49 protein-coding genes and 1 riboswitch (1 of these 50 cut by a window edge) are annotated in these 53,286 nt (G+C 69.0%); of the genes, 24 read left to right on the top strand and 25 right to left on the bottom strand.

Features of this window, described 5'->3' with window-relative positions:
- Positions 1–187, top strand: a 187-nt coding sequence (locus ACIA1L_RS18740; protein ID WP_396074048.1) for a hypothetical protein, incomplete at its 5' end; no start/stop codon positions are given.
- On the opposite strand, the gene ACIA1L_RS18735 is transcribed toward ACIA1L_RS18740, so the two are convergent.
- Entirely contained in the window at positions 166–1,296 is a 1,131-nt protein-coding gene (locus ACIA1L_RS18735; protein WP_396074046.1) for a M48 family metallopeptidase, read from the bottom strand. The two genes, ACIA1L_RS18740 and ACIA1L_RS18735, sit on opposite strands and share 22 nt — an antisense overlap.
- Positions 1,297–1,444: 148 nt before the next feature.
- Positions 1,445–2,518: a LacI family DNA-binding transcriptional regulator gene (locus ACIA1L_RS18730; RefSeq protein WP_396074044.1), complete on the bottom strand. Its 1,074-nt coding sequence runs from the start codon at positions 2,516–2,518 to the stop codon at positions 1,445–1,447.
- A 192-nt stretch (positions 2,519–2,710) separates the two neighbouring features.
- Between ACIA1L_RS18730 and ahcY the strand changes: the two genes are divergently transcribed.
- The 3 genes from ahcY (at position 2,711) to ACIA1L_RS18715 (ending at position 6,415) form a co-directional block, all read left to right on the top strand.
- Positions 2,711–4,171, top strand: coding sequence for an adenosylhomocysteinase (gene ahcY, locus ACIA1L_RS18725; RefSeq protein WP_396074042.1), 1,461 nt, complete (start codon positions 2,711–2,713; stop codon positions 4,169–4,171).
- 98 nt (positions 4,172–4,269) lie between these two features.
- A complete protein-coding gene (locus ACIA1L_RS18720) occupies positions 4,270–5,925 on the top strand; it encodes a Na+/H+ antiporter (protein ID WP_396074040.1) in 1,656 nt (551 codons plus the stop codon).
- On the top strand, positions 5,918–6,415 hold the full coding sequence (locus tag ACIA1L_RS18715) for a hypothetical protein (RefSeq protein ID WP_396074038.1): 498 nt from the start codon (positions 5,918–5,920) through the stop codon (positions 6,413–6,415). The genes ACIA1L_RS18720 and ACIA1L_RS18715 overlap by 8 nt, the downstream gene beginning before the upstream one ends.
- A 16-nt stretch (positions 6,416–6,431) precedes the next feature.
- Here the strand turns inward: ACIA1L_RS18715 and ACIA1L_RS18710 are convergent, their stop codons facing one another.
- The gene (locus tag ACIA1L_RS18710) at positions 6,432–6,767 is read right to left on the bottom strand and encodes an STAS domain-containing protein (protein WP_396074037.1); all 336 of its coding nucleotides are present in this window, start codon (positions 6,765–6,767) and stop codon (positions 6,432–6,434) included.
- A gap of 205 nt (positions 6,768–6,972) precedes the next feature.
- Here ACIA1L_RS18710 and ACIA1L_RS18705 point away from each other — a divergent pair, with 205 nt between their 5' ends.
- The 4 genes from ACIA1L_RS18705 (at position 6,973) to ACIA1L_RS18690 (ending at position 10,597) form a co-directional block, all read left to right on the top strand.
- Positions 6,973–7,560, top strand: coding sequence for a hypothetical protein (locus ACIA1L_RS18705; protein ID WP_396074036.1), 588 nt, complete (start codon positions 6,973–6,975; stop codon positions 7,558–7,560).
- Positions 7,561–7,691: 131 nt separating this feature from the next.
- Positions 7,692–8,741 carry a sugar ABC transporter substrate-binding protein gene (locus tag ACIA1L_RS18700; RefSeq protein ID WP_396074035.1) on the top strand — a complete coding sequence of 350 codons (1,050 nt, stop codon included), beginning with the start codon at positions 7,692–7,694 and terminating at the stop codon, positions 8,739–8,741.
- 4 nt (positions 8,742–8,745) lie between these two features.
- Positions 8,746–9,765 carry an ABC transporter permease gene (locus ACIA1L_RS18695; RefSeq protein ID WP_396074033.1) on the top strand — a complete coding sequence of 340 codons (1,020 nt, stop codon included), beginning with the start codon at positions 8,746–8,748 and terminating at the stop codon, positions 9,763–9,765.
- A gap of 58 nt (positions 9,766–9,823) precedes the next feature.
- Positions 9,824–10,597 carry an ATP-binding cassette domain-containing protein gene (locus tag ACIA1L_RS18690; protein WP_396074031.1) on the top strand — a complete coding sequence of 258 codons (774 nt, stop codon included), beginning with the start codon at positions 9,824–9,826 and terminating at the stop codon, positions 10,595–10,597.
- 49 nt (positions 10,598–10,646) lie between these two features.
- Here ACIA1L_RS18690 and ACIA1L_RS18685 read toward each other — a convergent pair whose 3' ends face one another.
- The 3 genes from ACIA1L_RS18685 to ACIA1L_RS18675 all read right to left on the bottom strand — a co-directional run bounded on the left by ACIA1L_RS18685 (position 10,647) and on the right by ACIA1L_RS18675 (position 17,401).
- Entirely contained in the window at positions 10,647–12,812 is a 2,166-nt protein-coding gene (locus ACIA1L_RS18685) for a discoidin domain-containing protein (RefSeq protein ID WP_396074030.1), read from the bottom strand.
- A gap of 110 nt (positions 12,813–12,922) precedes the next feature.
- A complete protein-coding gene (locus ACIA1L_RS18680; protein WP_396074028.1) occupies positions 12,923–14,344 on the bottom strand; it encodes a glycine hydroxymethyltransferase in 1,422 nt (473 codons plus the stop codon).
- Positions 14,345–14,365: 21 nt separating this feature from the next.
- Positions 14,366–14,459, bottom strand: a riboswitch (ZMP/ZTP riboswitch).
- 38 nt (positions 14,460–14,497) lie between these two features.
- A complete protein-coding gene (locus tag ACIA1L_RS18675; protein ID WP_396074027.1) occupies positions 14,498–17,401 on the bottom strand; it encodes a discoidin domain-containing protein in 2,904 nt (967 codons plus the stop codon).
- 166 nt (positions 17,402–17,567) lie between these two features.
- Between ACIA1L_RS18675 and ACIA1L_RS18670 the strand changes: the two genes are divergently transcribed.
- The 3 genes from ACIA1L_RS18670 (at position 17,568) to ACIA1L_RS18660 (ending at position 20,089) form a co-directional block, all read left to right on the top strand.
- Positions 17,568–18,752, top strand: a complete 1,185-nt coding sequence (locus tag ACIA1L_RS18670; protein ID WP_396074025.1) for a zinc-dependent alcohol dehydrogenase — start codon at positions 17,568–17,570, stop codon at positions 18,750–18,752.
- A gap of 240 nt (positions 18,753–18,992) precedes the next feature.
- Positions 18,993–19,802 (top strand): RNA polymerase sigma factor SigF, encoded by an 810-nt coding sequence (locus ACIA1L_RS18665; RefSeq protein ID WP_396074023.1) that lies wholly within the window; start codon positions 18,993–18,995, stop codon positions 19,800–19,802.
- A gap of 128 nt (positions 19,803–19,930) precedes the next feature.
- A complete protein-coding gene (locus ACIA1L_RS18660) occupies positions 19,931–20,089 on the top strand; it encodes a hypothetical protein (RefSeq protein WP_396074021.1) in 159 nt (52 codons plus the stop codon).
- A 154-nt stretch (positions 20,090–20,243) separates the two neighbouring features.
- On the opposite strand, the gene ACIA1L_RS18655 is transcribed toward ACIA1L_RS18660, so the two are convergent.
- From ACIA1L_RS18655 to ACIA1L_RS18635, 5 genes are all read right to left on the bottom strand, one after another.
- Complete coding sequence (locus ACIA1L_RS18655) at positions 20,244–20,816, bottom strand: hypothetical protein (protein ID WP_396074020.1); 573 nt, start codon at positions 20,814–20,816, stop codon at positions 20,244–20,246.
- Positions 20,813–21,121, bottom strand: a complete 309-nt coding sequence (locus ACIA1L_RS18650) for a hypothetical protein (RefSeq protein ID WP_396074019.1) — start codon at positions 21,119–21,121, stop codon at positions 20,813–20,815. The genes ACIA1L_RS18655 and ACIA1L_RS18650 overlap by 4 nt, the downstream gene beginning before the upstream one ends.
- Before the next feature lie 152 nt (positions 21,122–21,273).
- The gene (locus ACIA1L_RS18645; RefSeq protein WP_396074018.1) at positions 21,274–22,272 is read right to left on the bottom strand and encodes a hypothetical protein; all 999 of its coding nucleotides are present in this window, start codon (positions 22,270–22,272) and stop codon (positions 21,274–21,276) included.
- Between the two features lie 471 nt (positions 22,273–22,743).
- Entirely contained in the window at positions 22,744–23,256 is a 513-nt protein-coding gene (locus ACIA1L_RS18640; protein ID WP_396074017.1) for a hypothetical protein, read from the bottom strand.
- A 560-nt stretch (positions 23,257–23,816) separates the two neighbouring features.
- Entirely contained in the window at positions 23,817–24,002 is a 186-nt protein-coding gene (locus tag ACIA1L_RS18635; RefSeq protein WP_396074016.1) for a hypothetical protein, read from the bottom strand.
- 261 nt (positions 24,003–24,263) lie between these two features.
- Between ACIA1L_RS18635 and ACIA1L_RS18630 the strand changes: the two genes are divergently transcribed.
- The gene (locus ACIA1L_RS18630) at positions 24,264–25,082 is read left to right on the top strand and encodes a hypothetical protein (RefSeq protein ID WP_396074015.1); all 819 of its coding nucleotides are present in this window, start codon (positions 24,264–24,266) and stop codon (positions 25,080–25,082) included.
- A gap of 3 nt (positions 25,083–25,085) precedes the next feature.
- On the opposite strand, the gene ACIA1L_RS18625 is transcribed toward ACIA1L_RS18630, so the two are convergent.
- Positions 25,086–26,921: a sulfatase-like hydrolase/transferase gene (locus ACIA1L_RS18625; RefSeq protein WP_396074014.1), complete on the bottom strand. Its 1,836-nt coding sequence runs from the start codon at positions 26,919–26,921 to the stop codon at positions 25,086–25,088.
- A gap of 275 nt (positions 26,922–27,196) precedes the next feature.
- On the opposite strand from ACIA1L_RS18625, the gene ACIA1L_RS18620 reads away from it, so the two are divergent.
- The 4 genes from ACIA1L_RS18620 to ACIA1L_RS18605 all read left to right on the top strand — a co-directional run bounded on the left by ACIA1L_RS18620 (position 27,197) and on the right by ACIA1L_RS18605 (position 30,786).
- Positions 27,197–27,817, top strand: coding sequence for a DedA family protein (locus ACIA1L_RS18620; protein WP_396074013.1), 621 nt, complete (start codon positions 27,197–27,199; stop codon positions 27,815–27,817).
- A 291-nt stretch (positions 27,818–28,108) separates the two neighbouring features.
- Complete coding sequence (locus ACIA1L_RS18615) at positions 28,109–28,948, top strand: SDR family NAD(P)-dependent oxidoreductase (protein ID WP_396074012.1); 840 nt, start codon at positions 28,109–28,111, stop codon at positions 28,946–28,948.
- Positions 28,949–29,005: 57 nt separating this feature from the next.
- Positions 29,006–29,965: an ATP-binding cassette domain-containing protein gene (locus ACIA1L_RS18610; protein ID WP_396074011.1), complete on the top strand. Its 960-nt coding sequence runs from the start codon at positions 29,006–29,008 to the stop codon at positions 29,963–29,965.
- Positions 29,962–30,786, top strand: a complete 825-nt coding sequence (locus ACIA1L_RS18605; protein ID WP_396074010.1) for an ABC transporter permease — start codon at positions 29,962–29,964, stop codon at positions 30,784–30,786. Before ACIA1L_RS18610 ends, ACIA1L_RS18605 begins: the two co-directional genes overlap by 4 nt.
- Here ACIA1L_RS18605 and ACIA1L_RS18600 read toward each other — a convergent pair.
- Positions 30,746–33,928 carry a BTAD domain-containing putative transcriptional regulator gene (locus ACIA1L_RS18600; RefSeq protein WP_396074009.1) on the bottom strand — a complete coding sequence of 1,061 codons (3,183 nt, stop codon included), beginning with the start codon at positions 33,926–33,928 and terminating at the stop codon, positions 30,746–30,748. The two genes, ACIA1L_RS18605 and ACIA1L_RS18600, sit on opposite strands and share 41 nt — an antisense overlap.
- 208 nt (positions 33,929–34,136) lie before the next feature.
- Here ACIA1L_RS18600 and ACIA1L_RS18595 point away from each other — a divergent pair, with 208 nt between their 5' ends.
- The 3 genes from ACIA1L_RS18595 to ACIA1L_RS18585 all read left to right on the top strand — a co-directional run bounded on the left by ACIA1L_RS18595 (position 34,137) and on the right by ACIA1L_RS18585 (position 36,271).
- The gene (locus ACIA1L_RS18595) at positions 34,137–34,466 is read left to right on the top strand and encodes a PadR family transcriptional regulator (RefSeq protein WP_396074008.1); all 330 of its coding nucleotides are present in this window, start codon (positions 34,137–34,139) and stop codon (positions 34,464–34,466) included.
- A gap of 216 nt (positions 34,467–34,682) precedes the next feature.
- Positions 34,683–35,579, top strand: a complete 897-nt coding sequence (locus ACIA1L_RS18590; RefSeq protein ID WP_396074007.1) for a hypothetical protein — start codon at positions 34,683–34,685, stop codon at positions 35,577–35,579.
- Positions 35,580–35,692: 113 nt separating this feature from the next.
- Positions 35,693–36,271 (top strand): class I SAM-dependent methyltransferase, encoded by a 579-nt coding sequence (locus tag ACIA1L_RS18585; RefSeq protein ID WP_396074084.1) that lies wholly within the window; start codon positions 35,693–35,695, stop codon positions 36,269–36,271.
- A gap of 55 nt (positions 36,272–36,326) precedes the next feature.
- Here the strand turns inward: ACIA1L_RS18585 and ACIA1L_RS18580 are convergent, their stop codons facing one another.
- The gene (locus ACIA1L_RS18580) at positions 36,327–37,454 is read right to left on the bottom strand and encodes a hypothetical protein (RefSeq protein WP_396074005.1); all 1,128 of its coding nucleotides are present in this window, start codon (positions 37,452–37,454) and stop codon (positions 36,327–36,329) included.
- A 103-nt stretch (positions 37,455–37,557) separates the two neighbouring features.
- Positions 37,558–39,762, bottom strand: coding sequence for an alkaline phosphatase family protein (locus ACIA1L_RS18575; RefSeq protein WP_396074003.1), 2,205 nt, complete (start codon positions 39,760–39,762; stop codon positions 37,558–37,560).
- Between the two features lie 99 nt (positions 39,763–39,861).
- Between ACIA1L_RS18575 and ACIA1L_RS18570 the strand changes: the two genes are divergently transcribed.
- Positions 39,862–40,326, top strand: coding sequence for a DUF6174 domain-containing protein (locus ACIA1L_RS18570; RefSeq protein WP_396074002.1), 465 nt, complete (start codon positions 39,862–39,864; stop codon positions 40,324–40,326).
- Positions 40,327–40,360: 34 nt separating this feature from the next.
- On the top strand, positions 40,361–41,554 hold the full coding sequence (locus tag ACIA1L_RS18565) for a glycoside hydrolase family 18 protein (RefSeq protein ID WP_396074001.1): 1,194 nt from the start codon (positions 40,361–40,363) through the stop codon (positions 41,552–41,554).
- Here the strand turns inward: ACIA1L_RS18565 and ACIA1L_RS18560 are convergent.
- On the bottom strand, positions 41,551–42,282 hold the full coding sequence (locus ACIA1L_RS18560) for a LamG-like jellyroll fold domain-containing protein (RefSeq protein WP_396074000.1): 732 nt from the start codon (positions 42,280–42,282) through the stop codon (positions 41,551–41,553). The two genes, ACIA1L_RS18565 and ACIA1L_RS18560, sit on opposite strands and share 4 nt — an antisense overlap.
- Positions 42,283–42,421: 139 nt before the next feature.
- On the opposite strand from ACIA1L_RS18560, the gene ACIA1L_RS18555 reads away from it, so the two are divergent.
- A complete protein-coding gene (locus ACIA1L_RS18555; protein WP_396073999.1) occupies positions 42,422–44,224 on the top strand; it encodes a glycoside hydrolase family 15 protein in 1,803 nt (600 codons plus the stop codon).
- 3 nt (positions 44,225–44,227) lie between these two features.
- Here the strand turns inward: ACIA1L_RS18555 and ACIA1L_RS18550 are convergent, their stop codons facing one another.
- Together ACIA1L_RS18550 and ACIA1L_RS18545 are read right to left on the bottom strand one after the other, a co-directional pair.
- Positions 44,228–45,217 carry a sporulation protein gene (locus tag ACIA1L_RS18550; protein ID WP_396073997.1) on the bottom strand — a complete coding sequence of 330 codons (990 nt, stop codon included), beginning with the start codon at positions 45,215–45,217 and terminating at the stop codon, positions 44,228–44,230.
- Between the two features lie 8 nt (positions 45,218–45,225).
- Positions 45,226–46,539, bottom strand: coding sequence for a hemolysin family protein (locus ACIA1L_RS18545; RefSeq protein WP_396073996.1), 1,314 nt, complete (start codon positions 46,537–46,539; stop codon positions 45,226–45,228).
- A 124-nt stretch (positions 46,540–46,663) separates the two neighbouring features.
- Here ACIA1L_RS18545 and ACIA1L_RS18540 point away from each other — a divergent pair, with 124 nt between their 5' ends.
- Positions 46,664–47,110 carry an NUDIX domain-containing protein gene (locus ACIA1L_RS18540; RefSeq protein ID WP_396073995.1) on the top strand — a complete coding sequence of 149 codons (447 nt, stop codon included), beginning with the start codon at positions 46,664–46,666 and terminating at the stop codon, positions 47,108–47,110.
- Here ACIA1L_RS18540 and ACIA1L_RS18535 read toward each other — a convergent pair.
- From ACIA1L_RS18535 to ACIA1L_RS18515, 5 genes are all read right to left on the bottom strand, one after another.
- Positions 47,107–48,801: a putative PEP-binding protein gene (locus tag ACIA1L_RS18535; RefSeq protein ID WP_396073993.1), complete on the bottom strand. Its 1,695-nt coding sequence runs from the start codon at positions 48,799–48,801 to the stop codon at positions 47,107–47,109. The two genes, ACIA1L_RS18540 and ACIA1L_RS18535, sit on opposite strands and share 4 nt — an antisense overlap.
- Entirely contained in the window at positions 48,794–49,066 is a 273-nt protein-coding gene (locus ACIA1L_RS18530) for an HPr family phosphocarrier protein (RefSeq protein WP_396073992.1), read from the bottom strand. Before ACIA1L_RS18530 ends, ACIA1L_RS18535 begins: the two co-directional genes overlap by 8 nt.
- Positions 49,063–49,506 carry a PTS sugar transporter subunit IIA gene (locus ACIA1L_RS18525; RefSeq protein ID WP_396073991.1) on the bottom strand — a complete coding sequence of 148 codons (444 nt, stop codon included), beginning with the start codon at positions 49,504–49,506 and terminating at the stop codon, positions 49,063–49,065. The genes ACIA1L_RS18530 and ACIA1L_RS18525 overlap by 4 nt, the downstream gene beginning before the upstream one ends.
- 73 nt (positions 49,507–49,579) lie before the next feature.
- Positions 49,580–49,900 (bottom strand): PTS lactose transporter subunit IIB, encoded by a 321-nt coding sequence (locus tag ACIA1L_RS18520; RefSeq protein ID WP_396073989.1) that lies wholly within the window; start codon positions 49,898–49,900, stop codon positions 49,580–49,582.
- Between the two features lies 1 nt (position 49,901).
- Positions 49,902–50,888 carry a PTS transporter subunit EIIC gene (locus ACIA1L_RS18515; RefSeq protein ID WP_396074083.1) on the bottom strand — a complete coding sequence of 329 codons (987 nt, stop codon included), beginning with the start codon at positions 50,886–50,888 and terminating at the stop codon, positions 49,902–49,904.
- 278 nt (positions 50,889–51,166) lie between these two features.
- Between ACIA1L_RS18515 and ACIA1L_RS18510 the strand changes: the two genes are divergently transcribed.
- Positions 51,167–52,186 (top strand): YbhN family protein, encoded by a 1,020-nt coding sequence (locus tag ACIA1L_RS18510; RefSeq protein ID WP_396073988.1) that lies wholly within the window; start codon positions 51,167–51,169, stop codon positions 52,184–52,186.
- Here ACIA1L_RS18510 and ACIA1L_RS18505 read toward each other — a convergent pair.
- On the bottom strand, positions 52,149–52,928 hold the full coding sequence (locus ACIA1L_RS18505) for a tetratricopeptide repeat protein (RefSeq protein ID WP_396073987.1): 780 nt from the start codon (positions 52,926–52,928) through the stop codon (positions 52,149–52,151). The genes ACIA1L_RS18510 and ACIA1L_RS18505 overlap by 38 nt on opposite strands.
- A 93-nt stretch (positions 52,929–53,021) precedes the next feature.
- Positions 53,022–53,286, bottom strand: partial view of a TMEM165/GDT1 family protein gene (locus ACIA1L_RS18500; RefSeq protein WP_396073986.1) — the 3' portion only. Its footprint extends 323 nt past the window's final position; the window shows 265 of its 588 coding nt (coding positions 324–588); its start codon lies off the right edge, out of view; the stop codon is at positions 53,022–53,024.

The raw sequence follows: 53,286 nt of genomic DNA, 5'->3' as shown, positions 1-53,286 counted from the left end.
CGGTGCCGCAGCGCAGACCTTGCCCAGTGCCGCAGCGCAGACCTTGCCCAGTGCCGCAGCGCAGACCTTGCCCAGTGCCGCAGCGCAGACCTTGCCCGGTGCCGCAGCGCAGACCTTGCCCGGTGCCGCAGCGCAGACCTGGCCCGGCGCCGCAGCGCGCCAGGGTTACGGCGCGGGGGTGGACTGATCCGGACCGTCGGAGCCGTCAGGGCCGTCGGGGCGGGAGGTGCGGCGGGCGGCGCGGGAGGCGGCGCCGGCAGCGGTGGTGGCCCAGGTGCGGGCTTTGCCGGCCTGGGTCCCGGCCCAGTCGCCGAGGTCGGCAGCGCCGCCGGAGACACGGCGGGCCAGGGTGACGAGCGGGTCCTGGGAATTCTGGAAGGTGTCGCGGTAGTGGGAGGCCGCGGCCTTCACGTCGGCGGTGACCGAGGCGTTGCCGTCGGTGTCGCGGCGGTCGTAGTCGCCGGCGAGGATGCGGGCGTAGTCGCCGGCGTCGACCCACTTGCGGAGTTCGGCGGCGCGGGCGACCGGGACCGGGTGGCTGCTCCACGCGGTCATGCCGATCTTGTGAAGGCTGTCGCGCAGGTCGCCGCCGCCTTCGTATTCGGCTGCCTGTTCGAGGAAGGCTGCCGTGTCGATCTGGGAGAGGTCGCCGCCGCCGGCGAGCTTCATCAGCAGGCGGGTGGATGCGGCCGGGTCCTGGCCGGCGAGCAGTCCGGCGCGGTCGGCGGACAGTTCGGCCTTGCGCCACCATTCGTACATGGCGGCGATGATGGCGCGCAGGGCGATGGCGCCGATGGGCAGCCAGCTGACGGAGCTGGCCCAGCGGGTCAGGATCATCATGATCGTCTTGTAGACGGCGTGGCCGCTGCGGACGTGCCCGAGCTCATGGCCGAGCAGGGCGCGCAGTTCGTCGTCGTCCAGCTTCTCGACCGCCGCGGTGGAGATCACGATGAACGGCTTGTCCATGCCGATCGCCTCGCCGTGGATCACCGGCGCCTGGGTGACGTACAGCTCGGGCAGTTCGGCGACGTCGAGGACGGTGGCAGCCTCGGTGAAGCGCTGGTGGACGCGCGGGTACTGGCGGTGGTCGACCCGGATCGCCCCGGCCAGGTAGGACAGGCGGAAGCCGCGCTCGTTCCACATGCCGAAGAAGGCCTTCACCACGTCGTCGAAGCCACGTAGTTCCCGCAGTGCTGTCAGCGCGCCGCGGTCGGCGGGGTGTTCCCACGCGCGGGAGCTGATGCCGGTCAGCGTGATCCGCTGCCGTGCGGGCCGGTTCTCGTCGTCGAACGTCATGAGGTCCCTCCGGGTCGAAGCTTCTTTCCCCAGGTCACTAGGCCTGTCGAGCTTGGCCGGAGGGCCGCCTGTCGCGCATCGGCTCGCAGCCGGAAACCGTCGGCGTGCCCCTCTGCCTTTCGGCCGACCCAGTTGTCCCGATTTCACCTCATGGTGAGGTGTTCATGAGGGGAGTGAGGTTGCAAGGTGTCAGCACTTGGACGGCTGAGGGGTGCGACTGGATCGGCCCCGGCAACGCGCCCTGCGACTGCAAAATCGTGTGGCAGGCCCGGCGTAGATCCTGCCGCAGATCATGGTGCAGCACCGCCGACAATCGGCGTTCGCGCAGCAGCGTGGCATTCTCCCCGTCCAGATCATGGGCGACGAACACGTCGTATGTCCGATTCGCTGCCGCGAAGGCAGCCACTACGGCAGCATTTCCGCCGGCGCCCGCATACATCGAGTACACGGCGCGGATGTCCGGGTGAGCGGCCAGCAACGCTTCAACTCCGATGTGGACAGAAGAAGCTTCGCTCTCGTCGTCGACGACTTCCCACAAGCGCCGGGACGCGGCCCGCGCCCGCATTTCGGCGCGGAATCCCATCTCTCGCTCGTCTTCACCCCGGAACGAGACACTGCCCCGGACGACGAGAACCTCCCCTGCGCGATCACTGGGAAGCCACTGCTGCATCAGGTACGCGGCGGTGGCGCCGGCTGCCCGATTATCCAGACCCACGTACGCCGTCCGGGCGCTGGTGGGCAGGTCCGTCACCAGGGTCACCACCGGGATGCCCTGCCGGTACAGGCGAGCCACGGCCACGCCAACCTCGCCGACGTCCGGGGCTTTCAGGATCACCCCGTGCGTTTTCAGCTTGGCCAGCACCGCAACCAGGGCTTCGGAAGTGTCGCAGAAATGGAAACGGGAGCGGATCACTGCCGGCCGCAGCGTGGGCAACTCAGCCTCCAACGCCGCTTGAACCGTTGCACAGAAACGCGATGGCGCCTGCACGACAACGTCCACCATGTACGTTCGGCCGCCGATGCGCAGCTGCGTCTGCTGCCGGTCGAGATCGGCGATCGCCCGTTCCACCTCGCGGACAGTGCTCGTCCGCACTCCGCCGCGCCGATGCAACACACGGTCCACTGTGGCTTCACTGAGGCCGGATTGGGCAGCGATTTCGCGGATCCGGTACGGATGCTTCACGCGTACACAATGATGGGTTTTTGAGGAGTTTTCAAGCATGACGTCCCGACGGGTCTGGATCGAAAGAAGGCCGCGGATTCCCGATCTTGGCGACGCGACGGTAGAGTAGATGGGCGCCCGACGAGGCGCTGCCCCTGGCCGAGAGGCGCTGCGACGGATCCTCGGATTCGCCACGCTCGGTTTGCGGGCCACTGTCGCAAGGGCGCCTCCTGAAGAGGAGGGTGCATTTTTATGTCACCACGTCTCCAGAAGGTCAACGGCCTCGACTTCGCCGTGGCCGACCTGTCGCTGGCTGCCTTCGGCCGGCACCAGATGCGTCTCGCCGAGCACGAGATGCCGGGCCTCATGTCGATCCGCGAGGAGCACAAGGCGGCGCAGCCGCTGAAGGGCGCCCGCATCGCCGGCTCGCTGCACATGACCATCCAGACCGCCGTGCTCATCGAGACGCTGGTCGCGCTGGGTGCCCAGGTCCGCTGGGTCTCCTGCAACATCTTCTCGACCCAGGACGAGGCCGCCGCGGCGATCGTCGTCGGCCCCGAGGGCACGGTCGAGGCGCCGACCGGCACCCCGGTGTTCGCCTGGAAGGGCGAGACGCTGGAGGAGTACTGGTGGTGCACCGAGCAGCTGTTCGACTTCGGTAACGGCCTCGGCCCGAACATGATCCTCGACGACGGCGGCGACGCCACCCTGCTCGTGCACAAGGGCGTGGAGTTCGAGGCGGCCGGCGCGGTGCCCGCGACGACCGAGGACGACAACCACGAGTACTCGATCATCCTCGAGACCCTCCGTCGCAGCCTGGCGACGGACAAGGGCCGGTTCACCAAGATGGCCGCCGACATCAAGGGCGTCACCGAGGAGACCACCACCGGCGTGGCGCGCCTCTACAAGTTCGCCAAGACCGGCGACCTGCTCTTCCCGGCGATCAACGTCAACGACTCGGTCACCAAGAGCAAGTTCGACAACAAGTACGGCATCCGGCACTCGCTGGTCGACGGCCTCAACCGGGCCACCGACGTCATGCTCGGCGGCAAGCTGGCCGTCGTCTGCGGTTACGGCGACGTCGGCAAGGGCTCCGCGGAGACGCTGCGCGGCCAGGGCGCCCGGGTCATCGTGACCGAGGTCGACCCGATCTGCGCGCTGCAGGCCGCCATGGACGGCATGCAGGTCGCCCGGATCGAGGACGTCGTCGCCGAGGCCGACATCTTCATCACCACCACCGGTGGCACCGAGATCATCACGGTCGAGCACATGGCCGCGATGAAGCACAACGCCATCGTGGGCAACGTCGGTCACTTCGACGACGAGATCGACATGGCCGGCCTCGCCAAGGTCAAGGGCATCGAAAAGGTCGAGGTCAAGCCGCAGGTGCACGAGTGGCGCTTCCCGGACGGGCACGCGGTCATCGTGCTGTCCGAGGGTCGCCTGATGAACCTGGGCAACGCCACCGGCCACCCCAGCTTCGTCATGTCGAACTCGTTCACCAACCAGGTGATCGCCCAGATCGAGCTCTGGACGAAGCCCGGCGAGTACGACAAGCAGGTCTACGTGCTGCCGAAGCACCTGGACGAGAAGGTCGCCCGGCTGCACCTGGACGCGCTCGGCGTCCGGCTCACCGAGCTGACCAAGAAGCAGGCGGAGTACCTGGGCGTGCCGGTCGAGGGACCGTACAAGCCCGACCACTACCGCTACTGATGCACCGACCCGGGGTCGCGCCGCTCGGCGTGGCCCCGGGGCCTCGAACCACCCGGTCATGATCGCGCGATCGCCGCCGGTCCGGGAGACTGTTCCCCGTGAGTGTGGAATACAGTCTGCTGTTCGTCCTCGCGGGCGTGGCGGTGATCGTGGCGGTCCATTGGATCGCCGAGCGCACCGGCCTGCCCGCAGCCGCCTTGCTGACCCTGATCGGCATCCTCTACGCCGTACTGCCCGGGCCGAACATCGGACTCGATCCGCATCTCGTCCTGACGCTGGTGCTGCCCCCGCTGCTCTACAAAGCCGCGCTCGATTCGTCGCTCATCGACATCCGGCGCAATCTGCGGACGGTCATCAGCCTCTCCGTCGTCCTGGTCTTGATCACCGCGCTGCTGATCGGTGTGGGCTTCCAGTACTTCGTGGCCGGTGCCACGCTCGCCGCCGGTGTCGCACTCGGTGCCGCCGTCGCCCCGCCCGACCCGGTGGCCGCGCTCGCCATCGGCAAGAAGGTCGGCCTCCCCCGCAAGCTGATCACTCTGGTCCAGGGCGAGGGCCTGCTCAACGACGCGACCGCGCTGACCCTGCTCAGCGTCGCCGTCTCCGCCGCGGTCGGTGAGACCTTCTCGTTCCCCAACGCGGTCGGCGAGTTCGTCATCTCGGCGAGCGGCGGCGTGGTGGCGGGCATGCTGGTCGCTTACGCGGTCCGGGCTGCCCGGCCGCTGCAGCACGACCCGTTGGTCGCGAACGCCGTGTCGCTGGCGACGCCGTTCGTCGCGTACCTGCTGGCTGAGAGCGTGCACGTGTCGGGCGTGCTGGCGGTCGTGGTGGCCGGCCTCATCGTGGGGCACGACGCCCCACGGATTGCCTCCGGCGCGAGCCGGCTGCAGGTCAGCGCGGTGTGGCGGCTGATCGACTTCATGCTGGAGGGCCTGGTCTTCCTGCTGATCGGCCAGCAGCTGCCGCTGGTGATCAAGGGACTGTCGGCGTACGAGACGAGCACGATCGTCATTGCTCTGGCGATCTCGATCGGTACGGTGCTGCTGCTGCGGCCGTTGTTCCTGGTGCTCACCCAGTCGCTGCCGCGGTCGATGCATGCGCGGCTGGGCGGCGAACCGGAGGCGCAGGCGGCCACCGACAAGCGGGAACGCCGGCTGGACGGCAAGGAAATCACCGCGCTGAGCTGGGCCGGCACCCGCGGGGTCATCACCCTGGCCGCGATCTTCACCATCCCGCTGTCCACCGACGAGGGCCATCCGTTCCCGGACCGGGATTTGCTCCTGTTCTGCGCATTTGCTGTCGTACTGGTCACCCTGGTCGGGCAGGGCGTCACGTTTGCGCCGCTGGTGCGGTGGCTGGGGCTGAAGGCCAACCCGGCGGACATGATCCGGCTGCGCAACGAGGCCCGCTCGGCGAGTGCCCAGGCGGCGTTGGACCGGCTGGACGAGATCCAGCACCAGCGGCACGACCATGTCGAGGACCCGGCGATCGAGACCATGCGTAAGCAACTTGAATCGCAGCTGGAACGCTATCGGCGCCGCCTGGACCTGCTCGATCAGGCAGACTCGAACGAGGTGCCGGTTTCGCCCCAGTACGAGGCTGCCCTGCGGGTGCGCCGCTCGGTGATCGACGCCCAGCGTGAGGAACTGCTGCGCTGGCGCGACGCGGGTCAGCTTTCGGACGAGGAACTGCGCATCCTGGAACGCGAACTCGACCACGAAGAACGCCTACTACCTGACAGGCCCCGTCATGGATGAGTTGATCCGCCTGTTCCGCCAGTGCCACCGCTTCGAGGAGCTGCTGGCCGCCGGTTACGGCGACCTGAGCTGTGTCCCGGAGCGGGTGGTGCTCTACGGCAAGCAGATCTACATCGGCGCGCCCGGCCGCGGCTACCTCAACCTGACCGTCGAGCACCTGGGCCAGTGGCTGAGCGTCAGTCATGCCGCGGATCCCACCGTTCATCCTGAATTAGCGGAGGAGGACCAATTACGGGGGGTTTTGGTAGACATGACCGGTTTGCACCTGAGTCTTCGACGCGCCCTGGAATGCAAGGCGGTCACGATGTATATCGACGACGAGTTCACCGCCAGCGGGCGGCTGCGCGGTCTCGCGTTCAGCCTGGACGACGGCACCAGCCTGGTCGTCGACCCGGCCAACGTCGACGGCATCACCTTGGGCGACGAACGCGACCTCTGGCGCATCGCCGACGCTGGCGACGTCCGTGCGGTGGAGATCCCGGTCGGCTGAGGCAGCCACCGGCTCCTCAGCGACAGAAGATCTGGTGCAATCCGGTGATCTCCAGAATCCGGCGGATGTGCCGCGGCACATCGACGACGACGAGCTCGCAACCTTCCACCCGGTGTTTGACCAACGTGTTGATGCCAGATGAGTCCATGAAGGTGACCTGCGACAGGTCCACTTCGACCAGCCGGCGGCCGGGCAAGGCGGCATCCAGGGCGGCGGCAAAGCAGGGCACGGAGGATTGGTCGATCTCGCCGACGCAGCGCAGCCGGACGTAGTCGTCCGTCTCCCGCGCTGTGGTGACGGTCAGCGGGGTCTGCGACGCGACGAGCGGATCGCCGGTCCGGCGGTCAGTCATCGTGGCCTCCCGATGCGGGTTGACCGTCAGACTAGTCGGCCGGGCCGCATGGTCACACCTGATGAACCCGATGCATCGCTTCCGCGCGTCAAGATGACAGCGTGCAATGCGCAAGGCGCGGGTACGCGGCCAGGGAGCATGACAGGCTGTTTTGGTGCCGACATAACGGGCAACTCGCTATGCGTCGTCAACCCGGGAGGTCACCATGCTCCGTGCTCGCACCGCCGTGGCGCTCGGTGTCGTGACCTGCCTCGCCTTCGCGCAGCAAGCCTGCGGCACTGCGGGCAGCACAGACGCCGGAACTCCAGCCACGCCCCCGTCCGCCGCGCCGGCCAGCTCCGCCTCGCCCGAGCCCGACCCGCTGCTCACCGGCAAGAATCAAGTCGTCATCGCCCCCGTCGGCAGCTTCGAGTCGGTGCTGGCAGTGGACGACAAGGGACGGCTGAACACCACCGACGGCGACTCCGAGTTCAGCCTGTTCGTCCTCGTCCCGGCAACGAGCGGTACACACCAGATCCAGACCGCGAAGCCGAGCACCGACGGGCAGCCCGCCTGCATGGGCATCAAGGAGAACGGCACCCAACCGCTGACCGTGGTCGCCGCCCCGTGCGATGCCGAGCGGGACGGCCAGCTGTTCACCATTGGCGTGGCCGACGAGGCTTACACGATCAACAGCGCGGGTGCGTACCTGCGGGTGTCGCCGGAGTTGGGGTTGATCGCTGAGGAGATCGGCGACGGCCCGGCCGCGACCACCTTCACGCTGGTCGACAACGGCCCGGCGCCGGGCGAGTAGCCGGCACGGCATAGCCGCCTGATCACTATCTGCAACGATCCGGGTGCTGATCGTTGACAGTCGATGGGCCGAGACGTCTACTGCAATGACGAACCTTGTCTTGACTCCTGCTAAATCGTTTCGGAGGAGACATGCGTGGATCTTTGCTGATCAAGAAACGGCTCAGCCCGGCGCTCGCCGCGGTAACGCTCATCCTTGCGACAGCGGCGTGCGGCGGGGACTCGGGCGAGGGCGGCCAGATCGTCGGGCTCATCACCAAGACCGACACGAACCCCTTCTTCGTCAAGATGAAGGAGGGGGCGCAACAAGCAGCGACCCAGCAAGGCGTGGACCTGCAATCCTTCGCCGGCAAACAGGACGGCGACAACGAAGCGCAGGTCCAGGCGATCGAAAACCTCATGTCGTCCGGGGCCAAAGGCTTCCTGATCACGCCGAACGACTCGAAGGCGATCGTGCCGTCCATCGACAAGGCCCGACAGCAGGGCATGCTGGTCATCGCCCTGGACACGCCGACCGATCCGGCGGATGCCGTCGATGCCACCTTCGCCACCGACAACTACCAGGCCGGAAAGCTCATCGGACAGTGGGCGAAGGCGAAGTTCGCCGAGGAGGGCAAGACTGCGAAGATCGCCCTGCTCGACCTGAACGCCAACCAGGTGTCCGTCGACGTCAAGCGGGACCAGGGCTTCCTGGACGGTTTCGGCATTGAAGTGGGCGACCCCAACCGGATCGGCGACGAGACCGACCCCCGCATCGCCGGCCACGACGTGACCGACGGCGCCGAGGACGGCGGCCGGACGGCCATGGAGAACCTGCTCCAGAAGGATCCGTCGATCAACCTGGTCTACACGATCAACGAGCCCGCGGCGGCCGGGGCGTACCAGGCGTTGAAGGCGGCCGGGCGGGACAAGGAAGTCACCATCGTCTCCGTCGACGGCGGCTGTCCCGGCGTGGACAACGTGGCGCAGGGCATCATCGGCGCCACCTCCATGCAGTTCCCCCTCAAGATGGCGGCGATGGGCGTCGAGGCCGTGGCCGCGTTCGCCAAGGACGGCACCAAGCCGCAGGCCACGGCGGGCAAGACCTTCGTGGACACCGGCGCCGAATTGATCACCGACGACCCGCAGGCCGGCGTGGAGGCGAAAGACTCCGCGTGGGGCAAGCAGAACTGCTGGGGCTGAGGCAATGACCACCATCGACAGCAGCACCGACTTCGACGTCAGCCGGCATGACTCCCTCGGCCTCCGCGTTCAGCACGTCCTGCACGGCAATCCGGTCCTCGGACCGCTCGCCGTGCTGGTCATCGCGGTCATCGCCTTCTCGATCGTCAACACCCGGTTCTTCTCGGCCGCCAACCTGTCCCTGGTCCTGGCCCAGGTGACCGTCATCGCGACACTCGCCCTCGGTCAGACGCTGGTGATCCTCACCGCCGGGATCGACCTCGCCGCCGGCGCCATCGCGGTCTTCTCGTCGATCCTGATGGCGAGCTTCGCCACCGACCTGGGCATGCCCGGCATGCTGGCGCTGCTGTTCGGCTTCGCCTGCGGCACGGCCATGGGCATGCTCAACGGCTTCCTGGTCACCCGGTTCAAACTGCCCCCGTTCATCGTCACCCTGGGCACCCTGACCATCTTCTTCTCGCTGAACTCCGTGATCTCCAAGAGCGAGACCGTCCGCGGCTCCGACATGCCAGGGCTGATGACCTGGACCGGCACCTCGATCCCGATCGGCACTTTCCGGCTCACGTACGGATCGATCATCATGTTGGCACTCTTCGGGCTCTTCTTCTACGCCCTGCGCTCGACGGCCTGGGGCAAGCATGTCTATGCCACCGGCGACGACATCGAGGCGGCCCGGCTGGCCGGCATCCGCACCAACCGGGTGCTGTTCTCGGTCTACACCCTCGCCGGCCTGCTGTACGCCGTCGCCGGCTGGATCCTCATCGGCCGGTTGGCGTCGGCCAGCCCCAACGTCGGCGTCGACTACAACCTCGACTCCATCACCGCCGTGGTGTTGGGCGGCACCAGTCTCTTCGGCGGCCGCGGCGGTGTCCTGGGCACCCTGATCGGCGCCCTGATCGTCGGCGTCTTCCGCAACGGCCTGCAGCTCGGCGGCGTCGAGGTCGTCTGGCAGGGCTTCGCAATCGGCCTGCTGGTCCTCGTGGCCGTGTCGCTCGACCAGTGGATCAGGAAGGTCAAGTCATGACTGACTGCACCGCAGCGAAGCAAGGGCCAGGAAGGCATGACCAGGAGGTGCAGACCTGATGGTCACCCCAGTCTTGGAGGCTCGTGGGCTCACCAAACGCTATGGCCGGGTCACGGCGATCGAGAGCGGCGACCTGGAGCTGTATCCCGGCGAGATTCTCGCCGTGATCGGCGACAACGGCGCCGGCAAGTCCAGCCTGATCAAGGCGCTGTCCGGTGCGCTAGTTCCGGACAGCGGCGAGATCTACCTCGACGGGCAGCGGGTCACCTTCCGCAACCCGATGGAGGCCCGCGAGGCCGGCATCGAAACCGTCTATCAGACCCTCGCGGTCGCACCCGGACTGGACATCGCCGACAATCTGTTCCTCGGCCGGGAGCAGCGCCGCCCCGGACCGTTGGGCTCGATCTTCCGCATGCTCGACCGTAAACACATGCGGTCCGAGGCTCGGCGGCACATGTCCGAGCTCGGCGTCGGCACCCTGCAGAACATCGGCCAGGCGGTGGAGTCATTGTCCGGCGGCCAGCGCCAAGCCGTCGCGGTAGCCCGGTCGGCGGCCTTCGGCAGCAAGGTGGTGATCCTCGACGAGCCGACGGCGGCGCTCGGCGTCAAGGAAGGCAACCGGGTGCTGCAGCTGATTCGTGATGTCCGGGACCGCGGTCTGCCGGTCATCCTGATCAGCCACAACATGCCGCACGTGTTCGAGGTCGCCGACCGGATCCACATCCAGCGGCTGGGCCGCCGAGCCACGGTGATCACTCCGAAGTCGCACTCGATGTCGGACGCGGTCGCCATCATGACCGGAGCCGCTCCACCCCCGCCGCACGTCGCCTGAGGCGGATGCCGCGCCGGTCCTCGTCGGACCGGCGCGGCGTGCTGCGTGTCTACGGGAATTCGGTGACCGTCGACGGAATGGTGGCCGTCCCCTGGGCCGGGCCGCCGGTGTTGTTGACCACGTGGTCGATCACCCCGACGCCGCCCAGCGACACCGTGAAGGAGTTGTGCAGCCTCACCCCGCCGTTCACCGGCACCTCGAAGCCGCGGTCCGAACGCACCTGCGGGTTCACGTTGAAGTAGCAGTAGCTGCCCATCGCCCACGCTTCGTGGCTCGTGACGTGGTCGGCGACCTTGTACGCGGCGTACCCGTTGGCACCCGAGCGCCACGCGGCGTTCGACGGCGGGTCGTACGGCTGCTCGTTCTGCAGGAAGTACGTGCGCCCACCGTTGCCGTTCCAGATGACCTCGTACTTCTGGTAGTGCTCGACGAAGAGGGCGTACGCGATGATGTTCCGGCCGTTGACGATCAGGCCGGTGTCGGCGGTGTTGATCGTCCAGCCGTAGGTGCCGGCGTTGCCATGGTCGGCCCGCCACGCCCAGATGTGGTCGATGATCGTGTCGTTGCTGTTGACCAGCAGGCTGTTGGTGGCCTTGCCGGCGATGGCCCCGCCGATCCGGAAGAACACGTCCTGCACGGTCGTCGGGTTGGCGGCGTGGTTCGCTGAGGACCCGTTTGGCCCGATGACCAGCAGGTTCGCCGAGTTTGTGGTGCCGGCGTCGAAGAGCAGCCCGGCGAGTTTCACGCCGTCCACATCGGCCACCTGCATCGGGGTGACGCCGCCGTCCGGAATGATCGTGGCGTAGCCCAGGCCGAGCACGACCGTGTCGGGGCGGGTCACGTTGATCGTCTGGCTGACGTGGTAGATGCCGGGCTGGAAGAGCAGATGGCGGCCCTGGGCCAGCGCCTGGTTGATCGTCGCGGCGGAGTCACCGGGCTTGGCGACGTAGAACTGGCTCAGCGGGAGGCTGGTGCCCGGGGTGTTGCCGGTGATCCAGGTGGCGCCGGAGGCGTTCTGCCGCAGGTTCGGCACGAAGACCGCGTACTGTCCGCCGGTCTTGTAGAGGTACGGCTTCTCCCGGATCGAGGGCGCGGTGCCGATGGTCGTGTACGGCGGGTTCGGGAAGCTCGACGCCGGAGCGCCCTGCACACCGACGAACGTCTGGTTCCACACGGCGTTCAGGTTGGAGCCGATCTGGCTGTTGCGGGTGAACCACTGCTGCTGCGAGTACTGCTGCTCGGAGCCGCTGATCCGGGAGTCGGCGATGTAGCCGCCGGACGCCCAGCCATAGCCGGCGGGGGCGAGGTTGAGGTCGCCGTGGATGTCCATTCGCCTGAACGGCGCGGCCTGCGAGACGGCCCACCGGTTGGCGCCGTTCACCGGATAGACGGCGAGGTTCTCGACCGAGCGCCAGAAATTCTGGGTGGCGTTGCCCTGGAACCAGCCGGCGTCCACGGTGATGTCGCCGTTGATCCGGGTGTCCTGCGGGTTCTGGCCGAGCCCGAGCACCGAGGTGTAGAAGCCGACCTGGATGTTGAGGCCGTGGTAGGTGCCGGGCTCGAAGGCCAGGACGTAGCGTTGCAGTCCGAACTGGTTGGACTCCTGCTGCCGAAAGATCGTGTCGGCCCGGCTCTGGATGGCCGCCGTGGACATCGAGGGGTCGAACACGACGACGTTCGCGCCGAGGCTCCCGCCGGGCGGAATCGGGTCGGTCGGGGTGCCGCCGAAGACCTTGAACTCCCAGAGCGAGTAGCCGTACGGGGTCGCTCGCGTGGTGCCGTTCATGCGGACATACCGGGCGGTGGCGCTGACGGCGACGCTCTGGGTGCCGAGCTGACCCGCGGTGGCCGGGGTGGCGTCGGTCCAGCTGGTGCCGTTGGTCGAGGTCTGGATCGTGAAGGTCCGGGCGTACGCGGCTTCCCAGTTCAACTCGATCCGGGAGATCGCCGTGCTGGTGCCGAGGTCGACGTGAAGCCATTGTGGGTCGGCGAAGGCGGAGGACCACCGGGTGCCGGTGTTGCCGTCCACGGCGGCCGAGGCGGGGAAGGCGCCCGGGTTCTCCGAGGAGGAGGCGGTGGCGGGTTTGCCCTGGGAGAGCAGCGTCTCGGCGGCGTGAGCGGCCGGCGCGGGGAAGGCGCCCAGTGCGGCGACCACTGCGAGGACAAGACCCCATCGGGAAATGCGGGATCGGGGGACGACTGCGGCAACGGCCATGGCAACTCCTCGTGTGAGAGCGCTCTCTTGGCCCGACGCTAATTCGGTTACGTCAATGTGTCAAAGGTGTGACGGGCCCGGCTTGCGCCAGGCCCGTCACCTGGCGAAGATCAGCCGAGCTCGACGCTCGGGTAGAGCGGGAACGCGCCCAGCAGCTCCGTGGCCTGCTTGCTGATCCGGTCGGACACCGCCGCGTCCAGCTCGAACTTGGCCTTCGACGCGCCGGCCTTGGTCTGGGTCAGGACCGTGTGCATCAGCTCGGCGATCTGGTCCATCTCCGCCGTGCCGAGGCCGCGGGTGGTCAGCGCCGGGGTGCCGACCCTGATGCCCGAGGTGTACCAGGCGCCGTTCGGATCCTGCGGGATCGAGTTGCGGTTCGTGACGATGCCGCTGTCCAGCAGCGCCTGCTCGGCCTGGCGACCGGTCAGGCCGTACTTGTCGACGTCCAGCAGCACGAGGTGGTTGTCGGTGCCGCCGCTGACCACGGTCGCGCCGCGTTTGGTCAGACCCTCAGCCAGCGCCTGGCTGTTGGCGACGATGGCTTGCGCGTAGTCGGCGAACTCCGGACGGCGGGCCTCCGCGAACGCGATCGCCTTGGCCGCCATCACGTGCGACAGCGGACCACCGAGCACCATCGGGCAGCCGCGGTCGACCTGGTCGGCCAGCTCCGGCTGGGCGAACACGGCACCGCCGCGCGGGCCACGCAGGCTCTTGTGGGTCGTCGTGGTGACGATGTGCGCGTGCGCGATCGGGTCGAAGTCGCCGGTGAAGACCTTGCCCGCGACCAGCCCGGCGAAGTGCGCCATGTCGACCATGAAGGTCGCGCCCACCTCGTCGGCGATCTCGCGCATGGTCGCGAAGTTCACCTTGCGGGGGTACGCGGAATAGCCACCCACGATGATCAACGGCTTGAACTCACGCGCCGACTCCCGCAGCGCCGCGTAGTCGATCTGGCCGGTGGCCGGGTCCACGCCGTAACTGCGCTGGTCGAACATCTTGCCGGAGATGTTCGGGCGGAAACCGTGCGTCAGGTGGCCGCCCGCGTCCAACGACATGCCCAGCATCCGCTGGTTGCCGAACGCCTGCCGCAGCTCGGCCCACTCGGCGTCGGTCATGTCGTTGACGTTGCGCTTCTGCACCTTCGCCAGCGCGGGAGCCTCGACCCGGTCCGCCAGCACCGCCCAGTACGCCACGAGGTTGGCGTCGATGCCGGAGTGCGGCTGCACGTACGCGTACGGCGCGCCGAACAGAGCCTTGGCGTGCTCGACGGCGATCGACTCGACCTCGTCGACGTTCTGGCAGCCGGCGTAGAAGCGGCGGCCGATGGTGCCCTCGGCGTACTTGTCGGACAGCCAGTTGCCCATCGCCAGCAGCACGGCGGGCGAGGCGTAGTTCTCGGACGCGATCAGCTTGAGGGACTCGCGCTGGTCGGTCAGCTCCTTGGCGATCGCGTCGGCGATCCGGGGCTCGACGGCTCGCACGGCGTCCAGCGCGGCGCGGAAAGCGGTCGACTCGGCGTTCAGCTCAGACATCGGACCTCCCTATCACAGGTTCGGTGAGGCCCAGGCGCACGGCGGTCACCCCGAAGTGGGTGGGACCGCTCCCCGATGGTCATCCATCCTCAACACGCCAGTCACGGCCCGCGGACGAGCATACCGACGCGTCGAGCGAAGGTCACACCCCGCTCAGGTGACGGACAGCTCCGTCACCTCGGCGTCACCCGGCCGCCACCCCTCGACCACGACGGCGACGTACCGGGCTTGGGCACCCAGCGTTTCGTAGGTGTGGCCGTCCGTCGAAGCCTCAAGCTGATGCGGCCGCCGCCGACCCTTGGACCAGCGGAGCCGGACCGCGGACACCGGAGTCACGGCGCCGAGGTCGACCACCATCCGCCCGGCGGCACCCGGCCGCCACGACGTCGCCGGATCGCCGTCGACCGCGCGGTTCGGGGAAGTCATGCCCGCTGGCAGGGGCGAGGTCGGAAACGTCGTCCGGCCCCGGGCCAGGTCGGCGGTCGGGGTCAGCGGGCCGCCCGAGATCGTGACGTCGCGGGACTTGCCGGCGGGGACGCGTACGGTATCCGCCCGGTCACCGCGCCGCAGCGTGACCACGACCCGGCGCCCCGCTGGAGCGGTGACCGTGACGTGGTGCGAGTCGCGCACGACGAACCGCGTGCCCTTCGGCGGATCGCCCGCAACGGTGAACCGCGGCGCTTCCACCCGCGCGGTGCCGCCGTCCAGACTGACCTTCCACTCGACGCCGTCCTGCGTCAGCACCTGCTCGCCGAGATAGAGCGCATGCCGCGACGGTAGGCGCACGACCGCGTCCCGAACCGGCCGGGCGGTGAGGTTGAAAACGCTCAGGAACCCGTCGGCGTCGCTGACCGCCAGCCCGTCGGCGGCAGGCATGATTCTTGCGGCCGCCCCGGCCAGCTTCGAGTGGCCGCCCGGATAACCCTCGACCAGCGGCGCCGTCACGCCGACCGAGGTGCCGGTCACCGAGATCTTCCCGTCGCCGCCGTGCGCTACCAACCCGGCCCGGCCGTCGATGCCCACCCAGCGCGCCACGCTGCGGGTCTGCGGAACAGTAGCCGCATCGGTCCAGCTTTGACCGTCCGTCGAGGTCTGGATCAAGAACTTCTTTCCGTACGCGGCATCCCAGGCGATCCGCACACCCGCCACCTGCACCGCGGTGCCCAGGTCGACGGCGAGCCAGGAGTCAGCCCGGCCGCGTTCCTCCGGATCCACCGCCCAGCGAGTGTGCGGGTTGCCGTCAGTAGCGTGCCGCGTCGGATTCCACGGGTCCTGCGAAGAAGCGGTGGGCATCGCGCCCTGGGCCAGGTCGGCACCCGTGACGTCGAGCACCGCGAAGCTCCACAGCGCGTACCCCTCGGCGGTGGCCGGTTCGCGGCCGAGCATGCGCACGTAACGGGCCGGACGCGCAGTGAACGTGATGTCGCCGGTCAGTTCGTTGCGCAGCTCGGCGCGGCCACCCGCGTACGTGAACGTGCGGGTGCCCGTGTTGCCCAGGACGAGACCGCCCTCGCCCGACACGCCTGCCTGGGCGTAAACGACCGCCCCGGACGGCAGCGTGGCAAACCCCGCGTATCCCCCCGCCAGCGCGAAAACGGTAGCGGTCGCTTGGATGCCGTCGCGGCTGCCGGTGTATGCCCGCGTCCAATGCCCCGTCGGCACGGCACCGGTCGGCAGGAACGCCGAGACCCGCGGGTCGACCAACTCGGTGTCGTGGTCCGGCAGCCACAGCAGGCGGGCGAACTCGGGCTTGGTGACAGCCGCGGCGAGGGCGGCCGTCGACTGGTGCACGGTGAGTCCGGCCGTACCGAAATCGCGGGTGCCCGCCGCCCGGCTGAAGAACTCGTCCCGGGAGGCTGGCAGGACCGGCAGGGGGCGCAGCATGTGCAGCAGATACGCGACGGCGATCTCCGCGCGCGCCTCCGCCTCGTCCTTCTGCTGATCGTCCACCTTCGTCAACCGGTTCGCCGGCGCCTGCTGCACCCACGGCAGCAACCGCTCGGCCAGGTCCGCCTCGGCGCGGGCCGCGTCCCGATCGCCCTGGACCTGGGCCAGGAAGGCGAGTGGCAGCACGCTGCGGGCGTACCGGTGGAGGTGTTTCGGTCCCATCGGCTGCAGCGGCTCGCCTGAGGCGGTTGCCAACAGGCGCAGCGTCCGCCACAGCTGCTCGCCGTTGGGCTGCCGCGTCAACACCTCGGGAATCGGGCGCTTCGCGACGAGGAAATGGATCGCCGAGCGCCCCGCTGTCCGCCACAACTCGGCCTGTGCGTCCGGATCGAAGACGCCGTCCCGTTCCACAAAGAACGCATCGTGCACGTTGTGAGCGCTGGTCAACCGGTCGACCTGCTCGCCGTCGACCACGGCGGGGTTGGCCCGGTCGGCCGCCGGCAACGCGCTGGCATTCCCGGCCCAGAACCGGAACCGGGCCCGCCACGCCTTGGTGGTGGCGGCATCCGCACTCCACGCCATGCCCGGCGCCAGGGCCTGCGCGTAGACACCCATCTCCCCGAGCTTGCTGTCGCCCTGCCAGCCGCCGTCGATGCCGTTCGGACCCCACTCACCGCTCAGCGGATCGTTGCCGGCATTGAGCTGGTATGCGTACGCGGCCTGCCCTTCGGCGATGCGCTGCACCCGTTCCCGGGTCGCCGGGTCGAGGTCGGACCACAGCAGCCGCGCGGCGAGCACGAAATACAGCACAGCTGTCGAATCCGGAGAAAGTCGCTGACCCCACTCGTCTCCCCCACCAAGCTTGTTGGTGGCGGCGTGACGCGCAACAGCCGCGACGGTCTTTGCCCGCAGCGTTGCCGCGTCCACCCCAGCCAGTTCGGCGTCGTAGTCCGGCATGCCCAGCAGCACGGCGTTGCCGAGCACCACCATCGGACCGAGCGCAGTGTCGTCCTGCGCCTGCACCCAGCGGGTGTGCGCGAGCAGCACCCGCCGATACACCGCCGCAACGGGGTCGGCAGTCTTGGCAAACGCGGGCACGGCGGCGAGCGGTATCGACAGGCCACCGACTCCGGCCAGCATCAGCAGTCGGCGGCGGGACAGAGCGAGCAAGGATCCTCCCGGCGCAACACAACGGCCTGCCTACGATTCGCTTCGGCCTGATGGCTGTCAAATTCGTCGGGGTCGCGGGCGCGTCTTGCCACCCGGCCCGAGGTGTATCCACGGCAAGACGGGGCATTCGATCTGCGAGGGCCGTCCAGCGATCTTCGGAGAGAACATGCGTGCATTGACGTGGCAGGGCACCGGAAAGGTGTCCGTCGAGACCGTTCCAGACCCGAAGATCCACGAGCCCACGGACGCCATCGTACGCATGACGTCCACCGCCATCTGCGGCTCCGACCTGCACCTCTACAACGTGCTCGGGATGTACCTCGACGCCGGCGACATTCTCGGCCACGAGCCGATGGGCATCGTCGAGGAGGTCGGCGCCGAGGTCACCCACATCAAGCCGGGCGACCGGGTCGTCATCCCCTTCAACATCTCCTGCGGCCACTGCTGGATGTGTTCCCGCGGCCTCTATGCGCAGTGTGAGACCACGCAGGTCACCTCGCAGGGTAAGGGCGCCTCGCTCCTCGGGTTCTCCAAGCTTTACGGCCAGGTTCCGGGCGGGCAGGCCGAATACCTGCGAGTGCCGCAGGCGCAGTTCGGCCCGATCAAGGTGCCGGACGGCCATCCCGACGAGCGCTATCTGTTCCTGTCGGACGTGCTGACCACCTCGTGGCAGGCCGCGAAGTACGCCGACTTCGCACCGGGCGACACGGTGTTCGTCACCGGGCTCGGGCCGATCGGCCAGATGTCCGCCCGGATCGCCCGCCACCTCGGCGCCGGACGCGTCATCGCCACCGACCGCGTTCCCGAGCGCCTGGAAATGGCCCGCCGCAACGGCATCGAGGTCATCGACTTCTCCGAGGTCGACGACGTGCCTGCGGCTGTGCGGGAGCTGACCGCCGGGCGGGGTGCCGACAGCGTGATCGAAGCGGTCGGCATGGAGGCGCACGGCACCCCGGTCCAGGAGTTCGCCCAGAAGGCGGCCGGGAAGCTGCCGGACGCGCTGGCCCGTACGGCGATCGACAAGGCCGGCGTGGACCGGATGGGCGCGCTACGCACCGCCTTCGACGCGGTCCGCCGAGCCGGCACGATTTCGATCATCGGCGTGTACGGCGGTCAGGCCGACCCGTTCCCGATGATGGACCTCTTCGACAAGGGCGTGACCCTGCGGATGGGCCAGGCCCACGTCAAGCGCTGGGTGGACGACCTCATGCCGCTGCTCACCGGCGACGACGACCCGCTCGGCGTCGACGACCTGGTCACCCACCGGGTCCCGCTGGAAGAGGCGCCGCACGTCTACGAGCTGTTCAACAACAAGGAGGATGGCTGCATCAAGGCCGTACTCAAGCCCTGAAATCGGGCAGGGTACTACAACGTGAGGGGTCCACTACCCCCAGTCACTCATACTTTCGGCTAGTCTTTCCTCGACCGGTCAGCTATGGTCGTCGTAACCGAACGGCCAAGCACGCGTGGGCACCGGCGGTCACACCGACCGCCGGACCCCACGGACCGATAGCGACACCCAGCCCGATCCGGGCCCGGCATCCCCCGCCGGGCCGGCTCTCCGGACCAGGTGCTCAGGGAGGACCACGGAATGACTGTGACCCAGTCGGCCCCGTCGACCACGAAGACGGCCACGATCAGCAAGGCGCCGGAAGACAGCGCCGCCGATCTCCTCAACGCCATGGCAGCGATGCCCGCCGGCCACCCCTCCCGGGTGTCGCTGCGCGACCGCGCCATCGAGGCGTGGCAGCCCCTCGCCCGGCACCTCGCCCACCGCTACGCCGGCCGCGGCGAACCCACCGACGACCTCATCCAAACCGCCATGGTCGGCCTCATCAAAGCCGTCGACAAATTCGACCCCACCCGCGGCGTCGACTTCGCCGGCTACGCCATCCCCACCATCATCGGCGAAATCAAACGCCACTTCCGCGACCGCACCTGGTCCGTCCGCGTCCCCCGCCGCCTGCAAGAACTCCGGCTCGCCATCACCGAAGCCAACGCAACCCTGACCCACACCCTGGGCCGGTCCCCCACCGTCGCCGACATCGCCGTGCACCTCGGCGTCACCGAAGAAGACATCCTGGAAGGCCTCGAAGGCGCCCGCGCCTACAACGCCACCAGCCTCTCCACCCCCATCAGCACCGACGGCACCACCGAACTCGGCGACACCCTCGGCGGCGAAGACCACGAATTCGAACTCGCCGAAACCCGCGTCGCCCTCGGCCCCGCCCTCGCCACCCTCGACCCCCGCGAACAAAAAATCCTCACCCTGCGCTTCTACGGCAACCTCACCCAATCCCAGATCGCCGACCACATCGGCATCTCCCAGATGCACGTCAGCCGCCTGCTCACCAAAGCCCTGACCAAGCTGCGCAGCCACCTGGCCGCCGACAGCATCTAAAGCCCCCGCAGACCTGGAACGCCGGCCCGGTTCGGGCCGGCGTTCTGTCGTTTCGCGGGGCGGCGCGCTGGCGCTTGGCCGCGGTATTCTGGCGTCGCGACGCCAGCTGCCGGACAGCCGTCTGAGACATGTCCGCACTGCTCGCCGAGCGGGGGATCGTCGTCACGGACGAGGACCGGGCGCGCGCTCGCCGTCGTCTGGCCGAGACCCGCGAGCGACGCGATCCCGAGCTGCGAAAGCAGCTCGGGATCGCGTGGGTCTGCGTCCCACCACTGCCGCGTGACTGACCGCCCGATCCACCTCATGCTGGATACATCCACTGTTTCTCGATTACTGCCGCGGATCCCTGCCTGTCGGCGAATTGCTCGTCGAGATTGACGCCGAGGGCGGCACCACCGCTGGACTATGACGTCGACGTAGCCACCCGCACGCTTTTCCGAACTACTCGCCTAGGCCGCTGCGGTCCCGTGGCACCGGTCCGGAGATGGGCAGCTTTCTCGCATCCTTCTCGCGGTTGAGGGACCGCAGCATGGCGGCGAGGCAGCGGTTGCGGGCCCGGTCAATCTCGTCGCGGGGGTAGGAAACGCCCAGGTTCATCTGCTCATCGGTGGTGAGGGGCGGTTGCAGCCATGCTTCGCGGGCTTGGCGGCCGGCTTGGCCGCGGGCGGCTTCGTCGAGCAGCTTGTAGGCCTCGTGAACGTCAGGTGCTTGGATCTGTAGCCAGGCAAGGTGGAATTGGATCCGCGCCTTGATTTTGCCGAAGTCTGCGGAGACTTCATGCCGCGCGTTTTCGGTGTTCGGTCGCCGTCGGATGCGGTAGGGCATCTCGGCGTATTCTTCGATCGTGGTAAGCGCCTCGGCGAAGGACTTCGCCTTGTCGTCGAGGCGTGCTTTGCGAGTGTTGAATCGGTTGACCAATCCGGCGACGAGGATGCTTCCGGAAACGGTGATGAAGGGGACGACGACGGCGACGGTCAAGGCCCAGGTCCAGCCCGTGCTCGGTGGCGGGGTCATTTTGGCTCTTCCAGTCCGTGCGGTGCGTCGGGTAGAACCCACTCGCCGCCGTTTGGGCCACCGGTTTCGCGCCAGTGGTTCTCCAGGAACAGGTGCCGCCGGGCGACCTCGATGAGATCCAGGAGGCCCTTGGAGCTGGTCCAACGGGCATCAGGCGGATCGTGCGGCTGCCAGAGACAGAGCGCGTCATCTCTTGGGTACCGGTGTTTCGATGTGGCGCCCGGCTTCGCGAAGACACGCGGGAAGTCTTCGGGGGGCAGCCCGTAAGTGCCGTAGGGCGGCTTGGCGTAGAAGCGGATCGTCATCGTGACCGGGTCTGAATCACCTATGACGTCGAGCCCTTCGACGACATAGGTGAGGGATTCTCTGCCGTAGTGGTATTGCAGGGTGGGCCCGAACCGGTGCCGCGCTTCGCGTTCCAGCGGGGCCCACCATGCAAGGTGGGCGCCATACCAACTCAACGAGGAGCCCAGCCTCGAGTAAGGGTCGGCGCCGCGGTGGTGATGAGCGTGGCTCCAGCCCTGAGCCGGCCCACTTCTTCCCGCCTCAGGTCGGCTGCATCACTGTCAGCGACGACGCCGGGGAGCACGAGATGCAACTCGTGCTGGGCGAGGGCCGAGCGTCCGGCTTCCTCGTGCGCGATCGCCTCGGTGATGTGGTCGCGCGCCACTTGCAGGCGCCACCTGACATCCTTGCGGGACATGGGCAGCTTGATCGGGTCGGAAACACCGGCCGGGTCCTCAGTGAACCCCTCACCGATCGCGTCGGTGGCATGGGTGAAGAACCTGTCGAGTCCTTCGAGCAGGGTGTAAGGCTCGTCGGCGATGCACTCCAGGGCGAGCGCCTTGACGTTCCATGAGTGCAGTGGCTTGCCGTGCCGGTCACGCCAGTGCTTGAGCAGCCGGATGACCTTGGCGAACATCTTGTCCGTGCGTTCGATGGCGTCCCAGACCGACTCGGTGTGCTTCTCGGGGTGTGAGCGGTCCCAGCCGGCATCAATGTCGCGGTTCGGAATCCAGAGGCCAGCGTCGTCGGTGTTGTCGATCGCGACGATCACGTCGGCGGTGAAGTCGTCCTGCCCGGGCGTGACCGGGTCACCGAAGCTGATCAGCACGGACCGTTTGCGGCCCTCGATGGTGACTCGCAGCTTCTCGTAGTCACCGGCCATGTGATCGCGAATCGCCTCCCGGGCCGCCTCCATCAAGGGAGTCGCTTCCTGCCGGCCGGGCCCGTAGTCGCCGGCGTCGGCGACCACGACGCCCTGGTCGACGTCGGTGAGTGGGGTGTTGGCGTCTCCGTGCGCGACGCTGCCGTTGATGTAGCTGCGCGAGTCCGGGAAAGCGTCGCGCAGCGCGTCGTTGATCTGGTTCCGGCGTGAACGGGCCTCCGCCAGCTCCTCCGGAGTCACCTCGAGAGTGTGGCGACCTTCGTCGAGCAGTTCTTCCAGTGTCGTCATGCTGTTGTCCTGTTCGGCCTGCGGCCATGGGTGAGGCCCCGGGCGGACACTACGATGCGACGGACGGCTGAAATGACACAAACCGGTAGGGCACTGCCCACCAGGTCCGCGTTCGGGATATCGTCCAGATGCCAGTCAGGATGACCCCGTAGCCGTCGCCCCTTGCGCGTCACGCTGCGGGGTTTTCTGCCTGATCGAGGGTAGTACGCGCCTCCGACAAGTCCGTAGCGCAGCGCGGTTCGGTCCACCCTCACCAAACGGATGATCATGGATTAACCAGGCAAAGCTGCCCCTGACACGCTCGCTTTGGGCACCATCCGTGATCTCTTCCGGGTGAATGGCAGGGCATCGGATGCAGGCTTAACCAAAATGATCTTTCGTAAAGATGCTCACCACGCTACTCACGGAGAGTGCCGAGAATCGGCATGGCGGAATGTCACCGAAGGTTCAAGGCAGCTCAAGGCGCCCCTGTTACGCGTGTCGTTCGTGCGGGATGCGCCTACTGGGCCAGAGCGTATGTCCGGATCGGATCAAGGTGCAGTTCGTAAGGTCATAGCAGTCGGCGGCGAGTGTCGCGACTGGAGCGCCGCAGTGGCAGGCACGGTTGAGCCCTTCGTATCCTGCAGGTCCGCAGCAGCCACTGCTGTTCTTCCAGTCGGGTAGCGGTTGAAGACCTGGAGCGTCCTCGGGGTGCACTACGACGGTGTCCCGGGTGCCGGCAGAGATGACGAAGCCTTCTTCGTGGCTGACCATGGGGCTGCGGGACTGCGCTGGCTTTGGGTTCTCTTGGTCGTCCTGCACCACATAGGGAAAGCCCCAGGGCTCGGGATCGATCGCATAGTGCCCCTGCGGGATCGTGGAAGGAGCTCGACGAGTCTTTTCATCCCGGTCGTGTTCGTTGTTGGAGACGTCGGGGATCGCTGGGAGCTTCATGAGTTCCGACGTGATCGCGGTGCCGCACTTGGAACAGAGGAAGACGGTCATATCCTTGTTCCCTTGCTGATGAGGTTGCATCGACTGATCATCTTACTTCTCGTTGCGCCTCGGAGCGGCGCGCGATGGCGCCGCGGAAATCGGGCATAGCGAGGCTGACGGTCGTGGTGCGGGAGGCCGTGTCCCTCACAGCATGGAGCTTGTGCTCGGCCGCGGCCATGGTGGTCTCGATAGCGGCACTTCACCCATCCAGCCTTGTTCTTTGGCCTCCTGCAGACGATCGGCGAGGGCGCCCGCGCGGACGCTGCTGCGGCACCGGATTGACCAAATGCCCCTCGCCGAGCTCGATCCAGAACTCGTAGAACGACCGCAACACCGCGTTGCTGTGCCGGATCGTGCGCGGCTGATATCCGTCGCCCAGGCACTGCTTGCGGGTCACTGCGTTCACCGACCCCGCCGTGGTCACCGATCGGGTGCCTCGGCCCGCGACCGGCTTGCGGGCCCGCATCAGCTACAGCACGAAGTCTTTCGTCTCTGTACTCGTCGCTGGGTCCCACGGCACCTCGATCACCTGCAGAAATCGCCACCAGCGATGCAGGTCATATGCGTAGCTACGCACCGATCTCGCTCTGTTTCCCCCGGGCGACGAAGTCACGCAAGAACCGGAGAACCGGGTCCACCGGCGTGCCCTGCGAATCCACCACCAGCCACGGCACCACACCGTCCGACTGAACCACCCGACCCCACCGAGCCAGGTGGATCTCATCAACGCCTCGGCCACCCTCGTACACCGGCATTCGCCCTCCCCAACGGTCGGAGAAGAACTAACGGCTGGTGCAACGACACACCGAGGTCGAAGTCTTAGTCCGGTCAACAGCTCCGGGTCTATACGCCGGGCTGGGTGGCGGCGGGTTCGTGTTACCCCAAGAGGACTGAGTCGGCAACCGTCCTGCTCCCATAGTGCTGCGGTTCGGCACCCGGATCGCTAGGGTCCGCACAGAGTCCGCCCCGATTCTCGAAGACGTCACCCCACCGCTTCGAATCAGGGAGTTCCGCCCATGCGCCAGCGCCACCTCACCGCAGTCCTCGCCGCCGTCGTTGGTGTTGCCCTGACCGGCGCGCTGGCCGCGCCCGCGCAGGCTGCTCCTGCTTCCGACAAGCAGTCCACGACGACCGCGGCGCACGCTCCGGAAGGCCGCGGGCCGGGCGGCAGGGGGCCGGGTGACGGAGGCGGCCGGGACGGGCAGCGGCCAGTCGAGGACCGCGGCCCGGCCGACGAGGACGACAGTGCGAGCGAGTTCCGCGCCGGCGGCACGGTCACCGCGGTCGATTCCGCGGCCGCGACGATCACCCTCAGCCACCCGGGCGCCAACGGTGCCGCCGAGGAAGAGACCATCGCAGTCGCCGCCGACGCGACCGTCACCGTTGACGAGGACGACGCCGCGCTGGGCGATGTGCCGGTCGGGGCGCGGGTCCGGCTCAGCGGGACGGTCACCGTTGATGAAGAGGACGAGGACGCCGAGGAGGTACGGACCGCCGACCTGGTCGAGGCCGTGACGAGCTGGGACCTGCGGCTGGGTGGCACGGTCAGCGCGGTCGACAGCGCGGCCAGCACACTCACCTTGGTTCCGCCTGCGGCCCGCAAGGGCGCGAAGGCCGCCACCGCGAAGCCGGTCACGGTCACCGTGGGGTCCGGCGCCAAGGTCACCCTCGACCGCAAGACCGCCACACTCGCCGATGTAGTCGTGGGTGCCACCGTTCAGGTGAGCGGCACCGAGGGCATCACCGGGCAGACCGTGACCAAGGTCGAGGCCAAGTCCGCCGTGACCGTCAAGAAGAGCACCCGCAAGGCCAAGAAGAAGTCCGGCAAGCGCTGACGGTCAGCGGCCCGGTGCCCGCATCGCCCGGGTGGCGTCGCCGGACGCCGGGCCGTACGCGGTGAGGAACTTGTCCCGGAACTGGTCCATCCGCCACACCGGCGCGTTCGGGGCGGGCTTGAGCCCGTCGGTCCAGTTCCAGCCGGCCACCCGGTTCAGCACCGACTTGTCCTTGGCGACGATGGTGATCGGCACGTCGCGGCTGGCGCCCTCGCCGACCACGATCGGGGCTGGCTGGTGGTCGCCGAGAAACACCATGACGGTGTCGTCGTCGCCGAACTTCTCCAGGTACGAGATGACGGTCGTCAGCGTGTACTGGATCGAGCGGCTGTACTCGCGTTTGACCTTCGCCGGGTCCTGCCAGACCGAGCCGGACTTCTTGGCGTCCTTCTTGATCTGGTCGTAGACGGAGCCGTCGCCGACGTCGTCCCAGTCGATGAAGCTGGGGATCGGCGCCCAGGGCGTGTGGCTGGACACCAGGGGCATCTCGACGAACAGCGGCGCGTGGGCCGGGCCGTGCACGTTCTTCTGGAACCAGGACAGCGTGTACTGGTCCGGCTGCGGCGACCAGCTGAACTTCGGGCCGGCGTAGCCGGTGTTGCGCGAGTCGAAGACCCGGTCGTAGCCGTAGAAGTCGCCCTCCGGCCAGGCCCGCTTGGCACCCGGCATCACGCTGACCGTGTCAAAACCGGCTTTCTTCGACAGGCTGGTCAGGGTCAGCCGCTCACTGGCGGTGAGGTTCCGGTAGCGCTGCTGGTTGTTGATCCAGAGACCAGACAGCAGGGTCGAGTGGGCGAGCCAGCTGCCGCCGCCCGCGGTCGGGGAGGTGAGCCAGCCGCTCTTGGCGGCATACCCGGCCTTGCTCAGGTCGACCATGCCGTCGGTCAGCACGTCGACCGTACCCGGGGAAAGGGCTGGATCTTCGATCGCCGAGCGGCCGTAGCTTTCGACGAAGGTGACGAAGACGTCCTTGCCGCGCAGACCGGCGAGCAGCTGGTCCGGCGGCGTCGCCGCAAACGCGTCGACCTTGACCTCGCGGGCGAAGTCCTTCTCGTCGTTCAGGCCCGCTTGGACCAGACGAACCCGGTCCCATGCGTACGTGACACTGGCGCGCGCCGCCACCGGGATCTGCTCGAACACCTGGACACCCAGCACCAGGCAGACCACCCACACCGCGATGCCGGAAAGCGTGGCCCGCGTCATGGCCGTCCGGTGTCGCACGGTCACCTTGGCGATCCGCCGGAACGCGAGGGTCATCAGCGCAAGCACTGCCACGATGATCACCACGATGCCGATCACCGCGCCGGTCGCGCCGGCCTGGCCGTAGGAGTCCTGGACGAACGAGTGGGCGTCGTCGAAGAGCTCCCAGTCGAGCACCGGGTCGAAGGGTCGGGCCAGGACCTTGCCGAAGCCCATGTCGAGGCCCTTTTCCAGGACCAGGAGGCCGAGTCCCGCGCCGAAGACTCCGGCGGCGATCCGCTGCCAACGCCCGCGGGCCAGGAGCAGGACGCCGACGGCGAGGAAAAGCTCGATCGGCAGGCGGACGTAGGTGCCGGGCCGTTCGAGGCGGCCCACCACGTTCGGCATGATCGTCGCCGCGAAGATCAGGACGATGGCGCCGGTGGTCAGCGCACCGCCGGCGATCCGCCGCAACCGGCTCGGCGCGGCCGCTTCCGGTTTGTCAGACTTCTCGCCCTCGACGGACATCTCTGTGGCGTCGGACGACGACGGCACTGTCTCGTCCTGCGGCGGCTCCGCCGTCGATCCCGACGTCGCCGGCGCTGCGGCAGCGCGCCGGCGGAAGCGGGAGACCAGCGCATCGCGCAGTGAACCAGACAAAACGACGTCCTCCTCCTTCGACATTCCTTGGGGAGGAACGGATCTCGGCCGGCCGCAGTTCAATCCCGGGCCGGGCCGCCGGGAAATCCACACGTTATCCACAGGCTGCGGAGTGGGGAATTTCGGTGTTTCCGCCGCTCGGGAGTGGCACTCGGAAGTTTGCGGGTGTTCCGGCTGGATACGGTGTCAGTCCGGGGAGCCACCCCGCCACCGCCGACGGGAGCCGCGAAAAGCCCATGCCGCCGCCTGCCGAACTGCCTAGCCTCCTGCAACCGGTGGCGCCGATCCTCGACCGCTGGGGCTACCTCGCCCTGGCCGGCGTCATCGGGGTGGAGAGCTTCGGCGTTCCCGCCCCCGGCCAAACCCTCATGATCGCCGCCGCGATCTACTCCACCTGGGGCCGGCTGGACATCTTCGCGGTAGCAGCGGTCTGCTTCATCGCGGCCGTCCTCGGCGACAACATCGGCTACTGGATCGGCGTCCGCGGCGGCCGCAAGGCGGTGAACCGCTTCGGCAAGTACATCTTCATCACCCCGCCCCGCCTGGAACGCGCCGAGCGCTTCTTCGCTCGCCGCGGCAACCGCATCGTCGTGGTGGCCCGCTTCATCGACGGCCTCCGCCAGCTCAACGGGGTCATCGCCGGCCTCACCAACATGCCCTGGAGAACCTTCCTCCTCTACAACACCATCGGCGCGGCGCTGTGGGTCGGTTGGTGGACCACGGTCGCCTACCTCTTCGGCACCCAGCTCGTGAAGATGGTCGAGGAGTCCCACCAGTACACCTTCTGGGTGATCGGCGGGATCGCCGTCGCCATCGCCGCCTACGTCGTCATCCACGTCCGCCGCCGCCGCGCCCGCGAAGCCGACCCCACCCTCGATGAGGAAGCCGCCGCCTGACACCGCCTGCCCGAGCCATCGGCGAAGTGCAAGGTGCTTGCGGAGGGCGAACAGCCAGGTTGCTCGTCTCCCATGCCGCCGCGATGGGTAGCCCCCGTGGGCGCCAAAGGCTGGCTCGACCGATTGGATCTCGCCCTCGACCAGCAGCCGAGCGGCTCCGGACTTTCGATTTGCGACGGCTTGGCTTTCGATCTGCGACGGCTTCGTGTTCGATTTGCGGCAGGTGGGCTTTCGATTTGCGGCGGCGCTGAGCGGGTGTACGCGGAGGTGCGGCGCGGCGATAATCGGACGATGGGTGCGATGGAGCGGTTTGCGTTCGCGGGGCGTACGTGTGTGGTCACCGGGGCGGCGAGCGGGATCGGCGCGGCGCTAGCCCTGAATCTGGCGAAGCGGCGGGCCGTGCTCGCGCTGGTCGACATCGACGGCGACGGCGTGGAGCGGGTCGCTGAGCAGGCGCGGCAGATCGGCGCCAAGGACGTCAGCACCCATGTCGTGGATCTGGGCGACGGCGGCGACCGGCTGGATCTGGCCGCCGAGGTGGCCGAGCGGCACGGCGGCACCGACCTGTTGATCAACAATGCCGGGGTGGCGTTGAGCGGCACCTTCGAGCAGGTCGGGATGAAGGACTTCGACTGGTTGATGGAGATCAACCTGCATGCGGTGGTCCGGATGACCAAGGCGTTCCTGCCTCAGCTGCTGGAGCGTCCCGGCGCGCACGTCGTCAACGTGTCCAGCCTGTTCGGCTTGCTCGCACCGCCGGCGCAGGTGGCGTACGCGACCAGCAAGTTCGGCGTCCGCGGCTTCTCCGAGGCGCTGCGGCACGAGTTGGCCGGCCGGGTCGGGGTAACGGTCGTGCACCCCGGCGGCGTACGCACGAACATCGCCACGAGTGCGCGGATCAGCGGCCCGGACGTCGACGGGGAGCAGGCGGAGCAGATCAAGCGGTTCACGGAGCTGGCGCTGACCCTGCCACCGGAGGAGGCCGCCCGACAGATCATCGCGGCGGTGCAGGCGCGCAAGCCCCGGCTGGTGATCACCGCGATCGCTAAGGCGGCCGACCTGCTGGTCCGCTTCGCTCCCGCCCGGTACTGGTCCTTCCTGGCCCGGGGCATTCGCACCAAGGGCCTGTAGCGCCCGTGTCGGTGGCGTGTCGGTGCCGTGTCAGCGGGCCGGCACAGACTTCTCACCATGACCGCAGAACTCGTGATCGAGGCCGAGGGCCTCGTCAAGCACTTCGGTGCGACAAAAGCGTTGCAGGGGGTCGACCTGGCTGTGCCCCGCGGCACGGTGCTCGGCGTGCTCGGCCCCAACGGCGCGGGCAAGACCACCGCCGTACGGATCCTCTCGACCCTGCTGACGCCGGATGCGGGCAGTGCGCGGATCGCCGGGTTCGACGTCGTGAAGGACGCTGAGCGGGTCCGCCAGTCGATCGGCCTGACCGGCCAGTACGCCTCGGTCGACGAGGATCTGACCGGCCGGCAGAACCTGGAACTCTTCGGCACGCTGCTGGACCTGGGCCGGGCGGGTGCCCGAAGCCGGGCGGCGGAACTACTGGAGTGGTTCGACCTGACCGGGGCCGCCGACCGGATGGCCAAGACGTATTCGGGCGGCATGCGGCGCCGGCTGGACCTGGCCGCGAGCCTGGTCGGCTCCCCGGACGTGATCTTCCTGGACGAGCCGACCACCGGCCTCGACCCGGCGAAGCGCGAAGACATGTGGGACGTGGTGCGCAGCCTGGTGGCGGGCGGTGCGACGGTGCTGCTCACGACGCAGTATCTGGAAGAGGCCGACGCGCTGGCTGATGCGATCACCGTGATCGACCACGGTCGGGTCATCGCCCACGACACCCCGGACGGGCTGAAGCGGGTGGTCGGCGGGCAGACCCTCGAGGTACGCCCCACCAACCCGGCCGACCTGGCCCGGACCACCGCGATCCTGTCCGAGGTGTCGTCGGGTGCGGCGGCCGACGAGATCCGCAAGGGCGTACTGGCCGTACCGGTGACCGGTGACGCCGCGCTGACCGAGGCGGTGGCGCGGCTGGCGGGTGCCGGGGTCGCGGTCACCGAGTTGTCCCTGCACCTGCCGAGCCTGGACGAGGTCTTCTTCTCGCTCACCGGCAAGGCTGACCGTGCGGAGGTCGCGGCATGACGATGCTCGCCGAGAAGCCCCGTACGCCCATCGCCAAAGTCGCGGCCGCTCCGCAGCGCCGCCCCTTCCGGCTGGTACGGCACTCGCTCGCACTCGCGAAGCGCAGCCTGATCAAGACCTGGCGTACGCCCGAAGCGCTGATCGACGTGACCCTGCAGCCGGTGCTGTTCCTGGTCATCTTCGTCTACATCTTCGGCGGGGCGGTGGCCGGGTCGACCCACGACTACCTGCAGTTCCTCCTGCCGGGCATCCTGGCGCAGACGATCGCCACCGGCTGCATCGCGATCGGTGTCAACCTCAACACCGACCTGCAGAAGGGCATCTTCGACCGGTTCCGGTCGCTGCCGGTGCCCCGGTCGGCGCCGCTGGTCGGTGCCGTGCTGGGTGACGTGGTGCGCTACCTGATCGTCACGCTGGTGACGGTCGGCATCGGTTACGTCATGGGCTTCCGGATCACCACGGACCCGTTCAGTGCGATCGCCGGCTGCCTGCTCGCCGTCCTTTTCGCGCTGTGCCTGAGTTGGCTGCCGGTCTTCGTGGCGATGAAGGTCCGTACCCCCGGCGCAGTCCAGGGTTTGATGTTCGCCTTGATCATGCCGCTCAGCTTCGCCTCCAACGTGTTCGTCAGCACGAGCACGCTGCCGGGCTGGATGCAGGCGTTCGTCGACGTGAACCCGCTGACCCACCTGGTCGGCGCGGTACGCGGCCTGTTCCTCGGCACGCCGCTCGACAATCACGTGTGGTGGACGCTCGCGTGGTGCGCCGGATTCGTGGTGTGCTTCATGCCGCTGGCGCTCCGGGCGTACCGGAAGAAGGTCTGAGCAGTCGGTCCATGAGCTCGCGGATCTGCGCGGCGGTCGCCGCGACGGGCTCGTCACGACGCTCAGCCAGCAACTGTTGACGGCGGTCCTCGGTGCCGAGGGCCGCCGTCAGGCGTTCGTTCCCGCCCGGCGGCAGCATCATGCTCAACGAGGCCCCGGAACGCATGGCGCGCGCCCACAGCTCACGGGCGAGCTGGTCGTCACCGCGCTGAGCCGCACACACCGCACCGCCCAGCGCCCACGCACCGGCGAGCGGAGCGTCGTTCGTCTTCAGCACTTCGTCGCGGGCCAGCGTGAGCTGGGCGACGCCGCGGGCTTCCGACTCCTCGGCCATCAGGTAGAGCACCGCCACGGCGATCCGGAAGACGACCCGATGTTCGGCCAGCGGCGCGGGCAGACCCGCGGTCGCCCGCAACACCGCGTCGGCGTGCTCCACCACCTCAGCGAGATGGCGGCGTTCCCACGCGATGTGGGCCAGGCCCAGACTCGCATGAGCCACGTCGCCGTCATCCGATTGCGCGGAGGACGCCGACTCACGCAGTCGCCGCTCCGCGCCGGCATCGCCTTCGAGCGCCAGTTTGGCGTCGAGCATCAACCGGACCGAGCGGGCATCCTGCACGGCGCCGACCAGGTTCATGTGCTGCAAGCTGCGCTGCAACCACTCCACCGAGTTCTCCCGGCGAGTGCCGAAGGAATGCCCCATCGCCTGCGCAGCCATAGCCATCCCCCAGTGGTCACCCGCCGTTTCGAACATCGCGTACGCGGCTTCGGCGTCCACGACAGACTGGTCCGGCATGCCACTGTTCTCCCGGACAACCGCGCGCGCGAACAGACCCAGTGCTCGCACGAACGGGTCCGGATGGGCGATCAGCTTCGCGGCGTGCCGCATGGTCTCCTCCGGAGCGAACCGGTCAAACCCCGGCAACGCTTCGGCCATCGCAAGGTGCCGCGCGGAGATGTCAGCGGACCGCTCCCTGACCACCAGACGCAACGCTCGCCCCGCCAACGCGGTCAGCCGGGGCGGTCCGGTGATCGACCCGTTCACCCGGGCCAGCAAGCACACTCCCGCGAGCCGGTCCGCGTTCGGCAACGGCCTGCCGGACGCCTCGCCCCGAGCAACCGCCGACCTGGTCCGAGCCGCGGGATCGTCAGCCCTCAGCACGGTCCGGCTCCACGTCGACACCTCGACGTGCAGTCCCCGTACGGTCCACAGCTGGAACAACGCCGCGGCCAGGTCGACCATGGCGGGCTCGTCGTCCTGGGCTGCGCTCCACCGCAGCGCCGCAAGCAAGTTCTCCTGCTCCTTGGCGGTGGCGGCGAGGGCCTCCAGCTGCTTTGGTCCAATGTGGTCGGCGCCCAGCGCCACCGCCTGCTGCCTGGCCCATGTCACGAGGCCGGTCATCGCCGCGCGGCGGTCGCCCAGGCGCGCCTCGCCGTATTCCCGCACCGTCTCCAGCATGCGGTAGCGGGACGGCCCGCCGTCGCCGTCCTCCAAGATCACCAGCGACTGCTCGACCAGGATTGCTAAGCCACGACGGACGTCGGGCTGCCTACCCGCGCGGGCTGCCCCTCCTGCAACCGCGACGGCAGCTGCAGCGTCGGCGGTGAACGGCGCGGGGATGACGGCCAGGCGTTGCAGCAGGTCCCGCTCGGCCGGGGCCAGCAGCTCCCGGCTCCAGTCGACCATCGCCCACAGGCTGGCATGCCGCTCGGGCAGCCCGCGCAGCGCCTCGTCCAGCAACGCGAACCGGTCGGACAGCCCGGCCAGCACATCGTCGATCGGCATATGCCGCAACCGCGCAGCGGCCAGCTCGAGCGCGAGGGGCAGATTGTCGAGCCGGTGACAGAGGGCCAGTGCCCGCTCGACATCCCAGGTCATCGCCGCCCCGCCGGCCCGAGCCCGGGTCTCCAACAGGTCAAGCGCCTCCGCATCGGGCAACGCCGCGAGTCGATACACCGACTCGCCCGCCAACCCCAGCGGTGCCCGGCTCGTCGCCAGCACCGCCAGCTCCGGACCCGCCGCAGCCAGGAGATCGGCAACCACCGTGGCCGCCGCATCCAGCACATGCTCACAGTTGTCGAGCACCACCAGCCCGGCCAACTCCGGCGCCACCGCCCGCAACCGCTCCTCAGGTGTCAACACCCGCCGCTCGACGGTGAGCCCCGGTGTCGTGGTCTCCGCTCCGCCCAGCGCCGCGAGCACCACCGACAACACCTCATCGGAAGACCGCAGACCCGCAAGCTCAATCACACGTACGGCGCCAGGCGCCCGTCTCGCCACCTCGGCGGCCAGGCGAGTCTTCCCGGCACCCCCGGTTGCCACCACAGTGACCAGCGGAGCCTCGGCAAGCTGCCGAACCACCTCCGCCACATCGCCATCCCGCCCCACGAACGCTGTTCCCGGCCGCAGCCACGACGCTGGCATGGCAACCAGCGCCGACCGGCGCGGCGCACTTCGCGGCTTGAGCTCCCCCCGCAGCAGGGCGAGATGGACATCGGCGATCACCGGCGACGGATCGGAGCCGTACCGGTCGGCCAGCTCGGCGCGCAACCGCTCGACGACCTCGAGAGCTTCCGCATCCCGGCCCTGAGCAGCCAACACCCGGACGAGCAGGGCCACCGCCGGTTCATCAGGCGGGGTCCGGCCGGCCAGCAGCCGCAGGTCGTTCTCCGGCCACGAGGCACCAGCGCCCAACGCGGCCTCGGCACCCACGGCGGTGACATCCGCGAACAGACGGGCCACCTCGCCGTCGACCAGGTCGGGCACCTCGGGAAACAACGCCCGCGCGGCTTCCGCCGCCCGCCGAGCACGCTGCGGATCACCATCCCGCAGCGCCAGCCGCGCCTGGTCAACCGACGCCCGAGCGGCGGCGGCATCGGTCTCCACCTGCTCGGCAGGCACCCGGTAACCGCCCGCAACGGCCACGACAGGAAGCCCGAGCCGCCGCGCCCGAGAAACCAGCGCCTGCACCGCCCCGGCCGCGTCCTCGGGCGGATCCCCATGCCACACGGCATCCGCCAGCGCGTTAGTAGAGACAGCCCGGCCCCGCGCCCCGGCAAGCTCCCGAATCACGGCGGCCAGACGCTCGCCCCGCACAACCTGCCCGTCGACGGCCAACGGCGCCAGAGTGGTGATCCGCACCCGCCCATTGTGTGCCACCCACCCCAGCCCACCGTCACAGGCATCGCGCGCCGAGATCGTCGTTGCCCGCATCAAGCTCCTCCTCGGTGCCACTCGCGAATCCGGCATTTCTGAATAGATGTCGGCATCGTGCGCGCCCCATGCCCAGCCACGACCGAATGTCGAGAGCGCTGTTGCATATACAAGTAGCTTATGTATTCTTCCTGCCATGCGATCAACTGCTCTGCGCGAGCCGTCGTACTTCGTCCTCGCCGCGCTTCTCGACGGGCGACTGCATGGATACGCCGTCGTCAAGCAAGTGGAAGACCTCTCCGGAGGGCGAGTAAAGCTCGCCGCCGGCTCGCTCTATTCGGTCATTGACCGGCTGCTCGGCGAAGGCCTCGTCGTCGCCGACGGCGAAGAGATCGTCAACGGTCGGGCCCGTCGCTACTACCGCCTCACCGAGGATGGGCACGCGGTGCTGGCCGAGGAAGCGGACCGGCTCGCCCGAGCCGCCCGCATCGTGCACGACCGGCTGCCAAGAACCGCCATCGCCTAGGGCGGCCCCATGGATCACGACGACCCGCGCCGGGCTCGGCGTCGCCAGGATCCACGGACCGCGCCCTGGTCGAAAGCCGGCAGATCATCCGTGTTCGACCACCTGCAGTAACCCGCCAACACCCGACCGCGAGTCGGCCGAACGTCTGTGTTCGACCGGCTGCCGCAGCCTGCCAACGCCCGGCCAGCCGACCGTCTACCTGGAGGACCCGCCAGCATGAGCCACGAAATCCTCGAGCGCCGCTACCGCGCGCTGCTCCGGTCCTACCCCGCCCCGTACCGTCGTGAACGCAGCGACGAAATGCTCGAGGTCCTGCTCGGCGACGCCCCGACCACCCGTCGGTGGCCCGAACTCCATCAGGCGATCGCCCTGGTGCGCGGCGGCCTCCGGGTTCGCGGAGGCAGCACGGCGGGTCGTCCGGCGGCCGTGCTGCTCTGGCAGGGCATGCACCTGGCGGCCGTGGCCGTCCTCGCCGTGAGTGCGCTGTTCGGACTGGACTTCTTGATGTTCTTCGTCGTGCCGGACGGAATCAGCCAACTCTGGGAACGGTTCCCGGTCCACACGCTGAACCTGGTCCTGGTGCTGGCGACTCTGGTGACCCTCGTTCTCGGTTGGCGGCGTACGGCGCTGGCCTTGGTGGTGGCGGCAATGGTCGCGCCGAACCTGGGTGCCGTGAACATGTTCACCTCCGGCGCGGCACCCGCGTGGTGGGGACCGTTCGTGGCGGCGCCCCTGATGATCGCCGGCTTTTTTCGTCCCGCCGACGTGCCGCCGGTCGGGGTGGGCGACGCAGCCCTGGTCACAGCGCCCGTGCTCGTCCTGCACCTGGTCAGTCTGAATACTCTGGACTGGTTTGTGGAACTGCCGCTGCCGGCTCCGACAATGATCGGCCTGCTGGCGGTGCTGGCCGCCTTCCTCTGGATCGCGACGGCCGACCCGCGCCTGCTTCTCGCGGCCGCGCCCACTTTCCTCCTGGTGACGCTGAGCGAACTCAGTGCTTTCCCGTACGCATCGATGCTCCTCCGCCCCATGGCCGTGCCGTCCCTGTTGCTCGGCATGGCGATGGCACTGGGCGCCGTGATGGCTAACCGCAGGCGCCGGGTGCGCGCCTAAATCCTGTGACGATCTGCTGCGACGCCGTCGGAGAACTCACCGCGACGGCGTCGCAGCAGCACCCTTAGAGTCACGTCGTGAGAAACCAGTCGGTCCGCGACGCCTACTCGGGCATGTCGAAGCAGTACATCGACCTGTTCGCGGATGACTGGCAGGCCGACGTGGACGACACGGCTCTCCTTCGAGATCACCTCGTCGGCCTGGCCGGCCCGGTGCTCGACCTCGGTTGCGGCCCCGGGCATTGGAGCGCCTACCTGCATTCGCTCGGCGCCGACGTGACCGGCGTCGACCTCGTCCCCGAGTTCATCGACTACGCCAGGACGAACTTCCCCGGACCGACGTTTCGATTCGGATCGATGACCGACCTGAACCTTCCCGACCGGTCGGTGGCCGGCATCCTGTCCTGGTACTCGACCATCCATCTACCGCCATCGGAGCTGGACGGGGTACTTGCTGAGTTTCGCCGGATGCTGGTTCCGTCCGGGAAGCTGGTGATCGGCTTCTTCGACAGCGATGACCGGGTGGCTGCGTTCGACCACAAGGTCCATCGCGCCTACCGCTGGCCCGTTGACGAGCTCTCCGCCCGCCTCACGAAAGCCGGCTTCACCGAACGTCAGCGCGTCAGGCAACAATTCCCGGACCGCCCAGACCGTAAGTACGCGGCAATGGCCGCAACAACCACTGCCTCATGATGGCCGAACGAAGGAGCCCGGCCCCCGTACGGGAACCGGGCTTCTTCGGGTCAGGTCAGCGGAAGGATGCGTACCGTTTGCGGTTCTGGCCGCCGATGGTGGTGAAGTCGCCGCCGGCGCCGATGGCGCCGCGGTTGCGGTCGGTGACGAGGGTGCGGACGCCGATGACGCCGTTGGCTTGGGGGGCCCAGCCGGTCAGGGCGCCGGACTGGGAGACCGCGGCGAGCTTGACGCGGGAGATCGAGCCGTCGGTGCAGGTGCCTTGGGCGCCGTTGTTGAGGGTGGTGCAGGCTCGGTCGAAGTGGCCGCCGACATAGATGGTGCCGCTCAGCGTGGTGACCGCGGTGGCGTCGCCGTCGAAGACTCGTTGCCAGCGCGGTTTGCCGCTGGGGGTGAAGGCGAGGAGGCGGCCGCCCTGGCCGCCGGTGGCGGCGTAGACCCCGTTGGAGTCGGTGGCGATGGCGTTGACCTGGGCTTTCGCGGATGGGCGGAAGGCTTTGTCGACCGATCCTCCGGTGGGGGTGACGGCGGCGATGCGCAGGGTGCCGCTGACGCCGCTGACCTTGTGGAAGGAGCCGCCGAGGTAGACGCGGCTGCCGGTGACGGCGAGGCTGTGGATCGCGTCGTCGGCGCTCGGCTTCCATTTGCTGTCGAGGGAGCCGCTGGACAGGGAGAAGGCGGCGGCGTTGCGGCGGGTGCTGCCGTTGATGGCGGAGAAGCTGCCGGCGGCGTAGAGGCGGCCGTTGCCGGTGGCTAGTGCGTACGGGGTGCCGGTGACCCGGTGGGAGAAGGCGCTGACGTTGCCGGTGTTCGCGTCGAGGCGGACGAGGTTGTCGCGTTGCCAGCCGGAGACGGTGGTGAAGCTGCCGCCGGCGTAGACAGCGGAGCCTTCGGCGGCGAGGGCGCGTACGGTGCTGTTGGCCTTGGGTGACCAGTTGAGCAGGGCGCCGGAGCGGGTGTTGAAGGCGGCGAGCCGGGCGCGCTCGTAGCTGCGGCCACCCCAGGCGACGCTGGTGAAGGAGCCACCTACGTAGACGGTGTCGCCGCGGTAGGCGATGGCGTAGACGGAGCCGTTGAAGAGGGGGGCCTTTTCCGGGCTGTTGCCGACCGCTAGTGCGGGGGCGGCGCTGGTGGCGGCGACGAGGGTGGTGGACGCGACGGCGGTCAACAGGACGCGGCGCACAAAAGGGATAAAACGCACATTTCAATCAACCATCTCGGCTGTGCGAAAGTCGCGCCGCCGCGCCGTCCCGGCCTTCTGGGACCGCGTCACTCCCCCGGCACGGTCAGCCGCGGCGACGGGCCACGGCCGACGGGTCTAGCGCGGCCGACGGGTCGAGCGCGGGTGAGGAGGCGGGCGACGAATCAAGCTCCGGCGAGGAGGCGGGCGACGGGTCAAGCGCGGCCGACGGGTCGAGCGCGGGTGAGGAGGCGGGCGACGAATCAAGCGCCGGCGAGGAGGCAGGCGACGGGTCAAGCGCGGGTGAGGAGGCGGGCAACGGGGCGGGGGCGCGCAGGTCCAACAGTTCCAGCCAATCGATCAGCTGCCGGTGTACGGCGTCCGGCCCGTTCAGGTCGCCCTGGGTGATCTGCCAGTCGGCGGGGTGGACCAGCATGCCTTCGGTCTGCCAGCCGCCGAGCCCGCCGTGCGAGCCCACCAGTTCCTCGAAGGCAGACACCTCGCTGGTGAGCGGGTCCAGCGCGCTGATCACGACCAGGTCGCCGACGTGGGCGGTCTCCTGGTGGCGGAGCAGGTCGGTGCGGGCCTGCGGGCCGTACGGAAGCAGCGGGTCCTGCCCGGTCACCGTGCCGTCGGTGAGCCGGTGCGAGCCCGCCGGCCCGTACGCCACGGGTCCGTCGCCTTCATGAACCACGACGAGGCCGATGCCGGGGTGGCCGGCCAGGCCACCGATGAGCTTGGGATAGGTCGCGTCGATGCGGGCGCGGTCCAGGCGGCCGGGGTGCCGGGTGAAGTAAATGAGAGCGAGGTTGCCGGAAGAGACGACCAGCACCGGGGCGACGGGCGGCTGCGGGAACTCCGGCTCGCGGGTGGCTTCCTCTTCGGCGGGGACGCTCGGGGCGTCGGCCGGGTCGGGGGCGGAGAACCGTTCGACCGCCTCGTCGAGGGTCTCGCCGTGGCGTTGGCGGAACGTGGCGCCCTGGCTCTGGCCGTGGTCGGAGAGGACGACGATGCGGTAGTCGCGGGCGGCTTCCTGGCCGAGGCGTTCCAGGACGCCGAGCATCTGGTCGAGGCTTTCGAGTTGGCGCAGCGATTCGGGTCGGGCCGGGCCGGCGTGGTGGGCGACCTCGTCGTAGTCGACCAGGTCGCAGTAGACGGCGGGGGCACCGCGGGCCATCTGTTCGGCGATGAGGGAGACGTTGACGTCGCGCAGCAGGATCGAGGCGGGGCGCAGGGCGAGGAAGGCGCCGGAGCGGCTGACGCGCGGGTGCAGGTCGCGGCGGCGTTGCAGGCGGGCCTGGTGGAGTTCGGCGAAGACTTCACCGATGCCGAGGACCAGGGCTCGCGTGAAGCCGAACGGGCTTGCCATGAAGGCCGCCCACCCGCGGGCCGAGCGGCCGGGCAGCGCCGCGTGGCTGACCGTGAGCAGGGCGATCTTCGCGTCGCCGGAGAAGGCGTTGCCGATGCTGACACCGTCGTCGCGCAGCAGACCCTGACCGTCGGAGAGGCGCTGTTCGATCACGGCGGCATCGCGGGGCCGGTTGGAGACCATCAGCCGGCCGGTGTCTTTCTCGAACCACCGGAAAGCGGGAATCTGCCGGGCGGCGCCGTGCAGGATGCCGGCCTGCGCGGCCGGGGTGGTCGAGGGCAGGCCGGTGTGCCAGCCACGCATGGTGTGTGTGCCGGAGCGCAGCCAGCGGCCGATGGTCGGCAGGTTGCCGGCGCGTACGGCCCAGCGCAGCACCGGCTCGCTGACCCCGTCGAGTTGAACGATCAGCAGGCCGGGATCGGTGCCGGGGCGGGGGCGGCGCAGCTCGAAGATCCGGCCGCCGGCTTGCCGGGCCTGGCGCCGCCTGATGCCGCGCATGAGCCGGGTGGCTTCGTTCTGGAAGGTGTCCTCGGTGCCACTGTCGATCATCCAGTCGAAGATCGCGGCGCAGACCACGGCGAGCAGGGCGGCGACGCCGACGGTGGGCCAACCGCTGAGCCGTTTCGACGGGTCCAGTTCCAGGGCGACGGCCATGACGATGACCTGGGCGGCGACGCCGAGCAGCATCGCACCCCAGCCGCCCAGCGCGATCACGCCGAAGAGCAGCAGTGGACGGAGTACGGCGCCGACGACCGCGACGAGGACGACGAGGCCCATGGTGTCGACGACGTCGGTGGAGCGCACGCCGGGCATCAGCCAGAGGGTGAAGGAGAGCACCACGAACGTGGTGATGCCGTTGCGGAGGACCGCGCGCATGCGGGCGAAGACGCGACGCCAGGTCAGCAGGGGGCGCAGCGCTGACTCCCCGCGTTGTCCGGCCACCAGGAAACGATCGCACAGTCGCGCGGTCACCCGCCGGGCGGAACGGTGCTGTCGCCGTACGCGTCTGAAGGTTTAGCGTCGATTCCCGTGGAGGGTCCTGTGCGTCGTCTCGTCTCCTGTGCCGTGCTCGCCGTGCTGCTGAGCGGGTGCGCGAACGCCGAACCGAACGTCATGAACGAGCCGCCGACGACCTGGTCGGTGCCGGCGAAGTACGTCTTCACGTTGACGTCTGATTGCGGGGAACGTGCCCTGCTCGGGAAGTTCCGGGTCACCGTCGAGGGTGACGAGGTGGTCCGGACCGAGGGGCTGGACGATGCGGCTCGACGGGCGCTGATGTTGCGGTTGGCGAATCTGGTGCCGACGTTGCAGCAGTTGGAGGCGGAGGCGGAGAGCGCACGGCAGAAGGGCGCGAAGGTCGAGGTGGAGCGAGACTTGGGGGACGCTCATCCCACGCGGATCACGATCGACAAGTCGGCGACGGTGGCTGACGACGAGTCGTGTTACACGATCCAGGACTACACGATCGGGTTAGCGCCCGAGCCGTCGGCGTCGCCGTCGAGGTAGGTTCGCCGGACCTGCGAGGGATGGGGAGGCCCGCGTGCGGGTCGTACCCGTCTTCGTCGCCATGATCTTGCTGCTGTCCGGCTGCACTTCTGCCGAGCAGGAGCAGCCGGCGGCGCCGCAAGGTCCGAGGGTGGTCGCCTACTTCACCGACTGGGGCGTTTACGGCCGCAATTTTCAGGTGCGCGACGTCGACTCCAGCGGGGCGGCGGCCAAGCTCACCCACCTTGTGTACGCGTTCGGCAAGGTCACCGACGGCACGTGCGCCACCGGCGACGCTTGGGCCGCCTACGAGAAGCCTTACGAGGCGCAGAACAGTGTGGACGGTGTCGCCGATGTGCCCGGCCAGGGCCTGCGCGGCACGTTCGGGCAGCTCCGCAAGCTCAAGGCGAAGCATCCTCAGCTGCGGGTGACCTGGTCGTTCGGCGGGTGGACAGGGTCGCGGGGATACACCGAGGCGGCCCGGGATCCGGTGAAGTTCGCCCGCTCCTGCGCGACGTTGCTGAAGGACTCCCGGTGGGCCGGCTTGTTCGACGGCATCGATGTGGACTGGGAATATCCCAACGCGTGCGGACTGGCCTGTGATGAGAGCGGCCCGCAGGCGTTGCCGGGGCTGTTGGCGGCGCTGCGAACCGAGCTCGGGCCGGACGCTGTGCTGACAGCCGCGGTGCCGGGCGACAAGGGGAAGCTGGCCGCCACTGACTATGCGAGCGCGGCGCGGTCGGCGACCTGGCTCAGCGCGATGACCTACGACTTTTTCGGCACCGGGGACACTCCGGGACCCACTGCGCCGCATTCGCCGCTGACGGCGTACCCGGGAATTCCGCGCGAGACCGCGACCACCGAAACGGCCGTGCGGGAGCTCTTGGCGCTGGGGGTGCCGCCGGAGAAAGTCCTGCTCGGGGTGGGTTTCTATGGCCGCGGTTGGCGGGGCGTCGCCGCGGCCGAGCCGGGCGGGCGCGCGGCGGGCGCGGCCGACGGTTCCTACGACAAGGGCATCGAGGACTACGACGTGCTGCGCACGACGTGTCCGCCCACCGGCATGGCGGGCGGCACGGCCTATGCGTTCTGCCGCGGCCAGTGGTGGAGTTACGACACCCCCGACACCATCAAAGCCAAGATGGCGTACGCCCGAAGCACCGGCCTGGGGGGCGCATTCGCCTGGGAGTTGTCCGGTGACACCCCGGACGCACAACTGGTGGCGGCGATGGCGGCCGGGCTGGGCGGTTAGCCGATCCGCACCCAGACGTCGTCGAGGATGCCCTGGAACTGGTCGTTGTCGGAGTAGGCGCCCTTGCCGCCGATGCTGAGCGGGCGGTTGTTGGTCACCGACAGCCGCGCCGAGATCGTGCGGCTGCCCCGGACCGCGCCGTCGACCAGCACGCTGAGCGTTGTCGGGCTGCGGCGGCACTCGACGGCGTGCCAGTGCCCGTCAGCGACCGTGACGGTGCTGCGCGCGACCTTGATCCCACCGGAGGCGCCGACCAGCACACAGCTCGGCCGGCCGGCGCTGCCGTCGATCTGCAACTTCCACTGGCTGCTCGTCGAGGAGTAGCCCTTCTGGACGACGTTCTGGCCGCGGGTGGTCTGGCTGGGGGCGAGCAGCACTTCCGCCCCGTACGCGATGGGTCTGGTCCCGGGGTTGAGGTTTGCGGAGCTGGGGCTTTGCAGCGCAGCGTGCGGGCAGCGGCTCGCGGTCCGGCATTTGGCCGGGAAGCGCACGGCCTGGCCGCTGCGGTGCGGCACCGCCCGGACTCCGCCGCCGTTGCCGGCGATCAACCGCAGCGTGTGCCCGTTGCCGCTCTCGTCACGGATTCCGCTGGTCCGGCCGCCGTCGAAGGAGTACCGGGCGACGAGAGTGCCACTCGCGGCGGATCCCGCCAGCGGCGCAGCGTGCGCCGCGGGGGTCGCGACGGTTCCGGACAGCAGCAAGGCAACGGTCACTAGAGCGAGCTTCATGTCCGAAATATTACGTGTTGTGGAATTTGTCGGGCGGCAAACAACCTCGGTCGGCCGGTCAGCGATGGCCGCCAATAGGACCAACTGTCCGAATTTCCGCAGGTGAATCGGCTGCCCTTCCGGGGTATGTAACGAGGTCATGGCGTTGCCCATCGAGGACTACGCGATCATCGCCGACACGCAGACCGCCGCCCTGGTGGGTCGCAACGGCTCGATCGACTGGCTGTGCGTGCCCCGCTTCGACTCCGGGGCGATCTTCGCCGCCCTGCTCGGCTCCGCGGACAACGGGCACTGGACCATCGCGCCCGCCGACGAGATAGTCGCCGTCCGGCGGCAGTACCGGCCGGACACCATGGTCCTCGAAACCGAGTTCGAGACCGCCGACGGTGTGGTCCGCCTGATCGACTTCATGCCGCCCCGCGACGAGGCACCCGTCGTCATCCGCATCGTCGAAGGCGTCCGCGGCCACGTCCGGATGACCATGCGCCTGCGCCTGCGCTTCGACTACGGACACGTCGTGCCCTGGGTCTACCGCGAGCAGGACGACCTCGTGGCGGTCGCCGGGCCGGACGCCGTCTGGCTGCGCACCGACGTGGAGACGCGCGGCGAGAACATGTCCACCCATGCGGACTTCACGGTCGGACCGGACGACCGTACGCCGTTTGTCCTGACCTGGCGGCCCTCCCACCTGCCCGCGCCGGACCCGATCGACCCGGCCCACGAACTGGGCGTCACCGAGGGCTACTGGCGCGGCTGGGTTTCCGCGTGCACGTACGAGGGTGAATGGCGCGACGCGGTGGTCCGGTCGCTGCTGACGCTCAAGGCCCTGACCTACGCACCCACCGGCGGCATCGTGGCCGCGGCCACCACCTCGCTGCCGGAGAAGCTGGGCGGCGTCCGCAACTGGGACTACCGCTTCTGCTGGCTGCGCGACGCCACGATCACCCTGCAGTCGCTGCTCTACTCAGGATTCCAGAGCGAGGCTCTGGCCTGGCGAAAGTGGCTGCTCCGCGCCATCGCGGGCAACCCCGCCGAACTCCAGATCATGTACGGCGTCGCCGGCGAACGCCGCCTCGACGAGTACGTCGCCGACTGGCTCACCGGCTACGACGGCAACCCGGTCCGGATCGGCAACGCGGCCGCCGAACAGTTCCAACTCGACGTGTACGGCGAAGTCATGGACGCGCTGCACCAGGGCCGCCGCGCCGGGCTGAAAGCCGAAGACCCGGCCTGGGGCCTCCAGGTCAAACTCATGGACTTCGTCGAGGACCACTGGACAGACCCCGACGAGGGCATCTGGGAGGTGCGCGGCGGTCCGAAACAGTTCGTGCACTCCAAGCTGATGGCCTGGGTCGCCGCCGACCGCGCGGTCAAAGCCGTCGAAGAGTTCGGACTGCCCGGCCCGGTGGAACGCTGGTGCGAACTGCGCGACACGATCCGCGCCGACATCCTGGAGAAGGGGTACGACAAGAAGCGCCGCACCTTCACCCAGTTCTACGGGTCCGACGAGCTGGACGCCGCACTGCTCATGGTGCCGCTGGTCGGCTTCCTGCCCGCCACCGACGAACGCGTGGTCGGCACCGTCGAGGCGATCGAACGGCACCTGCTCGAAGACGGCTTCGTGCAGCGTTACACCCAGCACCCCGGCACCGACGTCGACGGCCTGCCGCCCGGCGAAGGCGCCTTCCTGGCCTGCACGTTCTGGCTCGCCGACAACTACGCGTTGATGGGCCGGCACGAGGAGGCACGCGAAGTGTTCGAACGCCTCCTCGCCCTGCGCAACGACGTCGGGCTGCTCTCCGAGGAGTACGACCAGGACGCCCGGCGGCTGGTCGGCAACTTTCCGCAGGCGTTCAGCCACGTGCCACTCATCGACACGGCTCGCACGTTGGGCGCGACGCGGGCCCCCACCGAGGCCCGCGTCAAAGAAGGACTGAAGTAGGGACTACTCGTCGCCGCCCTCGTCCTCGAACACCTCGTCCATGACCTCACCGGCGACGTAGCCCGCGGCGAGACCGCCGACCACACCCGCCGCCACGCCGCCCATGCCCATGCCGCCGCCCCGGTGACCGTGGCTCTGGTGACCGTGGCCGTAGCCGTGACCCGGTTGGCCGTAACCGTGGCTCGGGCCGTGGCCGTAGCCGTAGCCGGGCTGGCTCTGGTAGTGGCTCAGCGCCTGACGGACCCAGCCGTCCACGACCTGCGCCCAGTCCGCCGAATCGGCGTCGCTGTGCGGGACGGTGTAACGGCCGTACGAGTCGTGGCCGCTGCTGAACATGCCGCCGCGCTTGTCGAACTCCAGCACGATCTCGACGGTGTGCGGGTTGGTGACGAAGGTCAGCTCAACCTCGTTGATGCCCTGCGCGTACTGCGCCGGCGGGTAGTACTCGATTTCCTGGTAGAACGGCAGCGTCTGGTGTACGCCGTGGATCTGGCCGTACTCGAGGTCGGCGTTCTTGAACTGGAAGCCCAGCCGGGCGAACGCCTCGAGGATCCGCTCCTGCACCGGCAGCGGGTGCACCGCCAACGGATCCAGGTCACCCTTGTCGACGGCCTTGGCGATGGCGACTTCCGTCCGGACGCCCATGGTCATGCCGCGCAGGTGCTGCCCGTACACCGCGGTGACCGGGGTTTCCCACGGCATCGTGAGCTGGAACGGCAGCGACAGCCGCTCCCCCTCAGCGAGCCGCATCGCGCCCGCGACGGCCACCCGGTGGAACTCGCCGTCCGCCGCGTATTCCCCGCCGGCGCTCTCGACCTCGACCCGGGTGACGAGCCCGAGCGTGACGTGCTCGATGCTGACGTCATGGTTGCCGCCGACCAGGTTCACCTGCCCGGTCAGCAACTCGCCGGGCCGCGTGTCCGGAGTCGCCAGCACGGTGTCCACGGTCGGTCCGCCCACGCCGAAGGCACCCAGCAGCTTCTTGAAGCCCACAACTCCCCCTACTCAGGACTGTCAGGTCGGACAGAAGCTAACAAGTCCGACTGAGTGCTTCCTGAAAGCGGCCGCAACCGTACGCCGGTGATCGCCCGACCCTCGACGCACGTGACCTCGGCGGTGTGCCCCTCCAACTCCACGACCTCGCCCGGCTGCTCCGGAATGTGCCCCAGCTTCGCCAACAGCAGCCCCGCCACCGTCGTGAAGTCCCCCTCGCCCCGATCCACGTCGACGCCGATATCCGGCAGGTCGTGAATCGGGAACGTGCCCGGCAACACCATCGCGCCGTCGTCCTCGTGCACCACCGACTGCACGTCCCGGTCGGTCTCGTCATAGATCTCGCCGACGATCTCCTCGAGCAGGTCCTCCATCGTGACGATGCCGTTCACCGCGCCGTGCTCATCCACCACGAGCGCAATCTGCTGCCGCTGCGACCGCATCTGCGGCATCGCATCCGAGACCTTCAACGTCTCCGGCAGGAACAGCGGCGGAAAGACGTAGCCGATGACTGGTCCTTCCGCAGCCACCAGATCCCGCAGATGCACCACCCCGAGCACATCGTCCAGTCCGAGCGGCCCGGTCACCGGCGCCCGCGACCGTCCCGCCTCCGCCAGCCGCCGCAACGCCTCATCCGCACGCAGCACCGCCGACAACGTGAAAACGTCCCGCCGCGGAACCAGAACCTCCCGCAGCGTACGGTCAGCGATCTCGAACGCCCCACTGATGATCGACCGCTGCTCCGGCGAAAAACTCTCCTGCGTCGCGACGATGTCCCGAATTTCCTCGCTGGAGACTTCCTCCCGCGCGGCAGCCGGATCCCCACCCGCCACCCGCACGACGGCATCACTCGCCTTGCCCAGCAACCACACCGCCGGCCGTGTCACCGTCGCCAGCAGATCCAACGGCCGTGCCACCGCCAACGCCCAACCCTCAGCCCGCTGCATCGCGATCCGCTTCGGCGCCAACTCCCCGATCACCAACGTGAAGAACGTCAGCACGATCGTCACCAGCACGATCGCCGCCGGTCCGGCCGCATTGCCCAGGAACCCCAGCGGTTCGATCAGCGGCTGCGCCAGCGAAACCGCAGCCGCGGCGCTCGCGAGGAAGCCCGCCAGCGTGATGCCGATCTGGATGGTGGCGAGGAAGCGGTTCGGATCCCGGGCCAGCCGGGCCAGGGTCGCGCCGGTGCGGGACTCACGCTCCAGGCGCTGCAGTTGGCTCTCGCGCAGCGACACCAACGCCATCTCGCTTCCGGCAAAAACCGCGTTCAACAGCACAAGGACCACGACGAGCGCGATCTGCCAGCCATAACCACCCATCGCCAACGACTACCCAGAACCCCTGGGGAAAATCCACCCACGGCCCGATCTCACAGCACCCTGCCAGCCGCCGCTCAGCTCAAACCCCCCGAGACAGGGACTTCGCAGCCCTAATCTGATCGGTGTGAGTTCAGCGCAGGCTCCGGCCACCCCGCGTGTTGCGGCAGGTGCGCTCTTCCTCGATCGGGCGGGGCGGGTTCTCGTCGTGAGATCCAGCCACGCGGAACATTGGGAAATCCCGGGCGGTTACGTGGAGCCGGGTGAATCACCGCGGGCGGCCTGCGCGCGAAAGATCCGGGAGGAGCTCGGCCTGTCGGTGCGGGTCGGCGCGCATCTGGTGGTCGACTGGGATCTCGCGGACGCCGAGGGCGACAAGCTGCTCTTCATCTTCGACGCCGGGACGCTCGAGACCAGCGATGGTGCGGACGTCCCCGGCGTCGATCGGGAGTTCGTCGATCCGGAAGAGCTAGTCGGCTGGCTGCCGGCTCGGCTCACCCGCCGAGTCCACGCCGCGATCGAGGCCAAGGCTCGCGGGTCGGCCGTCTACACCGAAAATGGCGACGAGGCCTAGGGGAAAAGGTTGCCGCCGACCGCGGCGCGGGCGGTTGCGGCGTCCGGGGCCGCGAGTGCCCGCTGTGCGGCCGCTTGACATTCGTCCATTGTGTACGACTGCAGCTGGGCGCGAACTGCGGGCACCGCAGCAGGCGCCATCGACAGGCTGGTTATACCCAGCCCCGCGAGGACGACAGCGAACGCCGGATCGGCCGCTGCTTCACCGCATACTCCGACCGGGCGACCTGCGGCCGTACCCGCCGCTGCGCACATGGCGACCAGGGACAGCAATGCGGGTTGCCACGGGTCGAGGAGGTCGGCCAGTTCCGCGCTGCGCCGGTCAGCGGCGAAGGCGTACTGGCTGAGGTCGTTGGTGCCGATGCTGAGAAAGTCCACGGCTTGCAGAAGCTGGCCGACGCGAATCACCGCCGCCGGTACTTCGATCATGGCGCCGACCGTGCGAAGGCCGACGCGATGGCAGCGGGCGGCGAAGTCTTCCGCTTCGGCGACCGTGGTGACCATCGGGGCCAGGACGGAAACCCAGGCTGAAGTGCCGTGGGCCGCCGCGGCGATAGCGCTCAGTTGGGTATCGAGGATGGCACTGTGGCGACGGGCCAGGCGCAGGCCGCGCAGACCGAGAGCCGGGTTGGGTTCGGGGTGGCCGCCCAGGAACGACAACGGCTTGTCGGAGCCGGCGTCGAACGTCCGGATGACGACCGGGCAGCCGGGCACAGCGGCAAAGACCTCGGCGTACGCGGCGGCCTGCTCGGCTTCGCTGGGCGGGTCGAGGTGCTGCGGGAACAGCAGCTCGGTGCGGAAGAGGCCGACACCTTCGACGGACACGCCGGCGAGGTCGGCGGCGCAGGCGATGTTGGCGAGGAGTGCGACCGGGTGGCCGTCTGCCGTACGGCCACGGAGGTCAGCGGTCGATGCCACGGGCGGAGTCTCACCTCGAAGCTGGGACGGACCGTCACCAAGGCCGCGGCGAGAACGGGGAACGAGCGGGACACGGCCAACCGTGACGCAGCCGGTCGTGCCGTCGACGGTGACCGGGGTGCCGTCCGGGATGTCGAGGGCACCGGTGCAGGCGACGACGGTCGGTAGGCCGCGCGCTCGGGCGAGAATCGCCGTGTGGCTGAGGTAGCTGCCTGCCGAGGTGACGACGGCCAGCACCCGTTCCGGATCCAGCAGGGCGACGTCGGCGGGGGCGAGGTCGCTTGCCAGCAGGACATAGGGGCAGCCGGGTTCGGGCAGCTCCGGCATCGGCAGACCGAGGCAGTGCGCGACGATTCGGTCGCGCAGGTCGTCGAGGTCGGCGGCGCGCGCGGCCAGCGGGCCGCCGGCGGCGATCAGGGCGGCACGGTGCTCGTCCAGCACCTCGGCAACCGCGTGCGGCGCGGCGAGGCCGCCGTGGACAGCTCGGGCCACCAGGTCGTGCAGGGCACGGTCCGCCACCAGTGCGGCCTGGACGTGCAGGATGTCCGCTGCCGTCTCGTCGGCGACGGCAGCGGCCCGCCGCTCGATGAACGCACCGACAGCGTCGATGGCCGCAAACGCCCGCCGCTCCTCGGCTCCCGCGTCCAACGAGGCTCTCGCATCCAACGAGGCAGAAGCGGAAGGGGTGGCGAGACGGGGTGGATCGGCGAGGCGGTAGACGGGGCCGGTGGCCGTTCCCGCACTGACGCCGAGACCGGAGAGCAGCTCAGGCACCAGCGCTGTCCAGGTCGTGCGCGAAGAGGTCGGCCAGGTGGTCCAGGGCTTCGACGGACTGCCGCCCGTACGCTTCCAGAATCAGTTCCGTGCCGCACAGCGCACCCAGGCTGAGCAGGGCGAGGATGCTGTCGGCGGGGACCGCCGGGCGGTCCGGGGTGCGGACGGTGACCGGGACCGGTAGCTGGGCTGCGGCCGCCGCGATCCGGGCAGCGGCGCGCATGTGCAGTCCGGAGCGGCTGGTCACCAGTACTGTCCGGATCATTCGTGTTCCTGGAACAGGGCAATGACCGTCGCGGGGTCGTCGGCCTCGCGCAGGGCACGGGCGCGCGCCGGGTCGAGCAGGATCTGGGCGAGGGCAGCGAGCAGCGCCACGTGGCCGTCACCGCGAGCAGCGATGGCGACGCAGACGGTGACGGTTTCGCCGTCCCAGTCGACGCCGTCGGGAAAGCGCAAGACGACGATCGAGTCGTGCCGGACCAGGGCGCGGGACATGTCGAGGCCGTGCGGGATGGCGACGCCCGCACCGAGGTACGTGGACATCGCCCATTCGCGGTCGAGCATCGCCTCGCGGTAAGCGGGATGGACGGCGCCGATCTCCTCGAGGACGTCGGCGCAGCGGTGGATCGCCGCGGCCCGGTCGGTGGCCCGGTCGTGCACACGGACGTTGCGCGCATGCAGCACGGGCCGGATGTCGATGCTCATCCAGCCAGCCTCACCAGCGCACGTGCCAGCACGCCGTCATTGTCGTCGGGATCCCCGGCGCCTACCAACACGGTCAGCCTTCCCGGGTGCCGTCGACCATGCCACCCTGCTGGACGGCGGCGATCACCCGGGCCACGGCCGGGTCGCCGAGGAACATGCGGAAGCCGACCACGACCGAGCCTGGTGCGGCGGTCCGGGCCCGGGCCACCAGCCCGGTCTGACACAGGATCACGTCGGCGTCGGCGGGCACGGTTGCCACGGCGTGGTGCTCGACGGTCACGGGCAGGCCGCGCAGCTCGCGCCGGAGTTGGCTGGCCAGCATGACGCTGCTACCCATCCCGGCGTCGCAGGCCACCACGAGCTTGCGCACCGCGCCGCCCTCGATCCCAGCCATGTCATTCCACCCCTTCGGCACGAGCGGGCCGGCCGAAGCCGAGCAGCAGGGAGCCGACCACGAACGACACGGCGGTCGCCACGACGACGCCGGCCAGGACGCCGAGGTGGTCGCCGCGGGGAGTCTCGGCTAGGTAGGCGAAGATGCTGCCGGGTGACGGCGTCGCGACCAGTCCCACACCGGTCACCAGGAACGTCGAGATTCCGGCGGCACCACCGCACACCGCCGCGAGCACCATCGTCGGTTTCATCAGGACGTACGGGAAATAGATCTCGTGGATGCCGCCGAGGAACTGGATCGCCAGCGCCGCGGGCACGCTGGGCCGTAAGGCCCGCGGGCCGAAGCAGAGGTAGGCCAGCAGGATGCCGCAGCCGGGCCCGGGGTTGGTCTCCAGCATGAACAGGATCGACTTGCCGGTGTCGGTGGCGCCGGCGATGCCCAGCGGGCCGAGGACGCCGTGGTTGATGGCGTTGTTGAGAAAGAGCACCTTGGCGGGCTCGATGAGCAGCGCCGCCGCGGGCAGCAGGTGGTTGTCGACGAGGAAGCGAACGCCGGCGCCAGCGCCTTCGGTGCAGACTCGCAGGACCGGGCCGATGCCCCAGACCCCGGCGAGCGCGGCGAGAGCACCGACGATGCCTGCGGTGAAGTTGCCGACCAGCATTTCGAAGCCCGGCCGAATCCGGTCGGCGGTTCGACCGTCGACCAGCTTGAGCACGTACGCGGCCAGCGGCCCGACCGCCATCGCGCCGAAGAACATCGGCGACTCGGCCCCCACCACCAGCCCGATCGTGGCGACGGCGCCGACCACCGCTCCCCGCTGAGCGTGCACCATCCGCCCGCCGGTGTATCCGATCAGGACCGGCAGCAGCACGTGGGACATGGGGTCGATGAGAGCGGCGAACTTCTCGTTGGGCAGCCAGCCGTGCTCGAAGAACAGGGCGGTGACAAGCCCCCAGGCGATGAATGCGGCGATGTTCGGCATGACCATGCCGGCGAGGTATCCGCCGAACCGCTGCACCCGCGCCTTGACGCCGGTGTCCGGACCGGCGGGGGCGAACAGGTCGGCCACGACAGGGCTCCTCAGCGGCGGGATACGTCGTCTCGTTCTACCGACGAGATCATCGCCGGTCAATCGAGCATGGTGACGTCCGCCCGGCTGTCGGCGCAAATCCGGTGCGAAGGTGCAGGCCGCGTGATGGAGCCCACGGGGCGGATCGGCCCGGATGTGGTCGCCTCGCCCGCCGGAGGATGCGACGATCAAGGGCGATGGTGGACACGACCCCGCCCTGGTGGCGCCGCGGGCCCGTGGTGGCCGCGGTGGTCGCGCTCATCCTGATCACCGAGCTGATCGTCGGCTGGCGGCCCCTGATGGATGCGCTCGATCAGCTCAGCGCACCCCGCTGGAACTGGGTGGCGGGCGCCCTGGTCGCCGAGATCGCGTCGATGGGCTGCTACGCCCGGATGCAGCGGGCCCTGCTCCGCGGCGCGGGCACCAAGGTGCAGGTCCGCAAGCATGTGGCACTCGCGTACGCGGCGCATTCGCTGAGCGTGACGCTGCCGGGCGGCCCGGTGTTCTCGACCACCTTCAACTTTCAGCACATGAAGCGGTTCGGCGCCTCGTCGGCGGTGGCCTCGTGGTGCATCGCGCTCAGCGGCGTGCTGTCGGCCGGGGCGCTGGTCGTGATCGGAGCGGTGTTCGGCATCCTCACGCGCAGCACCGGGAGCTGGCAGACCCTGGTCACCTACATGGGTGGGGCGCTGCTGGTGGCGCTGGGCGTGCGGCTGCTGGCACAGCATCCGGAGTGGCTGATCCAACCGGCCCGGTCGCTACTCAGCCAGGTAAACCGACTGCGACGCCGACCGCCGCAGGCCGGCCACGCCAAACTCGCCGGGTTCGTGCACCAGTTGCGCTCGGTGCGGGTGCGGCCGCTCAATTTCGCGTACGCCGTGGTGCTGGCCGTCCTCAACTGGCTGCTCGACGCGCTCTGCCTGTGGATGTGCTGCATCGCGGTGGGGGCGGGTGACATCGGTCCGGCGCAGCTGGTGATTGCCTACTGCGCGGGGATGGCGGCGGCGAGCGTACCCATCGTGCCTGGCGGTTTGGGTGTGGTCGACGGCGCGCTGATTCTCGGCCTGGTGGCCGGGGGGCTCACCACCGGGTCAGCGGTCGCGGGCGTGGTGCTCTACCGGCTGATCAGCTTCGGCTTCATCATCGGGACGGGTTGGCTGGTCTGGTGGGTGATGCGGGCTAGGGCCGGTACTCCTCAGGCCGCGACGGCCCGCTAGCCGCGTCCGACTTACGGCCGAACAGCTTCCAGCCGCGCTTCTTCTTCTCCGGCTCGCGGATGACTTCGCCGTTGAGGACGGCGAGCCGGTGCTGGGCGACCGGGTTCTCCGGTTCCAGCTTCAGCGAGACCAGGAAGGCCTGTCGGGCCTGGTCTGTGTGGCCGAGCGCGTCCAGCGTCACGCCGTGGGTGAAGTAGAAGTGCGCTTCCTTCGGGTCGAGCCCGACGGCGGTCCGGGCGGCCTGTTCGGCGTCGGCGTACTGCCGGTCGGCCGCAAGCAGGGACCAGGCCACGCGGTCGTGCCAGAGCGGGTTCTTCGGCTCGACGATGATCGCCCGGTAGGCCATCGTGACCGCTTCCTCGTGCCGGCCCAGCAGGGTGAGCGCCCGGCTGGCCATGGCGAGCGGGCGGGCGTCTTCCGGTGCCAGGTCGATGGCTCGGTTGGCCGCGTCGAGGGCCTTGTCGACCTCGTCGAGGACGAGCCGGATGCGGGCCAGCAGGATCCAGCCTGCGGCGGACTGTGGGTCGGCGGCCAGCACCGGATCGAGGTGCTGGGCCGCCGCGGCCGGGTCGACCCGCTCGAAGAGGGCAGCCGCGCGGGCGACCCCGATCTCGGTGGGCGTGGTCAGCCCCTCGGAGCCGATCTGCTGCGGGGGACCTGCCGGGGCGCCCGGCGCGGCAAGGCCGGGGGCTCCCGGCGCCACGCGCGGACGGTTCGCGGCCGGCGTCTCGACGTCGGTCATCGGCTCTGTCCCGCCCGCGCGAAGGTAAAGATCACACGGTCATCATCGGCAGGTTCGGTCCCCTTTTTGAGCCGTTTTGCGGGAAAACCACTCCTAGCGCAGCTCGGCGATCGCTTCGACGAGCAGCCAGATGCCGAAGATGGCGAACAGAGCGGCGGCGCCGTACTTGATCACCTTTTCCGGCAGGTGCCGGCCGAGCAGCCGGCCGACCAGGATGGCGAGCGCGTCTGCGGCCACCATGCCGATGGTCGAGCCCAGCCAGGTGCCGAACCAGCCGTACTGGGTAGCCAGGGTGATGGTAGCCAGCATGGTTTTGTCGCCCAGCTCGGCCAGGAAGAACGCGCCGCCGACCGCCCAG

The organism is Actinoplanes sp. NPDC051859 (genome assembly GCF_044452725.1).
Lineage (GTDB): Bacteria > Actinomycetota > Actinomycetes > Mycobacteriales > Micromonosporaceae > Actinoplanes.
This window is presented reverse-complemented; position numbering and strand designations above follow the sequence as displayed.

What these genes read in the sequence shown, in the direction of transcription:
- ACIA1L_RS18525 (WP_396073991.1), bottom strand. Translation starts at nt 49,506, where the DNA reads ATGAGCATCGACATCCGGCCCGTGCTGCATGCGCGCAACGTCCGTGTG.
- ahcY (WP_396074042.1), top strand. Translation starts at nt 2,711, where the DNA reads ATGTCACCACGTCTCCAGAAGGTCAACGGCCTCGACTTCGCCGTGGCC.
- ACIA1L_RS18685 (WP_396074030.1), bottom strand. Translation starts at nt 12,812, where the DNA reads ATGGCCGTTGCCGCAGTCGTCCCCCGATCCCGCATTTCCCGATGGGGT.
- ACIA1L_RS18615 (WP_396074012.1), top strand. Translation starts at nt 28,109, where the DNA reads ATGGGTGCGATGGAGCGGTTTGCGTTCGCGGGGCGTACGTGTGTGGTC.
- ACIA1L_RS18710 (WP_396074037.1), bottom strand. Translation starts at nt 6,767, where the DNA reads ATGACTGACCGCCGGACCGGCGATCCGCTCGTCGCGTCGCAGACCCCG.
- ACIA1L_RS18630 (WP_396074015.1), top strand. Translation starts at nt 24,264, where the DNA reads ATGCGCCAGCGCCACCTCACCGCAGTCCTCGCCGCCGTCGTTGGTGTT.
- ACIA1L_RS18670 (WP_396074025.1), top strand. Translation starts at nt 17,568, where the DNA reads ATGCGTGCATTGACGTGGCAGGGCACCGGAAAGGTGTCCGTCGAGACC.
- ACIA1L_RS18735 (WP_396074046.1), bottom strand. Translation starts at nt 1,296, where the DNA reads ATGACGTTCGACGACGAGAACCGGCCCGCACGGCAGCGGATCACGCTG.
- ACIA1L_RS18520 (WP_396073989.1), bottom strand. Translation starts at nt 49,900, where the DNA reads ATGGCTGGGATCGAGGGCGGCGCGGTGCGCAAGCTCGTGGTGGCCTGC.
- ACIA1L_RS18595 (WP_396074008.1), top strand. Translation starts at nt 34,137, where the DNA reads ATGCGATCAACTGCTCTGCGCGAGCCGTCGTACTTCGTCCTCGCCGCG.
- ACIA1L_RS18545 (WP_396073996.1), bottom strand. Translation starts at nt 46,539, where the DNA reads ATGGGTGGTTATGGCTGGCAGATCGCGCTCGTCGTGGTCCTTGTGCTG.
- ACIA1L_RS18635 (WP_396074016.1), bottom strand. Translation starts at nt 24,002, where the DNA reads ATGCCGGTGTACGAGGGTGGCCGAGGCGTTGATGAGATCCACCTGGCT.
- ACIA1L_RS18560 (WP_396074000.1), bottom strand. Translation starts at nt 42,282, where the DNA reads ATGAAGCTCGCTCTAGTGACCGTTGCCTTGCTGCTGTCCGGAACCGTC.
- ACIA1L_RS18715 (WP_396074038.1), top strand. Translation starts at nt 5,918, where the DNA reads ATGGATGAGTTGATCCGCCTGTTCCGCCAGTGCCACCGCTTCGAGGAG.
- ACIA1L_RS18590 (WP_396074007.1), top strand. Translation starts at nt 34,683, where the DNA reads ATGAGCCACGAAATCCTCGAGCGCCGCTACCGCGCGCTGCTCCGGTCC.
- ACIA1L_RS18585 (WP_396074084.1), top strand. Translation starts at nt 35,693, where the DNA reads ATGTCGAAGCAGTACATCGACCTGTTCGCGGATGACTGGCAGGCCGAC.
- ACIA1L_RS18515 (WP_396074083.1), bottom strand. Translation starts at nt 50,888, where the DNA reads ATGGTCATGCCGAACATCGCCGCATTCATCGCCTGGGGGCTTGTCACC.
- ACIA1L_RS18610 (WP_396074011.1), top strand. Translation starts at nt 29,006, where the DNA reads ATGACCGCAGAACTCGTGATCGAGGCCGAGGGCCTCGTCAAGCACTTC.
- ACIA1L_RS18665 (WP_396074023.1), top strand. Translation starts at nt 18,993, where the DNA reads ATGACTGTGACCCAGTCGGCCCCGTCGACCACGAAGACGGCCACGATC.
- ACIA1L_RS18505 (WP_396073987.1), bottom strand. Translation starts at nt 52,928, where the DNA reads ATGACCGACGTCGAGACGCCGGCCGCGAACCGTCCGCGCGTGGCGCCG.
- ACIA1L_RS18605 (WP_396074010.1), top strand. Translation starts at nt 29,962, where the DNA reads ATGACGATGCTCGCCGAGAAGCCCCGTACGCCCATCGCCAAAGTCGCG.
- ACIA1L_RS18645 (WP_396074018.1), bottom strand. Translation starts at nt 22,272, where the DNA reads ATGACGACACTGGAAGAACTGCTCGACGAAGGTCGCCACACTCTCGAG.
- ACIA1L_RS18680 (WP_396074028.1), bottom strand. Translation starts at nt 14,344, where the DNA reads ATGTCTGAGCTGAACGCCGAGTCGACCGCTTTCCGCGCCGCGCTGGAC.
- ACIA1L_RS18510 (WP_396073988.1), top strand. Translation starts at nt 51,167, where the DNA reads ATGGTGGACACGACCCCGCCCTGGTGGCGCCGCGGGCCCGTGGTGGCC.
- ACIA1L_RS18650 (WP_396074019.1), bottom strand. Translation starts at nt 21,121, where the DNA reads ATGACGATCCGCTTCTACGCCAAGCCGCCCTACGGCACTTACGGGCTG.
- ACIA1L_RS18655 (WP_396074020.1), bottom strand. Translation starts at nt 20,816, where the DNA reads ATGACCCCGCCACCGAGCACGGGCTGGACCTGGGCCTTGACCGTCGCC.
- ACIA1L_RS18690 (WP_396074031.1), top strand. Translation starts at nt 9,824, where the DNA reads ATGGTCACCCCAGTCTTGGAGGCTCGTGGGCTCACCAAACGCTATGGC.
- ACIA1L_RS18700 (WP_396074035.1), top strand. Translation starts at nt 7,692, where the DNA reads ATGCGTGGATCTTTGCTGATCAAGAAACGGCTCAGCCCGGCGCTCGCC.
- ACIA1L_RS18730 (WP_396074044.1), bottom strand. Translation starts at nt 2,518, where the DNA reads ATGCTTGAAAACTCCTCAAAAACCCATCATTGTGTACGCGTGAAGCAT.
- ACIA1L_RS18695 (WP_396074033.1), top strand. Translation starts at nt 8,746, where the DNA reads ATGACCACCATCGACAGCAGCACCGACTTCGACGTCAGCCGGCATGAC.
- ACIA1L_RS18555 (WP_396073999.1), top strand. Translation starts at nt 42,422, where the DNA reads ATGGCGTTGCCCATCGAGGACTACGCGATCATCGCCGACACGCAGACC.
- ACIA1L_RS18660 (WP_396074021.1), top strand. Translation starts at nt 19,931, where the DNA reads ATGTCCGCACTGCTCGCCGAGCGGGGGATCGTCGTCACGGACGAGGAC.
- ACIA1L_RS18705 (WP_396074036.1), top strand. Translation starts at nt 6,973, where the DNA reads ATGCTCCGTGCTCGCACCGCCGTGGCGCTCGGTGTCGTGACCTGCCTC.
- ACIA1L_RS18640 (WP_396074017.1), bottom strand. Translation starts at nt 23,256, where the DNA reads ATGACCGTCTTCCTCTGTTCCAAGTGCGGCACCGCGATCACGTCGGAA.
- ACIA1L_RS18530 (WP_396073992.1), bottom strand. Translation starts at nt 49,066, where the DNA reads ATGATCCGGACAGTACTGGTGACCAGCCGCTCCGGACTGCACATGCGC.